This is a genomic window from Bacillus sp. MYb78 (genome assembly GCF_002975115.1).
GTDB classification, from domain to species: domain Bacteria; phylum Bacillota; class Bacilli; order Bacillales; family Bacillaceae_G; genus Bacillus_A; species Bacillus_A cereus.
The window spans coordinates 20,692-78,362 of the sequence record NZ_PCOB01000022.1; the positions used below are offsets into that span (position 1 = coordinate 20,692).

The window sequence follows — 57,671 nt, forward strand, 5'->3', positions numbered from 1 at the left end:
AAAACTTCTATTATACTAATACGCTTGATAGAAATACGATTAATGCTGTTAATACTACTGCTCCACTTGCTGATCCTACGAAGTCACCTTTTGTTACTTGTAATACTTGCTCTTTCATATCTTTCATTCTCCCTTCTTTTTCTTTTGTTACAAAGTTTCTATTATACTAATACGCTTGATAGAAATACGATTAATGCTGTTAATACTACCGCTCCACTTGCTGATCCTACGAAGTCACCTTTTGTTACTTGTAATACTTGCTCTTTCATATCATTTATCCTCCCTTTTCATAAGTTATCTATATGTAATTTCTAAGAAATGTTTATTTCATAGTTTTTATGTTAACGTTACATTAAATTTGATAACGTAACGTTTGTAACATTAATGTAACATAACTATTGTTACGTTGCAATATAATAACGTGAAATTTATTACACTTTTTTTACGTTTTTTTATAATAATCCCTGAAAACCTTTATTTAATGCGCTTTTCACTAAACTCACGTTTGTAACATTCGTGTAATATTACAGTCATAAAGTGAAATATAGTCATCCTCCTCTCTATTTTTGTTACAAACAGTTTATTTAGTGACACTAAACCTATCTAATCTTTACTTACTTTTAATATGAGATAAAATACCGTCTTTCCAAGATAAGTTTATATGTTTCCTCTATATAACTATGTATAATAAAAACAAAGAGGTGGTCATTTTGAAATTAATCGCATTAGATATGGATGGTACACTACTATCATCTAATCTTGAAATCTCCAAAGAAAACCTACAAGCAATCCAAACTGCACAAGAAGCTGGTCATATTGTAATGATTTGTTCTGGTCGTGCGAAAGAGGATGCTTTAAAGCTATTGGAAGAATATAAATTATCTCTTCCAGTCGGAGCAAGCAATGGGGCTATTGTTTATGTGGATGGAAAAGTAATTAACTCTCGTTGTATACAAAACGACAAAGTGTACAAACTTGCAAAATTACTAGAATCTGAAGGTTTCCCATATAAGCTATATACGAATAAAGGAGTTTATTCTCCATATACATGGCAAGATCAAGTGATGCAAGCGTTCGAAGAAAATAAGCATGCGCTCGATGTTACATTAGAGGAGCTTGAACGAATTACAGAAAAGCAAAAGAAATCGAACCTAATTACCGATTTCAAAAAAATAGAAGATGTTGTAAATAACCAAGAACTAGAAATATCTAAATTCTTCATTTCAACATTTAATGCAGCGCATCGCGCACAGCTATTAAGCGTGTTACAAGAAGACGCTGATATTATGGTTACAGCATCAGCTCCTACTAACTTAGAAATTATGGATAAGAATGGACATAAAGGAAACGGGCTACAGCAGATGGCAGCTCATTTTAATATCCCTATTGAAGATACAGTTGCTATTGGTGATAATTTTAATGATGTACCAATGTTAGAAGTAGCAGGCTTATCTGTTGCAATGGGCAACGCTGAAGAAGATGTAAAAAAACTATGTGATGTTGTAACATTAACAAACAATGAACATGGTGTTTCTCACGCAATCGAGCAATTTGTATTGAAACAAACTTCATCTAGTAAATAAAAAAAGGACTCTTTCCATTTGAAAGAGTCCTTTTTTTATACATGATGACAAGAAACAAAATGATCATCACCAACATTACGAAATTCTGGTATTGTTTTTTTACAAACATCTGTTGCAAACGGGCAACGTGTATGAAAACGACAACCCGAAGGTGGATTTGCTGGACTTGGAATATCCCCTTCTAGTATAATTCGCTCTCGCTTCACTGTTGGATCTGGTATTGGAACAGCTGATAACAATGCTTTTGTATACGGATGTAGCGGATTGGTAAATAACTCATCACGCGGCGCCGTCTCCACAATTGTACCTAAATACATAATTCCGATTTTCGTACATAAATGTTCTACTACACTCAAATCATGTGAAATGAATAAATAAGATAATCCCTTTTTCTCCTGTAACTCACTAAATAAATTAATAATTTGTGCTTGGATAGATACATCTAGTGCCGCCACAGGTTCATCAGCTACAATGAATTCTGGATTTAATACCATAGCCCTTGCGATTACGATACGCTGACGTTGTCCACCAGAAAACTCATGGGGATACCGGTCAATATGATAAGGAGCTAAGCCACATAACTCCAATACTTCAATTACCTTTTCACGAACATTTTCTTTCGTCGCTAATCCGTGGGCCAACATCGGCTCTCCAAGCGCTTCACCAATTCTCATTCTCGGATTTAATGAGCTAAATGGATCTTGGAAAACGAGCTGCATATTAGGGCGATGTTTTCTCAATTCATCCTTGGATAAAGAATGAACATCTTTCCCTTTAAACTTCACTTCCCCCTCCGTTTTTTGAACGAGACGTAAAATTGTTTTTCCTATCGTTGTTTTTCCGCTCCCTGATTCGCCAACGAGACCAAACACTTCACCTTTATTAATAGTAAAACTTACTCCATCAACTGCTTTTACATGCCCAATCGTTCTACTAAATATGCCACCTTTAATTGGAAAGTATGTCTTTAGGTTTTTCACCTCTAATAATGGTTCACTCATCGTTCCGCACGCTCCTCATATAACCAGCAAGCTACTTTATGATTTTCATCATTTACATTTAGATTTGGGGCTTCTTTTTCACATATTTCCATACAATGCTCACAACGCCCACTAAAGTAGCAAAACTCACCTAAACCAACTAAATTCGGAACTTGCCCTGGAATAGAATATAGTTTATCTATTCGTTTTCCCATTACTGGTTTTGATTTCAACAATCCTTTCGTATAAGGGTGTTTTGGATTTTGGAATATCTCTAGTACTGGAGCTTCTTCAATAACTTTCCCGCCATACATAACGACAACGTAATCAGCCATTTCTGCTACGACACCTAAATCATGTGTAATTAATAAGATCGACGTTTTAAATTCTTCTTTCACTTGTCTTAGTAAATCCAATATTTGAGCTTGAATCGTAACATCAAGAGCTGTTGTTGGTTCATCTGCAATTAATAACTTAGGATTACAACTAAGCGCAACAGCAATCATAATACGTTGTAACATCCCGCCGCTCAATTCATGCGGATAAGAATGAACAATTTCATTAGCACGGGCTATGCCAACTTTACGAATTAACTCAATTGCTTTCTTATACGCTTCATTTTTACTAAGTAATTCATGCTCCCTTAGCGTTTCTACAATTTGCTCACCTACAGTGAAGACCGGATTTAGCGATGTCATCGGTTCTTGGAAAATCATCGCAATATCATTGCCTCGTAAACTACGAAGTTCTTTCTCTTTCATTCCTAAAAGACTTTTTCCTTCATATAAAATGTCTCCACCTACTACACTGCCAGATTCAGCAATAAGCCCCATAATAGATAAGGCCGTTACACTCTTCCCGCAACCTGATTCTCCTACTACACAAACCGTTTCACCTTCCCGAACAGCAAAGCTAACATGGTTTACAGCCTTCACTGTCCCTTCCTCCGTTTGAAAGTGTGTTTGTAAGTCTTTTAGCTCTACTACCGCTCTACTCATACCTTCTCACCTACCGTCTCATCTTTGGATCTAACGCATCACGAAGTGCATCACCAAGTAAATTAATTGATACAACTGTTATAAAGATTGCAAAACCAGGCGGAATCCATAACCACGGACGCTTTTGGAAATCAATTAATGAGTTAGCTGCGCTAATCATGTTCCCCCATGATGGCGTAGGTGGGACGACGCCGAGACCTAAGTAACTTAGTGCGGACTCACTTAAAATAGATCCAGCCACACCTAGAGTTGCTACAACAATAAGTAACGGAAAGACGTTAGGAATTAGATGATGAATGATTTTCCGAGAATCTTTTAATCCTAATACATCTGCCGCTTGCATAAAGGCTTGCTCCCGCAATGTTAAAATTTGTCCCCTCACAAGACGGGCAAGTCCTGGCCATCCTACTAAACTTAAAATAATCATTACAACATATAAACGGTACTCCGATGGTAATTTCCATTCTGATAAAATTGCTCCCATTATAATAAGTAGTGGTAATCCTGGAATGGACATTAACACATCTGCAACACGCATAATTAAATGATCTACAACTCCTCGATAAAAACCAGCAATTGCTCCTAATAGAGCTCCTAGTATAACGGATAGTAGCATCGACGCTAAACCGATTGTTAATGAAATACGCCCTGCTTGCATAAGTCTAGTTAAAATATCCCGTCCCAACTGGTCTGTCCCAAGCCAATGTGACAGGCTGGGTGGTTTATTAATTTGTGTTACTTGTACTTTCCCATCAGCATACGGTGAAAAGATTGGACCAATAAAACTAAATAAAAACATAAATATTAAAACGTATAAGCCACACAGTGCCATCTTATTTTTCTTGATTTTTTTATACGCTTGGCGCCATGGTGATGATTCATTTCTCTTTTTCCGTTCTTTCTTTTTCTCTATTATAGGTGTAATAGTCTCCATATCTTTCCCCCCTTACTTCAATCGAATTCTTGGATCAACAAACGCATAGACAATATCAGCTAAGAAATTAGCCATAATTGTTAAACAAGAAAGAAACATTGTAAAGGCCATTAATACCGTATAATCACGAAAGTTTAATGCTTCTAATTGAATACTCCCAATCCCTGGCCAATTAAAAATCTGTTCAATAATAATGGCTCCTGAAAATAAACCCGGTAATTCAAAAGCGAGTAATGTAATTGCTGGCAAAATTGCATTTTTCAATGCATGTTTATAAATAACGGTTCTTTCTTTTAAACCTTTTGCACGAGCAGTACGAATATAATCTTGCCTAATAACATCCAACATGCCCGTTCTAAAATAGCTTGTTAACGATCCTACACCAAGAAGCGTTAAAATAAATACAGGTAGAATCATATGACGTAATACTTCTAATATGTATGCTATCCCTGTTGAGTTACTCCCAATATCAATCATGCCACCAATAGGTAATAACTTTAAATCAACTGCTAATAATTTAATTAAAAATAGTCCGATAAAGAATGATGGAAATGACATTGCTGCAAAGACACCGATTGTTACCAATCTATCAAACCAAGAATGCTGCTTTGTTGCAGAAATAACCCCAATAATAAGAGCAATAATCCAAGTGAAAAATAAAGCTGCAGCAGCAACAATAAATGTATTCCAAATGAATTTATTAAGTAATGAAGTTACCGGTTCTTGGTACTGTAAAGAAAATCCAAAATCACCATGCAAAGCATTCACTAGCCAATGAAAATACCTTTCAATAATCGGTTTATTTAAACCGTACAACTCTCTTAATTCTTGAGCTCTCTCTGGTGTTAATTTTGGATTTGAATCGATATAATCACCCGGTAAGAGTGCAAATAAGAAAAAGATAATAATAGACGTACCAAACAATGTAGGAATCATTTGTAGAAACCTACGAATGATATATGTTTTCACCTTTTGTCTCCCCAATCCTATTTACTTAAAAATAGAAGAACATTTTTTCAAAACAGCTACCATTTCATTGCTGTGTGAAAAAACGTCTTCTATTATTTAGGTCAACCCTTATTGTTCAATAGATAACACTGGTAAGTTGGAACTGATGCTATCGTACTTTTCTGGATCAATTCCTTTTATACGTGCATTATGAGCATACAGTAGTTTACGATAGTTTAATAAAATAACTGGTGGATCATCACTTAACTCTTTATACAGCTCTTTATAAATCGCTTTACGTTTTTCAATATCTGTCGTTCCTATACCTTTTACAATCAAATCATCTACTTTCGGATTATTATAACCCGTATCACTTTTTGGATTAGTTGATAAGTACTCACTTACAACTTCACTTGGATCACTAATTCCTGGTGTTGAAACTGCCGCTAAATCGTAGTCACCTTTTCCTACTTTTGAAAGCATCGTATTAAAGTCCATCAACTCTGGATTTAATTCAACACCAATTTCTTTGTAACTTTCTTTTGCAATTGGAATAAAGATATCATTTGTTTTACCTGTATTTGATGCGTAGTATGTTAATTTTAATTTTTGACCATCTTTTTCACGAACCCCGTCAGAACCTACTTTCCAACCAGCCTCATCCAATAATTTTTTAGCCTTTTCTACGTCGTGCGGATATTTATTAATACCTTCTTCTGTATATGCCCATGAAACTGGAGCAATTGGTACGTTAGCGACAGAGCCATAGCCTTGTAAAGCTGTATCCACATACTTCTTACGGTCTAATCCATAAGTAAGTGCTTGGCGTACCTTTTTATCTTTCAAATACGACTTCTTATTATTTACATAGATATAAGCAATATCACTTGATGATTCAAGATTAATATTTGCAAACTCCAATCCTTTTAATTGGTCTATATTTTCAGGGTTCGCTCTAAATCCACTATAGTCCAGTTCACCTGTTTGGAATAATTGGAATCCAGTATCACCTGATGTGATTTTGTAAATAAAGTTTTTAATTTTTGGTTTACCTGCATAATAATTTTCGTTAGCAACAAAGCGGACTTCTTGACCTGGAACATATTTTTCAAATTTATATGGACCCGCTGCAATTGGTTGCCCATATAATGCTTTTAAATAGTCTAAACTTGTATTTTGTTTATAATCTTTTCCATAATAAGCTTTTGATAGCACTGGGCCACCTAAATTCGTTAGCGCCTGTGAATTAACTTTTTCAGTTGTAATTTTAATTGTCTGTGGATCAACAACTTGGATTCCTTCAATAGAAGTTGCTTTTCCTTCTTTATATTCTTTCCCACCTTTAACAGCATACTGAGCAATATCCAATCCACCTTCATACGCTTTATCATGAAGTAGTGTTAATGTAAATGCTACATCATCCGCTGTTAGAGGCGACCCATCACTAAATTTTAAATTTTTACGTAAATGGAATGTATATGTTAACTGGTCAGCAGAAATATCCCATTTTTCTGCAAGATCCGGAACAGGTTTACTTTGTTTGTCTGTTGTTACTAATGAAGCAAAAATAACCGACGTTACATTTCCATCCCAACCATTATCTTGGAAATACGGAAGGAAAACTCCCCCTGGCTTAGAAATGGCTGTAATGAAAGTATCTTTTCGTTGATTTGCTTTCTCTGGACTTTTCTTTTTATCTGTAGCTGGAATTGATTCAATCTTAGAATCTTTTAAATCCTGCTTTTTTACTGGTTCTGTAGAAGCCGTATCCTCCTGTCCCCCACAAGCAGATAACACAAGCGAACTACTAAGTAATACTGAAAATACACCAGCCCATTTTTTTGTCTTTTTCTTCATTGTCCCCACCCTAACTGTTTAATAGTTATACCCTTTGAACTTATTAGCTTATGTATGCCTCCCACAGCACATTTATAGCCAATCGGAAAAGTCGGTTTTAATCAGAAAAAAATAGATGTTTTTGAGGGGTAACAATCTTATTCCGACCTTTCCGGTAGACTTTATGGTTATTAGCTTATATCGTTCAGTATATTTTGTCAATTCTTTCTAAATAAATATTTTGAGAATTTTTCCAAAATTATCACTCTATTCTTATACTTTAAGAAAACTCAGCTATAATTCGTATTAAAAACTTAAAAATCTACTTCTATTTCTTCAGCATGAAACATAGAATACTAATAACCAATTACCAAAAAGGGGGCGAAAATATGGACAACCTATTCCAATACGTCCTGCACTACGTATTATTAACAATTATGATAGTCGGGGCGCTATTACTATTCCCGTTCTTCCCAAAGTTCGTCCTCTTTTTAGCTTTTTTTATCATGCTCGGGATCGCTATTATAATTTCAACAAGAGAAGATGCCACGCAGAAAGAGAGCAGAGTTCAGCGCGTAAAGCTGTAACTTTGCTCTCTTTTCGTTTTCAATCACTAGTCTCTGTTACACATATTTATCCCGCTATTTGCCGGGCAGTAACCCCCCCACTGATTAAAGTTTCACTTTATCTCTCGGGAAATAATTAGCCTTTGTTTTTGTGATTACTCCTATTGAAAAGCCACTAATGACATTTATTTTTCACCTTATCATTTCATACGCTTCACAAGCTATGCAAATTGAGGAACACGGATTTATCTAAGTTACTGTTTCACGTGAAACACATCGCTTCATTTAATCTTTAAAGCAAAATATCATTATGAAAAAGCCACTTCCTCCAACAAAACTGAAAGGAAGTGGCTTTCTACTCTTTACTCCACAATATTCTCTAACTCACTATATAACTTCGCTCGTAACAACTCTTTCATCGTTTTTTCCTCATATAATTTTTCAAGTCTTTCAACATCAGCTACATGTTCCATTTCACATTCTATTGCATATATATCTTCTTCTACATGCATTAACTCATTTTCAATCTCTTCAAGATTCCTAGCTTTTTTCTCTTTTACTGGAACCATTTCAACACTCTTTCTCCCTTGGCGTTTCTGCTTTATTACTTGCTTCTCAAGCTTTTCTTCCCATTTTTGACGAGCCCATGCATAGTTTCCTGCAAACTCAAATAATTTACATTCATCAATCCAGTACGTCTTTTCAAATAACTTATTTAAAAAATAACGATCATGTGAAACAGCTAGGATTGTTCCATTATATTGCTCAAGGGCTTCCTCTAAAACTTCCCTTGATTCAATATCAAGATGGTTTGTCGGCTCATCTAGAATTAGAAAATTGATGTCTTGATACATAAGTTGCGCAAGTCTTAACCTCATTTTTTCTCCACCGCTCAGTTGCGTTACTTTCTTAAATACTGCTGGACCATAAAATAAAAACTTAGCCAATATATGTCTTGCTTCTCCTTCTGTTACAGCTACATACTCTCTAAACGCTTCCAATACATTACTCTTCACATTTCCATACGTATGCTGTGATAAATAACCAATCTTGACACTACTACCAATTCGAATTTCACCAACGTCTGGATTTATTTCTTTTAATAGTAGTTTTAATAATGTAGTCTTTCCTGTACCATTACGACCAACGATAGCCGCACGCTCTTGAAAACGAACATGTAAATTCGCTTGTTCAAATAAAGGTCGGCCAGCAAAACCTTTACTCACTTCTTTCATTACAACAACATCTTTCCCGCTTCTCTCTTGCCCTTCAAACTGAAGACCCATCTGTTTTCGTTCTAAAATTGGCCTCTTTAATTTCTCTATACGTTCTAACGCACGTTCCATATTTCTCGCTCTTTTATGCAATCCTTCATTCGGAGGGTTCGCTTGATTTGCCCATTCACGTAGACGCTTAATTGCTTCTTTCATTTTCTTTATTTTCTTTTGTTGCTCCTGATAAGCTTGAAACTCTTGAAGTAATCTTTCTCCCTTCTCCTCAACGAACTGAGAATAATTCGTATGGTACACGTGAATCTCTCCATCTTCCAAATCAAAAATTTTCGTTACAACTTCATCAAGGAAATAGCGATCATGTGAAATAACCATAACTGTTCCAGTGTATTCTTTTAAAAATTGCTCTAACCATTCAACTGCAAATAAATCTAAATGATTTGTTGGTTCATCTAATAGAAGTAAATCTGGTTTCTGCAATAGCATATATGCAAGGCTTACTTTCGTCTGTTCTCCTCCACTTAATTCTGTAAATACTCTTGAAAATAAGTCTGTCACTTGTAAGCCATTTGCTACCTTCATTATATTTGCTTCTATTTCATAACCACCAAGAAACGCAAATTTTTCTTGAATGACTCCGTACCTCTCCATTAGCTTTTCCAAAGCAGATTGTTCCTGTTCCACCGCCATATTTTTTTCTAAAGCATGCATTTCTTTTTCTAATTCCTTTTCTACTTTAAAAGCAGAACTCAATACATCATATACAGTCATAGCCTCATCAAACTTCGGAATTTGTGCGACATGACCAATACGTGTACCTTTCTTCATATGAATGGCTCCTGCATCCAAACTCTCCATTCCCGTTAGAAGCCCAAAGATTGTTGTCTTCCCACTACCGTTACGACCAACTAATCCAACACGTTCACCATTCTTTATTTCAAGCGATATATTTTCAAATATAGTGTTTCCACCAAAAGATTTCGTTACATTATTTACACTACAAATAGTCATTTTCCGTACTCCTTTCAATATAAAAAACCATGAGAAAGAAACATTCCCCATGGTTTTCGGCATAGAAAAAGGAAGCCAAATAGCTCCCTTTTCACACGTTTATTAAAAATGGGTGAAGAGATTTCTATCGTTCAATAGTCACTATGCAATTGTTAAAAAAGGGCATACGTATCCCGTTAACAACTACATCATGAAAAATCGCACGACAAAAATAGATAAAATCTAAAAATTTGGCACGTGCAGCTAAAGAACGTTTCATCTCATTCACCCCTTTCGTACGGAATTTAATACTTACTTCTTTATTATACTTTCCAATTTCATGTTTGAATAGTCATTTTTCTGAAAATAATGAAGATAGACTAAACATTTCAATAAGTGACATCAAATCTTACAAAACTGTTATGTTCACGTAATGGAAAGCGATAGTACGAAAAGATGCCTCCCTATACAATAAAGATGTAAACAAGAGAGACAAACAAAAGGAGGAAACAAACATGATGAAAGAAATCGTAAAAGCAATCTTTGAGGTATTAGTGAACGGACAAGCAGTTGTAAAAGAACTAAATGAACTATAAAAAGGAGTGAAGAAATATGATGAACATGGTGAAAATGATTTTACACGCTTTAGTCGATGCAAAAGCAGTTAGCCAAGAATTAAACCAACAATAAAAAGGGGTATATGAATATGAAGAAAGCCATTATTATCATTGCAAGCACAGCAATTACTTTATACACAATAAAAAATAGAAAAAAGAAAAATAATGAAAATGTTCTATATTATCCATACACGCTATTAGAGAAAAAATAAAAGACAAGGTACCCTATCGTAATGAGGATATCTTGTCTTTTATTTTTCCCCTATTCCTTTAGAGGATTTCCTTCTCCTTTTCCCGAATGTATTAAGCGGGATTTTTACACATATTTTAAAGGGGCATATATACAAATGGATACACAACAACTATATTTTTTAAACGATATTGGTAAACAAAAACCAGAAAGTATTCGGAATAGAAGCGCTGCATGTCCATTTTGCGATAAAGAACAATTAACGGATATTTTAGCAACTGATGGTTCTATTATTTGGTTAAAAAATAAATTTCCTACATTACAAGATACATTTCAAACAGTGTTAATCGAAACCGATAATTGCGAAGATCATATCGCAACATATACAGAAGAACATATGAGAAAATTAATGCAATTTTCTATTCAACATTGGTTACACTTACAGAAGAACGAAGAGTTCGCATCTGTGATTTTATATAAAAATCACGGTCCATTTTCAGGTGGAAGTTTGCATCATGCACACATGCAAATTATCGGAATGAAATATGTAGATTATCTTGAAAATATTGAAGAAGAAAATTTCCAAGGGTTAATTGTTCAAAAAAATGAATGCATTGAGCTTAATATTTCAGAGCGTCCCATTATTGGCTTCACTGAATTCAATATAATCATTGATAATATTTCATATATAGCTGAAATGGCAAATTACATTCAGCAAACTGTACGTTACATACTGACAGATTTCCATAAAGGATGCAGTAGTTATAACTTATTCTTCTATTACTTAAATGGAAAAATCATTTGTAAAGTTGTACCTAGATTTGTCGTTTCACCATTGTATGTAGGATATAAAATACCGCAAGTTTCTACAAAACTAGAAGAGGTGAAAATACAACTCACGCAGTATTTCACGAAAGAAAAGGATGAAATTATTCATAAAAAAACAGAGTAGGTATAGAAAACCTACTCTTTTATTACACCTTTATTTCGATAGTACACATCTTCTAATCCGATGTTATACTTCATGTTATTATCCGTCCACTCTGGCCCTAAATTCCCTGGCCATCCAGATGTATTCGCTATATATTTCAGTAATGCAAAATCAGTCAAACCTTTTTGCACCCCGCGCTTATATCCTTTCATCAAATGCGGCATTGCAATTTGTGCATTTGTACGTGGATCTTTTAGCTCATCATCAGTTAAATGTTCTGGTGCAAGCCCGCCGCCGCGGTGTAGTTGAAACAATCCGAATGAAGTTCCATTATCTCCAACACTCCTTGGATTTAATCGACTTTCATGCTCAGCAATTGCAAGAGGTATCCATTCTGGAAGATTTACTTTCTTCGCTTCCTCTATAATGATTTGTTTCACCTGTTTTGCTTCTTCTGAATCAACATAACTTGTTCCATTCACTAGCTTATCCATTCCTTCAGACTTTCCTTGGAAATATAAATATACTCCAAGGACAACTAAAAATCCTACAAAGAATTTCTTCACTACCTCTACCTCTTTCTCCGCTGAAATTTGTCCCCTTTCAGCCTTCCCTTTACAATTACCTACATTCTATTACTCTTTTATCATAGCAAATAACTATACATATTATCATCATGCTTTAGACCGATTTTGTGAAAAAACAGCTGGTAAATACGTGCAAAAATGTAACTTTCATAGACTATAACGTATTTATTGTATATAATTGTAAACTGAACTCTATATATAGAATAGGAGCATACAAAATGAAAAAATGCCTAACACTCTTGTTCAGCATTTTACTACTCATCCCTACCTACACCTCTGCACAAACATCATCAAAACCAAAAGTACTTGTTTTGTATAGTACACAAGACGATAAAGTTTCAAATAATGTCCAAATCCTTAATACTCAATTAGGACATTTTACAAATGATATAACCGTAAAAAACTTAAAAGAAGCAACTTCAATTAATAACGTATCCTCCTATACACATATTGTTTATATCGGTGAAACAAAAGAAGCGTTTTCTAATGAAACGAAACAATTTCTAGAAAACTTCTCCGGCCCTGTATTAGTATTAGGACAAAATGTTGAACAATTATCTAACCGTTTTTCTTTCATTACATTGAAGAGTGACGATATACGAGTTAACAAAATTGAATATCCAGACAAGAAGCTAAAAAATACCTTAGAAGAGGAACGATTAATTCAATCATTTGATACGAATGGAACTGTGATTGCTAACGCTTTAAGCTCAAATAACACTAATCCACTAATCGTTCAGCATGAAACATCTTATTATGTTGCAACACCTAATCTCTTTGACTGGATGTCTCATTACGTCGGTGAAATGTTATTTTCTTATTTCGGCCAAAAACCAACGACGAATAAAGTTGAAGCTTATTTACGTCTTGAGGATGTTCACCCAGCAGCAGATATAAATCAATTGAAAGAAATTGCTGAATTACTAAAAGAGAAGAAGATTCCTTACATGATCACTGTTATTCCTGTATATGCAGATCCAGATACAGGTAAAACACTACATCTAAAAGATAAACCCGAACTAGTCGATCTTTTACAATCTATGCAAGATGATGGTGCAGCAATTATTATGCATGGTTATACTCACCAATTTTATGACAGCGAAACAGGTGAGGGCTTTGAATTTTGGGATGTAAAAACAGATCAACCAATTCGCCAACCGAAGCATGAAAAACCGAAGACAAAAGATGACTTTCCAAATATAGAGGCATATAACCAATATGTAAAAAAAGGGGAAGAGTTTGAGGAAAAATATACGAAAGATCATATCGAAAAAGGAATTCAAGAACTTGTAGCTGCTAAACTATATCCTGTTGCCTTTGAAGCACCTCATTACACGATGTCTCAAAAAGGATATGAAATATTATCAAGATACTTTTCAACTTATGTAGGACAACTACAGTTAAATGATACAACTTGGAAATCCATGCACTCACCATATTATACAAGTACTCCGTCATTTTTACATGGAATGAAACTATTGCCTGAAACAGTCGGATTTATTGAAGAAGATAAGCCACAAACTATTGCTAAAATGAAAGAACGTGCTCTATCTGTTTCTAAATTATCCGATGGGATTATTGGAGCATTCTATCATCCTTACTTAGGTGTGAAACCATTAAAAGAAGTATTAAAGGATCTAGAAAGTATTCCAAATATAGAATGGATTGATTTACAAAAGGAAAAGAATGAAGTAAAAATGAAAGATATTCATATTACGACGAATAAAGACGGCATTCACGTTGAAAAACCAACCAGTGCGAATGACATAATTGATTATATAAAGCAATATGGCTTCTTCCTTATACTAGGGTTCGTTATCATTGTCTTTCTTTTATTATTAAAACGTGCGAAAAAATTAGAATCCTAATACAAAACCACCGAGCGGAACGCTTGGTGGTTTTTTGTCCTATATCAAACCGTGGCATTTTACTAAATACATTCAACTTTTACTTTTTCCGTTACATGATTAAAACTATAATTCTCCTATCCTTTCAAATAAAATCGACTTGTATTTTCATATATTGTTTCTGCGACCTTATCAATGGATATGTTTTTTATAGAACTAATTTCCTTTAATACCTCTCGAATCATTCTTGGGTGCGTTATAACATCTTCTTGAAATTCCCACGGACCATCTGTTTCTACCATCATATATTCAAGCGGATAATACGAAACGATTTTTCTAATCTTCTCCTTATGTAAAACATCCGGTGTAATCGAAATATAATAACCATTTCTCATCATCCGTTTCATTGTTTCATCGCTTCCTTTAAACCAATGGAAGTGTGCACGTGAAACTTTATATTTCTCTAGCAAATCACATACAATGTCAGCATCTTCATAAACTGCGTGTAATACAATCGGCAAATTATACTTACTAGCTAGTTCTATAAATTTTTTCAATACAGCTATGTATGGATCTGCAGCAATTCTTTCATCTTCTTTTCTCAAATAATAGGGCAAACCTACTTCACCAATCGCAACAATTTCCTCTGCGTTCTGTTCAATAAGTTGATAAATCTGTTCACACTCTTCTTTATGAATCTGTTGCTCTGGATGAAACCCTATCGCTGGATATATAAAGGGATACTTCTTCGCTAAAGATAACGTTTCCTTACAAGATTGATAATTCATAGATACCGCAATAAGCCCCTTTATTTCCTTACTATTTTCCACCTCTTTTAGTAATCTGCTCTTCTCTTCATCCTTATATTGATCAACATGTATATGACTATCAATCCATTTCATCTTTATGCCCCCATAAAAAAAACAAGAAAGGACTTCCTTTCTTGTTTTAGCATCTATATTATTTAACAATTAAGTTTGTTATGATATCAAATAATCCAATACACACTACGGCAACAGTAAAGTAGCTACAGAAATCTTTAATTGGTAACTTCACTACTTCTTCTTTACGCATCCCATTTTTCTCCCTTCTTACTAGATCCCTAATTATTTTTCTATCTGTATCTATTATGCAAAAAATATGACAAATTTACTATCGAATTAACTTACGTAAACCTTACAATGTTGTAAGGTTTAAAAAAGATCCCCATCTTTATTCAGATGAGGATTATTAAAAATTAGTTGGTTTTTCATTCTTCATTACAAATAGAAAGTAATACATTGAGACTTTCTAGTTACACTATATGAAAATTACTATCTTTTAACTATCGAATTACATTACAGAAGGCTTACATGTTTGTAAGTTATGTGTAATGTAATTCGATAGTTCTCCTTACTTATATTTCGTACAATAAAGTTAGAAAGTAAGCCAAATAAGAAGAACAATCACATAACCAAATTACATTGCTAGTAGCTACTCTTCTTATACCTTTCACCCATGCTACTACAATGTACCCCCTTCCCCTTTATATAATAAAAAAGCCTTAGTCTATATGGACTAAGGCTTTTTTGTTAATCTTAAAAATACCCTTACCCAGTATTTTTATTTTCGACAAAAAATAGATGGGGGTATATTTCGCTATCTCACCGTTAAAAGTTTACTCTTCGCATTTATAGGAATATTTGCAACCTCAATCTCTTCAATGGACTCACCGTAACGCCCTTTTGCAAAAACCTTTAATGCTTCATCTCTCTTTAACATATGCTTAACCGTTTTCTTTATTTTCTGCTCTCTACCACGTTCATCGAATGCAATAAATTCATATTCATACCACTCATCACCGATATGCTGACCAATTGTATTCACAACCGTATAGTATTCTTTCGTCTTATACAGTGGATTATATTTATCGATAACCGGTCCAAGTTTCGTAGGCAGTAACATTACTACTATCACTATCATCGCTATTATAGTAGTGATCATTTTTTTCTTCATAATAAACATTCCTCCTCTGCAGGATATATATACATCCATTTTAAAAAGGGGGAATAAAATCTACTATTGAATCTCATTACATTACACTTACATTTTTGTAAGAATTAAAAAAGGTGAACGAATTTACTCGTTCACCTTTTAGCTTGCTTTAAAGCCACCGCCAAGTACATCACGTACATCATGTATAACAACGAAAGCATCTTCATCTACCCGGCTAATAACTTGTTTTAACTTAACAAGCTCTTGTTTATTAATAACAACATATAAAACTTCTTTATTTTTACCAGTATATCCGCCGCGCCCTTCTAATACAGTAACACCGCGTGTCATATTTTTCGTAATAGCTTCACGAATTAAATCTGGTTGATTCGAAATAATCGTAACAGCCGTTTTTGTGTCCATTCCTTCTACAATGAAATCAATCACCTTCGCTCCAATGAACACAGCCACAAGTGTATACATCGCCTTTTCTTGCCCTATTATAAATACAGAACCAGCAATTACAACAATATCAATAATTAGTACGCCTTTCCCTACACTCCAACCTAAATATTGATTTGCTAACTGAGCTAAAATTGCTGATCCTCCCGATGTACCTCCGGCTTTGAACATACAGCCTAATCCAATACCCACAAATAAACCAGCAAATAAAGCTGCTAATAATGTATCACTATTTACATGATACTCAATATGTTCTGTAACGTATAAAAACAAAGATGTTTCTACAATCCCTAAAATTGTATAAATCATTGTTTTCTTATCAAAAAATTTATAACCAACAGCTAGTAAAATTGCATTTATAGCAAAGTTCACAATTCCTGGTGACCAATCAAATAAGTAGTACGTAACAACCGTTAAACCAATAATTCCACCTTCCGATAAACGGTTTGGAATTGCAAAGTAATTAATACCAATTGCGAATAATAATGAACCAATTGTAATTAGTGTTATTTCCTTTATACGTTGATTAACCATAGTTCATACCCTCCCCCCATTTGACATTGTATCACTATCTCCTAGAGGTTTAGAAGTGGTTTTTATTCCGCATTTTCCCTCTTAAAAATTGAAATATTATGTTTAAACAGAGGGTTGATTAATTATTCATATTTGCTCTAACTGCACGGACAAATCGCTCCACATTCCCTTTCTGAATATACTTAGCGCGAATGGTTTCATGACTACAAGTAAATTCAAAATACGGATGAAAATCTATGCTATCTATATGCAAATATGAATACTCTTTAAATGTTGAAGAATAGTACGGAAATTTCCCGTAAAAAAGGAGATGTCTAGTAGTGGCAACAAAAACCCCATGTTGATACGATAATATAAAATTATCCTTCTCAAATATCCCTACCACAAAAGCCAGAATCTTTTCATCATCATCTACATACTTTTTCATACTCGATAAAAGTTCATTCATGCATATTCCTCCAAATTCTATTCACTGCATTAACACTTGAAAAGAATCCATGGATTATTACAGACCGGTTTAACTCCTTTATAAAGTATGAAACGCGTTTCCTGTCAAAGATATTTCAAAAAAATAATCCGTTATGCGATTATACACATAACGGATTACGATTAAACTGTAGAGCGTTCCACAAGTTCGTATGGAATTTCCAGCTTTTCTTGTTCAGAACTCTCGTCATTCACTTTTCTATGCAACATTTCAAAAGCAGTTTTCCCTATCTCCTTTAAATTTTGATCAATAGTTGTCAATTGTAACACTTGCGAGATAGGTTGATTATCAAAGCCAATAATCGCTAAATCCTCAGGAACTTGAATCCCTAATTTTTCAACTTCTGTCATAACCCCAATCGCAACTTCATCACCTGCTACTATTAATGCTTCAGGAAGATCCTGCATCTCTTTTAACTTATGAGCCACTTTTACACCATCTTCTAGTGTAAAACATTCTGTAAAAATCCATTCTTCATTAACCTCTTCGTCTATAGATTGCAATTGCTGTTTATAAACATCAAAACGTTTTTGGCTACTTGGCCCTAATTTCCTTCCCGTGCAATAACCAATTTTTTTATAACCTTTCTCAATCAAATAATCCATTCCTAATTGAAAGGCCGCTGAATGATTCGTATATACACTTGAGATGTTTGAAATATCATTGTCTTCACAAGCAATTATTGCGCCGTAAGAAGCATATGGTTCTATCGTTTCCCAATCATTTGCACGTGAACAAATAATAAGACCATCCAATTGTTTTGTTTTTAACATATGTAAACTTTTCATTTCTTCTTTTTTATTATAATTCGTTTGGCAAAGTAGCACCCTGTAATTATGCGCTAACGCAGTCTCCATCATTCCGCTCACCATCGCATCAAAACACGGATGATTAATATACGGTAAAATCACACCAACAATATTCGTTTTTCCTTTTGATAAATGAACAGCATTTGCGTTTTGCGAGTAATTCAATTTCTCAACTATCTCTATAACCGCTTTTCTTTTTTCTTCACTTACATATGGGTGATCATTCAACACTCTCGAAACAGTCGTAACTGAAACTCCCGCCATCTTTGCGATATCTTTAATATTAGCCATACACTCACCTCTATCTTTAACTTAATGAATCCCATGAACATATGTCAAATCTTCTTATCATTACACCTTCATTCGTTTCTCTTACAAAAGTGTAATTTTTCTGTAAGCTAATTCGATAGTGACTTTCCGCAACATTTCATACAATTAAGTCAGAAACAAGGTAACAACTATTCGAAAAGGAGCGGATTAATATGATGAACAAAATGAAAACGAACAATTTCTTACATACAATGGGCATGGTATTTTCCGCTCTTATCGACGCAAAAGCTGTTGCTTCTACATTAAACAAGTAAGGAGAATATATTATGAATAACATCACTTTTAACAAATTAGATTTTTTAGGACTAGCTAGTGGCTCGCTTCTTCTTACTGCTTTTATTTACGCCGCTACGCTTGTATAACTTTGTGTCCCCTTTCCCCTTTATTATAAATAGTAATAGAAAAGACGACCGTCTATGCCCGGTCGTCTTTTCTTATTTTTGATTTGATTGCAAAGCTTCTTTTAACTCCTCAAACTTCTCATTTAATTGATCTGTCATCATTTTCATAGCGGTTTTTCGATCTATTTGTTCTCCAGCCTCAATTTGAATTGGATCTCCAAAAATCAATTGTGCCTTTTTCCCCTTTATTAATTCTTTTACACTTGATGGACCAACATAAGCTGCTGGTACTAACGGAACATTAGAACGCATCGCAATTGTCACAGCACCCGCTTTTAATGAAACATCTTCCGCTGATCTTGTTCCACTCGGAAAAATCCCTACTACCTTTCCTTCTTTTAATAAACGTGATGGAATTTTAAGTGTACTTGGCCCTGGATTCGCACGATCTACAGGGAATGCATTTACATTTTTAAAGAACCAATTTTTGAATTTCCCTTCAAATAATTCTTTTTTGGCCATGTAATGAATTTGAGTTGGATACATCCCTGTAGCTAACATTAATACATCCATAAAACTTGTATGTGTACATGCAACAACATACGGTCCACCTTCTGGTAGCTTTTCTCTTCCTTGTACTTCTACTTTCCCAGCTGTTTTAAATATATATTTCAACAAAAATGTAATTGGTTTATACATTTATTTCGTTCCTTTCTAAACATCCGAAGTATAATCATATTCTTACAATAATTATAACACTAAGTTTTAGGAGTTGGTAATAAAATTAAGGATGAATTGTTAAATTTCAATTCTTACAAAAGTGTAATTTTCTTGTAAGCTAATTCGATAGTTACTTCTTACTATATTTCATACAATTAAGTCAGAAACAGGGCAACAATTATTCGAAAAGGAGTGGATCAATATGATGAACAAAATGAAAACGAACAATTTCTTAAATACAATGGGCATGGTATTATCGGCTCTTTTCGATGCAAAAGCTGTTGCTTCTGCATTAAACAAGTAAGGAGAATGTATTATGAATAACATTACTTTTAACAAATTAGATTTTTTAGGATTAGCTAGCGGCTCTCTTCTTCTTACTGCTTTCATTTACGCTGCTACGCTTGTATAACTTTGTGTCCCCTTTCCCCTTTATATAGAAAAAGACGACCGTCTATGCCCGGTCGTCTTTTTAATTTTTTCTTTCTTTCAATTCTTTTAAAAGCTGTATCAGCTCAGCTTGTTGTTTTATCTTTTTACGACCATTTCGATTAATTGCTGCAAGCTCACAGGCAACTCCGACGGCAAAGAAAAACAATAAACTTTCTAACATGTGAAATCCTCCATTTGCCTATTAAACAGCTTGACGTAATTGTTCTTCTTGTAAAACTCTCTTATTTATATTTTCTTCTTTTCTCTGACAAACGTTATTGCGAATAAGCGCTGCAATAACAAGTACAGTCCCTATAATATCAAACATTGTGATTTGATACCCTTGCATCATCATAATAGCTAAAGTCGTAATTGGTACAAAATTAATAAATAAAATCCCATTAATGGATGATAAAATTTTCACACCATAGTTCCAAGCAAGTAGCGCTACAATACCTGGCAATGTCATCATAAATAACAAATCATATTTCACAATAGAAATCGTTCCCATACTCGGAACTGAAATATATCCAAGCGACGTAATAATTACCGTTATAATTCCTGTAACAGTCGTACCGAATACACACGTCAACGTAGAATAGCGTAATGTTGACCAATCACTACAAGTTTGACCACCCATCGTATAAATAACCCACCCTACAACACCAATAAATATAAATGCTAATGGGAACATATTATCTTTCAATGTTACAAAGAAACTCATGTCACCTTTTGTAATAACAAACACAGCTCCTACAAAAGCAATAACCATACTCGTTATCATATACTTCTTCGGTTTTATATGCTTATATCCCCATAAAATACAAATAGAAATCATCGGCATAAGTGCTTCCATAATGGAAGCTACCATTACACCCGACTTACCCATTAACATTTGCCCTAAAAATATGAGGACATTATATACTGTAAATGCCATCGTTCCAAAAAAGACGAGTAACTTTCCTCTTCCCTCTAAACAAAATGCCTGTTTTCCTTCTTTCACTAACAACAATACAATCAGCATTATCGCCACTGCTCCATAGCGAATAAGCGAAAAATAAAATGGATCTATGTATTCTAGCGCATGATCAGCAACTGGAAACATCGCTCCCCATGACATACTCGCAATTAAACACGCCAAAGCCCCTATTATCATTTGACCTCTTCTCACCGCAATCCCCCGTTTCTTTCTATTTGCACAAAGAGAATTGTAAAAGAAAAAATATATCACGTAAAATGATTCAAAATGATGTTAACTATCATTTATAATGATAGTTAACATCAAGGGGGATTACAAAATGGAATTACGAGACTTACAAATCTTTAAAAGCGTTGCCGATCAGGGTAGTGTAAGTAGCGCAGCAAAGGAATTAAATTATGTACAATCAAATGTAACTGCACGTATTAAACAACTAGAAAAAGAATTAAAAACCCCACTCTTTTACCGCCATAAACGAGGAATGACTTTAACAGCTGAAGGAAGAAAAATGCTCGTTTATGTTAGTAAAATTTTGCAAGATGTCGACGAACTAAAACAAGTATTTTTAGATAGCGAAACACCCTCCGGTATATTAAAAATCGGTACAGTCGAAACAGTAAGTACACTGCCTACCATTTTATCTTCTTACTATAAAAGCTATCCGAATGTCGATTTATCATTACAAGCGGGTCTAACAGAAGAATTAATTAGAGAAGTACTTGATCATCAATTAGATGGTGCCTTTATATCAGGTCCTATTAAACATTCACTAATCGAACAATACGATGTTAGTACAGAAAAATTAATGCTTGTAACACAAAATAAAGCTTTTCATATAGAAGAATTTACAACAACGCCTCTACTCGTTTTTAACCAAGGATGCGGATACCGTTCCAAACTAGAACGATGGCTGAAAGACGAAGGTTTGCTACCAAAAAGAATTATGGAATTCAATATATTAGAGACAATATTAAACAGCGTTGCACTCGGCCTCGGAATTACACTCGTACCACAGTCTGCTGTCCATCATCTTTCTAAAGCAGGTAAGGTACATTGTCATGCAATCCCTGAAAAATACGGCAGTATTTCAACGGTTTTCATACGCCGTAAAGATAGCTATATGACGAATTCAATGCGTAGTTTTTTAAAAACAATTGAAGAACATCATCATATCAATATGCTGTGAAAGACATTCTTACATGAATGTCTTTTTTTCTTACAAAAGTGTAAGTCTTTCGTAAGCTAATTCGATAGTTGCAAGTGGACATATTTCCTATAATTAAGACATAAGCAGGGCAACAACAATTCGAAAAGGAGCGGATACGCATGATGAACAATATGAAATCAAATAAATTTTTAAATACAATGGGCATGGTGCTATCCGCACTTGTCGATGCAAAAGCTGTTGCAACTACATTAAACAAATAAGGAGAGATTATAATGAACAACATTACTTTCAACAAATCAGACTTCATCGGACTTGCAAGTGGAGCTACTCTTCTTACGGCTTTCATTTACACACTTGCTCAAGGTCTTGTTTAACACTTTGTTTCCCCAAACCCCTTTATATAGAAAAAGCTGCTCGTCTTATAGACAAGCAGCTTTTTAGTTTGTTTCATATATAATTTGACCTGTTTTCGTAATATCATATCCGCCAATCGCATTTAATTCATTATGAAATTCTTCCGATTGCAGAATGTCTTTCACGACTTCAATCAGCTCTTCATTTTCTTTATTCTTCAAAATTACTAAATCATACTGTTCTTTCATGATTGGAATAAAGTCCACATTTACAATTTGCGAAAACTTTTCTGAACCTACTCCTACATCAGCTTTTCCATTTGCAACTTGCGTGGCAACACCCAGATGATTCGATTCTTCCCATTCATATCCACTAATATCAGCTTTATTTAATTTTTGGATTCGTAATTGTTCATCCACTAACACTCTAATACCAGAACCCTTTTCTCGATTTACAAACTTTATAGTGGATCTGGATATGTCGGCCCATGTCTTTATTTTCTTCGGATTTCCTTTTTGGACATAAAATCCTACATTTCTGGACAATAAATTAATCATAATACATGGCTGGCCTACTAAAATGCGTTTTACATAAGGAACATTATATGTACCCGTTTCACCATCAAACAAATGCAAACTAACGATACTTCCTTCTCCTTGATACATTTTCACTAAACTTGTTAAGCTACCTTGATACGCCCTTAAAACATTAGAACTTGGCAAACGATTTTCTATACGTTTAGCTAACATATCTAACGTTAGTTCTTGACCACTAATAATACACGTGTTCAAGATACTACTACCATCGTTTTTTACAGGAGTAACTTGTACCTTTCCTGTTTTCATTTGTTTTATATATTGATCTAAATCTGCTGCATCAATGCGCATCTGTCTACCAACTCTATAAGAAGGAAGTTCTCCTTTTTTAATTAAGTCGTATACAGTTAATTTTGATACTTTTAATCGCTTTGCTACTTCTTCCGTTGTGTAGGAATGATGATCCATAGACGATTCCTCACTTTCTCCTTTCATTGTAACAAAGAAAAGAATATTTCTCCTATTTTTTAAAAATAGACATATGTTCAAATTATATTCAATTATAACTAGTTATATTTAGTTATAATTAGTTATAATTAGATGTGTCAAAACGAAAGGGGATTTTTTTATGAATAAATTTACATTACGTTCGATTGGGGCACTTATACTTTCTTTTCTTCTTATATTTAGTGTTGCATGTACAAACGGAGATAAGAAAGAGAAATCAACTGCTAAAGAAGGAAAAGCAGTTGAGCTTACTATCTCAGCTGCTGCAAGCTTACAAGATGCATTAAAAGAAATTGAAAAACAATATAAAGAAAAAGAACCCAATATTGAACTTTCTTTTAACTTCGGTGCTTCTGGAGCACTTCAACAACAAATTGAACAAGGTGCACCTGCTGATTTATTCTTCTCTGCTGCAGAAGATAAATTCCAAATCCTTGTAAAAAAAGGATTCATTAATGAAAAAGAAGGGAAAAATCTTCTTGGAAATGAACTAGTTCTAGTCATCCCTAAAGAAAGTTCTCTTACAAAATTTCAAGATTTAAAAGATGAGAAAATCAAAAAAATCGCACTTGGTACACCTGAATCTGTACCTGCTGGCAAATATGCAAAGGCCTCTCTAACACAAGAAAACCTTTGGAATGATGTTCAAAATAAAGTCGTATTTACAAAAGATGTTCGCCAAGTGTTAACATATGTAGAAACAGGAAATGTCGATGCTGGTATCGTATACAAAACAGATGCTCTCATTTCAAATAAAGTAAAAATTGGTGAAACAGCAGCAGCTATTTCTCATGAGCCAATCCACTATCCTTTAGGTGTTATAAAGGAATCTAAACATAAGAAAGAGGCGACTTCATTTTATGAGTATTTGCAGTCAAAAGATGCACAATCTATCTTTAAGAGATATGGATTTACAGTCCTGTCGTAATTACTATGAGCATTGATGCTATTATATCGCCTGTCTTTCTATCTTTAAGAGTAGCTGCGTGTGCCACTATTCTCGTTACAATTTTAGGGACGATTGTCGGGCGAGCACTAGCTCGCTCCTCATGGCGATATAAAGTACTATTAGAAACCATATTTTTATTACCAATGGTACTTCCACCAACTGTTATCGGCTTCTTTCTCATTATCATCTTTGGAAACAACAGCCCGATCGGAAGGTGGGTTGAATCATTATTTCAGCAGTCTATTATGTTCACATCTACCGCTGCGATCATCGCTTCTACAGTTGTTGCATTTCCGCTTATGTACCAATCAGCGAAAACGGGATTTTCTATCGCAAATGTACAAATTGAAGAAAGTGCTCGTGACCTTGGCGCAAGTGAATATCAAGTTTTTCTGCACGTTACACTTCCGCTTGCATTTCCTGCATTACTAAGCGGGATGATTTTGAGCTTTGTCCGCGCGCTCGGTGAGTTTGGTGCTACACTCATGTTTGCCGGGAATATCCCTGGTAAAACACAGACAATCCCGACTGCAATTTACATGGCCATTGACGCAAGTAATATGCAACTCGCCTGGACACTTGTAGTTATTACTATCGGTATGTCACTCGTATTTCTACTATGTATTCAACTTATTAATAAAAGAATTACTAACTCTTAAAGCAGCTTTTTTCGAAGCTGCTTCTTTATTTCTTAGGAAATAAAATATACCACCGGGAAATAACTGAATTTTACCTCTTATTAAAATATACATTTTATTTGAATTCACTTTCTAAAATAGGCAATTTCCTGTTATTATATGGAGGTGTTTCAAAAAATGAAGAAATGAAAACGCATTTATATCGTGAATTCTTCATCCTGTTTTAGCGATCGGTAATCTTCTACTCTATTAGTGGGGCATTACCGATCGTTAGAACGATATGTAACTATATTGGTATAGCAAACCGAAGGGAGTCTTGTAATGGACATTTTATTAGCGCTTCTTCCTGCAATTGCATGGGGAAACATCTTATTAGTAAGCGTAAAAATGGGCGGTGGTGCATATAGCCAAACGGTAGGTATGACAATCGGTGCTCTATTCTTCGCAACAATTATGTATGTATTTACTCAACCAGCTTTAACAATGACAATCTTAATTGTTGGTTTTATTTCAGGTTTATTCTGGGCTTTAGGACAAGTAAACCAATTAAAAACAGTTGAAAAACTAGGTGTTTCAACTACTGTAACGATTTCTACTGGTATGCAACTTGTTGCAACTTCTATCTTTGGGGTTATCGCTTTCCGTGAGTGGACTACTACTACAACGATCATTCTGGGAACGATTGCAATCCTATTAATCGTAGTTGGTGTTGTATTCACATCATTAGATGATAAAGAAAATGCTCAGCCACCTGGACAATTGAAAAAAGGACTTCTTACTTTAATTGTTTCTACTTTCGGCTATCTTGTATATGTAATTATTATTCGTTGGTATAATATCGATGGTTGGTCTGCTATTTTACCACAAGCAGTTGGTATGTTTGTTGGTGCGGTTGTACTGACGTCTAAACATAAACCATTTAACAAATATGCAATCCGTAATGCTTTGTCTGGTTTACTATGGGGAACTGGAAACTTATTCTTACTTCTTTCATTACCACGTGTTGGAGTAGCAACAAGCTTCCCATTATCTCAAACTGGAATCGTTATCTCAACATTCGGTGCGATTGTATTCTTAGGTGAAAAGAAAACAAAACGTCAATTGATCTTTATTGCACTCGGTAGTGTTTTAATTATTGGCGGCGCTGTATTACTTGGTATGACAAAAGCATAATCTTATATTCTATTAGTAAACCCCTGAAGCATATGTACTTCAGGGGTTTTTAATTCTAATTATTTTCTAGATATAATTATTTGTATGTTCTTGCCCCTTATAATTGCCCTTCCACTCTAGCAAACCAGCTACACATATAAAGAGATTAATAATAGCTAATATTAGCATGACGTATAAACCAGTAGAAATATAAATTACAATGCTAACTACGTTATATAAAATCCATAAATGTCAGTTTTCTAATATTTTTCGACTTAACATAAATTGAGCCACTAGTCCCAATACGGCATTTAAAGCGTCTAAATATGGACTTGTTGACTCTAAATAACGGACTTGATAATAACCCCAACCAATCCAAGCAACTAAAATAAAACTTATATAAAAAGTCCACCCTTTCAAATCTAAACGAACTGTTGCTTTTACCTCTCCCTCCCCACTTCGTGCAATCCAATAATACCAACCATATACATTAAATATAAATTGAAAAGCGGCTAATACTGCCATTGCATATAAACCTTGTGTAATAAAAATGTATAGAAATACCGCAACAGTAATCATGCCAAATAAAAAGTTGGATACTTTTTCTCTCGCTAATAACCAAACATTAATGATCCCCATAATTGATGCGAAAATTTCAATATAACTCGATTGAATATACAATCCAACTAATACACAAATAATACTAGAAACAAGTAAAAAAAGTGGACTTCTAACCATATTTATCTCTCCCTAGATGTGTAATAAATTCCCTATTACCAGTATAAGGAATAGCCCTTTCCTTTACCATGAATTTCCGCCTTCTCATTATCCATTCCATCTACGGTAAGTCTTTTCTTTTTACAAAATTCTCTTAAAGATGATATCGTTTTTATAACATATCTCTACTAGAAAGGAATAAAGGATATGCCTAACAAACATCGAATTTTATTTATTGGTGCTGGTCGTATGGCAGAAGCTATATTTTCCGGATTACTTAAAACAAGCAAAGAATACATCGAAGAAATTATCATCTCTAACCGAAGCAACGTAGAAAAGTTAGAACAATTACAAAGGCGATATAATGTGTCTATTACAACGGATTGGAAGCAGCATATTACATCTGTCGATACGGTTGTTTTAGCAATGCCACCTTCTGCTCATGAAGAATTATTAGCTGAGCTATCTCCGTTAATATCAAATCAACTTGTCGTAACAGTAGCAGCTGGCATTGGACCATCTTATTTAGAAGCTAGACTCCCAAAAGGCACACCTGTTGCTTGGATTATGCCTAATACAGCTGCTGAAATTGGAAAGTCTATCTCCTTATATACAATAGGACAATCAGTAACCGAGATGCATCAAGAAACCCTGCAACTGCTTTTAAGAGGTATTGGTACTTCGCAACTTTTTACTGAGGAAGAAGTTCATCAGCTTACTGCAGTTACTGGAAGTGCACCAGCCTTCCTTTATTACTTTGCTGAAAGCTTAATTGAAGCAACAAAAAGTTATGGAGTCGATGAAGAAACCGCAAAACATCTTGTCATTCAAATGATTTCTGGCTCTGCTTCTATGCTCGAGCAAACGCAAAATCCAGCTAACCTCCGCGAACAAGTAACAACGCCAGGTGGTTCCACAGCTGAGGGTCTCAAAACTTTATACGAATATAATTTTTCAGAGGCAATTCAAAAAGCAGTAGAAGCAACAAACAAAAAAGCTAGGGGGAAATAATATGATTTTAACAAGTTTAAAAGATTATACAACATTACATAACGGTGTAAAAATGCCTTGGTTTGGTTTAGGTGTTTTTAAAGTAGAAGATGGTTCAGAAGTAATTGATTCTGTAAAAGCAGCAATTAAAAATGGCTACCGCAGCATCGATACTGCAGCAATCTATCAAAATGAAGAAGGCGTTGGACAAGCGATTCGTGAATCCGGTGTTTCACGTGAAGAATTATTTATTACCTCAAAAGTATGGAATAGCGATCAAGGATATGAAACAACACTTCAAGCATTTGAAACTACATTAGAGAAATTAGGTCTAGAATATTTAGATTTATATTTAGTACATTGGCCTGTAAAAGGGAAATATACTGAATCATGGAAAGCATTAGAAAAACTTTATAAAGATGGCCGTGTTCGCGCTATCGGTGTGAGTAATTTCCACATTCACCACTTACAAGACGTATTTGAAATTGCTGAAATTAAGCCAATGGTCAACCAAGTAGAATATCACCCACGTTTAGCACAAGAAGAGCTACATGCATTCTGTAAAGAACATAATATCCAGCTTGAAGCTTGGTCACCATTAATGCAAGGACAACTACTAGATAATCCAACGTTACAAGAAATTGCGACAAAATATAATAAATCAACTGCGCAAATTATTTTACGCTGGGATTTACAAAACGAAGTTGTAACAATCCCTAAATCAATTAAAGAACATCGCATTATTGAAAATGCAAACATCTTCGACTTTGAATTAAGTGCTGATGATATGAAAGCAATTCAAGCTTTAAATGAAGATCGTCGCGTTGGTCCAGATCCAGATAACTTTAACTTCTAGTAGAAAAACCACTGCCATATGCAGTGGTTTTTTCGTTTAAGAAAACTGAAAATTTAAACTATATTTCATTTGGTTGACACTTCATTATTCAAGGTGTAAGATTTTGAATTATCAAAGAAACAAAAAAATTAATAAAATTTATTCGTTTACTCATTGTATCAAGAGAGGTGGAGGGACTGGCCCTTTGAAACCTCGGCAGCAGGTTCATTTTGAATACTGTGCCACTTCCTGCAAGCTTTATGCTTGAAAGATAGAATGAGGGACTTCGTTTATATACGGGTGCATAACTTGTACGTAAAAATCCCTCTTTCTCAATATGAAAAGAGGGATTTTTTATTTTTCATTTCCCTCATCATCATCCAAACTTAATTATTTAGGAGGAAAATCAAATGAAAAAGAAGTTTGTACCCGGTATTGCATCAGTTGTAGGAGTAAGTATTTTATTAACTGGTTGCGGTAGTTATAAAAACGAAGCAAGCGGAGCAAATGCAAAAGACGAGGCACCTAGCAAACAGGTTTTAAATTTATCTTCACCTACTGAAATACGAACAATGGATACGGCCCGTGCTACAGATACTGATTCTGGTCAAGTAATGAGAAACGTATTTGAAGGTTTGTATAATCTTGGTGAAGGTAACAAACCTTTCCCTGGCGTTGCAAAATCTCATGAAGTAAGTGGCGATAAAACAAAATACACATTCCATTTGCGAGATTCAAAATGGTCAAATGGCACTCCTGTTACAGCGAAAGATTTTGTGTTCGCTTGGCAGAGAGCCGTAGATCCAGCAACAGCCTCTGAATATGCATTTCTATTCTTTGATATTAAAAATGCAACAAAAATTAACAACAAAGAACTTCCAGCCGACCAACTTGGTGTAAAAGCAGTTGATGACCATACGTTTGAGGTAGAATTGGAGCGTCCTGTTCCGTATTTTATTAGCTTAACAGCGTTCCCAACATTTCTACCAATTAACGAGGAATTCTTTAAAGCACAAGGTGATAAGTACGCTTTAGAAGATAATACAATCTTGTACAATGGAGCTTTTACACTAAGCGATTGGAAGCACGAACAAAGCTTTAAATTTAAGAAGAACCCTACCTATTGGGATAAAGATACTGTCAAACTAGAAGAAATCAATTTTAACGTCGTAAAAGAAAAATCAACAGAAGTAAATTTATTCGAGTCAAAACAATTAGATCGTATAAAACTAACATCTGACTTCGTTGATAAATATAAAAAAGATGCTAACTTTAAAGAACGTCCAAATGTAGGCGTACAATTTTTACGCATGAATCAACAAAACAAAGTACTTCAAAACGTTTCTGCACGCCAAGCAATCGATCAAACAATTGATAGAAAATCCTTTGTAAATACGTTATTAAATGATGGCTCTACACCAACATTTGGTCTCGTTCCAAAAAACTTTGCAAAAGGACCTGAAGGAAAAGACTTCCGTACTGCAAACGGCGATTTAACAAAAGTTGATACAAAATCTGCACAAGAATTATGGAAAAAAGCTAAACAAGAGCTTGGTTCTGAAAAGATAACATTAGAATTATTAACGAGTGATGCTGACCTTGATAAGAAAACTGGTGAATTCTTAAAAGGGCAACTAGAAAAGAATCTAGATGGATTAACAGTAAATATAAAACCGCAACCGCGTAAGCAACAAGTTTCGCTTTTATTAAAAGGTGACTACGAAATCGGAATTGACGGCTGGAGCCCTGACTTTGCGGATCCAATTACATTCCTTGAGCTATTTACAACGAATAACCCTTATAACTTAGATCATTACTCTAATAAGGAATTCGATGAAACAATAGCAAAAGTGAAAACAACTTTAGCTGGTGATGAAAAAGCTCGCTGGGAAGCATTACTAGAATCCGAGAAAATATTATTTAAAGACTCTGTTATCGCTCCTCTTTACCAAAAAGGCGAATCTTATTTAGAACGTTCTTATGTGAAAGGAATTGTGCAAGTAGACTTTGCGGGTCAATTAAACTTCAAATGGGCAAAAATTGAAAAATAAAGTAAAACCGTAATAAGTGGGGGTTCTTCATCCCCACTTATTATTAGCCCACACCAATTGTTTTTTTAGCAAAATATATTAAAAGTAGGTTCTCTCACACAAGAGAATCTACTTTTTTAATATATTATTCCAAGAAATTAACATTCTATTTTTATTATTGACATATAGTTCTTTCCAGTGTTAATATTCTAAATAATCAAAGAAACAAAATATTTCACCATCAAAATATAATGTCTACTAAGTTGAAACATATAACGATAGATTATAGCTCAACATGTATATACATATAGAACACCTGATTACCTATAAACAAATATTTATAATAGGTTCTATCTCCTTCTATAGCTACTTCAAGACATGGACATTATGACGTTACGAACAACACATTTAGGGAGGAACGAACAATGAAGAAAAAAGTTGTACCTGTTGTTGCATCTGTTTTAGGGGCAAGTCTATTACTAACTGCTTGCGGGGGAAATAAAGATAATGCAGGCGGAGCGAAAGCAAACGATAAAGCACCTGATAAACAAGCAATTAACTTATCATTCGCTTCAGAAATTCCAACAATGGATGTTGCAAAAGCAACGGATGGGGAATCCATGAATGTAATGCGCAATGTATTTGAAGGTTTATATGCAATGGGAGAAGATAATAAACCAATTCCTGGTGTTGCTGAGTCGGTTGACATTAGTCCCGATAAAACAAAATATACATTTCATCTGCGTGATTCAAAATGGTCAAACGGTACTCCTGTTACAGCAAAGGACTTCGTCTTTGCTTGGCAGCGTGCCGTAAATCCTGATACAGCAGCTGAATACGCATTCTTATTCTTCGATGTACAGAATGCGAAACAAATAAACCAAAAACAATTACCAATTGATCAACTAGGGGTCAAAGCTGTTGATGACAAAACGTTAGAAGTACAACTAGACCGTCCTGTTCCCTACTTCTTAAGCTTAACGACATTCTCAACATTCTTACCAATTAATGAAGAGTACTTAAAATCTCAAGGCGATAAATACGGTTTAGAAACAAATCATTTAATTTACAACGGTGCTTTCACATTAGATAACTGGAAACACGAACAAAGTTTCCAATTGAAGAAAAACCCTAACTATTGGGATGCTAAAACGGTAAAATTAGAAGAAATCAACTTCAATGTCGTTAAAGATAAGTCTACAGAAGTGAACTTATATGATTCAGGACAAATTGATCGCGTTGCTTTAACTGCAGAGTTTGTTGATAAATATAAGAGCGATCCAAACTTCAAGGAACGCGCTGAAGTCGGCATTCAATTCTTACGACTAAATCAGAAAAATGAAACATTAAAAAATCAACATGCACGCCTTGCTATTAACGGCGCAATGAATAAAAAGGCTTACGTAGAAACAATTTTAAATAACGGTGCTATTCCAGCTGAAGGAATGGTTCCTGCGAAATTTGCAAAGAGTCCAGAAGGCAATGACTTCCGTAAAGAAAATGGAAATCTAGTCAAGGATGATGTGAAAACAGCGAAAGAAAACTGGAAAAAAGCAAAACAAGAACTTGGTACTGACAAAGTAACAATCGAACTATTAACAAGTGACAATGCTTTAGCTAAAAAGACTGGTGAATATTTAAAAGGTGAATTAGAAAAAAACCTAGATGGATTAACAGTGAATTTAAAACCACAACCACGTAAACAACAGTTGAAACTACTATTAAGTGGTGACTATGAAATTGGTATTGACGGCTGGGGCCCTGACTTCGCTGATCCAATTACATTCTTAGATTTATTTACAACAGATAGTGCTTATAACTTCGATAAATACTCTAACAAAGAGTACGATGAGCTAATTCATAAAGTGAAAACAGATTTAGCTGGCGATGAAAAAGCACGCTTTGAAGCAATGAAGCAAGCTGAAAAAATTCTATTACAAGACGGCGCTGTCGCTCCTTTATACCAACAAGGTCGTTCTTACTTACAACGCTCTTTCATTAAAGGACTTGTAACGACTGACTTCGGCGGTGAATTTAACTACAAGTGGACAGAAGTTGCAAAATAACAAAAGTAAAAAGGTATCCTACGAAGGATACCTTTTTACTTTTGTTATTTTGCAACTTTAACTACAGAGCTTCTTCTTCCCTTTACCATTCCTTTTATAGCTAAAGTCTTCACTGCTACTGATTGTGTAACCAATACAATAACTAATAATGAAATAATATTTCTCTCTAAACTAACTCCTCCAAATATTATTGTATAATAGCCATTCGCTGCATATGTTACAGGAAATAATCTACCGATTGTTTGATATGTTTTAGAAAGCATTTCAGTACCTCCTCACAACTTCAATTTACCATATACATACAAATCGTTTTTGATTTAAATTGCGGATTAGCCCTTGTGACTGCAGGATAATAATTTATTTTCAACACATACATAATTACATGTTTTTGGGAAAAACTTGTATAGAACGAATTTACATAAGGAGGAATTTATAATGAGAATTCTACTATCAGTTTTATTAGCTCTTATGCTAGTACCTGCATTAACAGGATGTAAAGCTCCTGCAAAAGAAGACACAACTTCTAATAAAAAGACGACTGAAGAAGCAAAAAATGAGGCTCCTGCAGATTTAAAACTAAACTTCAATGAATTCGATTTAAAGGCAGACTACCAAGATACAAAGAAAGACTACGAAGCAGACTATAAAAATGTAGCAGCTGATAAGAAAATGGAAGCAAAAATTGAAGATCATAAAGCAGATGTAAAATTAACAGGAGACGAGGCTATCACAAAATTAAGCCCACTTCTACAAGAATTAAAATTTGATAAAGATACTCCTGACCAAGAAGTAATCGATCAAGTAGTGAACGTGTTCAAACTTGATAAAGACTATCAAAAATTCGATTTAGAAGTTGTCTTCTCTGATGGAACGAAAAAAGAATATAAAAGAGAAATAAAATAAAGAAGTAGGCGGTTGCCTACTTCTTTATTTTTTAATTTTTGCGTATCTTAATTCTGGACTAGAACCAATAATGAATTGGACACCGGATACTGATGATTTTTGTAAATATGAGGCACTTGGGAAAATAATTGGGATTAATGGTGAATCTGTAAACATAATATCTTCCGCTTTATGCAATAAGTCAAAACGCTTATCTTCGTTTTGCTCAACTTCTGCTTCTTTTACTAAGGCGTCAAATTCTTTATTATGCCATTTTGCATAGTTATTCGGACCATCACCTGCATATAAATCTAGTTTAGTAATTGGATCTAATAAAGAGCCGCCCCATCCCATATAAGCTAATTGGAAATCACTTTGCTTGTATGTGTCGATGTAACTCTTCCACTCTTTATTTTCTAATTTAATATCTACGCCAAGATTTTTCTTAAACATTTCTTGCATTGCTTCTGCTACTTTTTTATGTTGTGTATCTGTAGTGAATTTTAATGTTACTTCAGGTAATGTAGACCACCCTTGTTCTTTCATACCTTCTTCTAATAATTTTTTCGCTTCTGCTGGATCAAATTTAACGTAATCACCTTTTTCTTTACGGAAATCACGACCACTTTGTGTTTTTGCTCCTTCTGGAACGAATGCATATGCTTCTTGCGCATTATTTTTATACAGTTTTTCAACGATAAATTTACGATCAACCGCTAATGAAAATGCTTTACGTACCTTCGCATTTGTAAACGGCTCTTTTTCTACGTTAAACGAATAAATATAAGATGAGAATCCTGCAACACGCTTATATTCTTTATTTCCTTTTTCTTTTTCAATCATCTCTTGTGGTAAACCACTTAGTAAATCTAATTCTTTTGATTTAAATAATTGATACGCTGTTTTAGAGTCTGGAATAATACGAAACTCAATTTCTTTTAATGTTACCTTTTTATCGTAGTATTCTTTATTTTTTTGTACTGTAATAGCCTGGTTATGCTTCCACTCTTTTAACTTGAATGGTCCATTCGTAATTAACTCTTTTGGATCTGTTTTTAATTTATTATTATCATCAATCGACTTTTTAGCTAATGGAATAAATAATGAGCTTGCTAATTTCTGTTTAATAGAAGCAACTGGATGTTCAAGAGTTACCTTTAATGTTTGAGGATCAACGACTTGAATACCAACTTGTCCCTCTTCACCTTTTCCAGTATTATATGCCTCTGCCCCTTTAATGAAATACATTTCTGTCGCATTCATAGAACCCGTTTTCGGATTTAATAATCGCTTCCATGCAAATTCAAAATCATTTGCCGTAATCGGAGAACCATCTGACCATTTAATATCTTTCTTCAAATGGATTGTATATTCAGTTCCATCAGCATTTACTTCTTCTTTCTCTGCTAATTCATTTTGATATTTCCCATCACTATCTTGCGTATATAAACTTGAAAACAACTGCCCAATTATATAACCTGACGTGCTATCTGTTGCAATAGCAGAATCAAGTGTGTATGGATCACTACTAATATTCGTTACTAATCGATCGCCTTCTCCCTTACCAGCACTCGCCTTTTGCGTCTCTTTCTTACCGCAAGCGACCGAAGTAATCGCTAAAACAGTCATAATGATAAACAGTAAAAACTTCTTCATCCTACATTCTCCTTTAACCCGAAATTTTTGGTGTTGATGCTAACAATGTTTTTGTATAAGAATGTTGTGGATTACGGAACACTTCGTCCGTATTTCCAAATTCAACAAGTTCTCCTTTATATAAGACAGCCACTTTTTCACATAAATAGTGAACCATCGGCAAATCATGTGCGATAAATAAATATGTATAGCCTTGTTCCTTTTGAATTTTTTGCAGCAGATGTACAATTTGAATTTGCAATGAAACATCTAATGCTGAAATTGGTTCATCAAGAATCAATACTTCTGGCTCACACAATAACGCTCTTGCAATAGCAATTCGTTGACGTTGTCCTCCGCTAAATTCGTGCGGATAGCGATCGATATATCGTCTATCTAATCCCACACGTTCTAGCGCATCACCTGCTACTTTATCCTTTAATCCTTTATCACCTAAACCGAATGAAATATAACCTTCCGTTACGCTATCGCGTACTTTCCAGCGCGGATTTAATGCTGCTGTGGAATCTTGAAAAATGAACTGTACTTTCTGTAAAAAATCTCGCCTATGAGCTGATTTTAGCTTGTGAACGACTTGACCGTTATAATCAATTTCACCAGACGTTGGACTCTCAATCCCTGCTATGAGCTTTCCAAGTGTTGTTTTTCCTGAACCACTTTCACCAATAATGCCAAGTGTTGTTCCTTTCGGAATAGAAAGTGATATGTCTTTTAACGCTGTGATTTCTTTACTTTTACTTCCATACGTTTTCGTTACTTGCTTTATAGTAATTAAATCTGTCGTCATGAGGCATTCACCTTCTCTTTTGATTTCGCTTTATTATGCTCTAGAACATGTTGCCAACAATGTGAACTATGCTCCTTAGAATATGTTGTTCTCTCTGGGAAACGATGAATACATTCTTTTATCGCTACTGGACAACGATTTACAAAAGGACAACCAAAGCTATTTAATGTTTCAATGGAAGGTGTCGTTCCTTCTATAGCACGTAATACCTTTTCGGAATCATCCATATTCGGAATTGCTTGTAATAAACTTTTCGTATATGGATGTTTAGGAGAACCTATTACCTCCTGTATCGTTCCTTTTTCAACGACACGTCCCCCATACATAACAACTACTCGATCAGCTACTTCACGTACAAGTGCCAAATCATGTGTAATTAATAAAATACTCGTATTTTGTTTTTCTTTTCTTTCTTTTAATAGCCCCATAATTTGTTTCTGAATCGTTACATCTAACGCTGTTGTCGGCTCGTCTGCAATTACAAGCTTTGGGTGACAAGCAAACGCAATTGCTAAACAAATACGCTGCCTCATACCTCCGCTTAATTGATGTGGGTACTGTTCAAAGCGTTTCTCTGCTTCATGTATCCCTAAACCTGTTAACAAGTTAATCGCAATTTCCTTCGCTTCTCTTTTCGATTTTTTCCCATGTTGCAAAACTACTTCTGTAATTTGTTTGCCTACCTTCATCGTTGGGTTTAAAGATGAAAGCGGATCTTGAAATATAAAGGAAATATCTTTTCCGCGAATTTGATTCCATTCTGACTCTTGTAAATTCGTTAATTCCTTTGCTTGGAAAGCTATATTCCCATCATCGATATGAATTGATTCTTGATTCAAGCCGATAATGGATTGTGCTGTGACACTTTTTCCCGAACCACTTTCTCCTACAAGTGCAACTATTTCACCTTCGTTAATAGAAAAGGAAACATGTTTCACAATCGCTTGCTTACTATTCTCTTTTTCAACGGCTAACGTTACGTTTTCTAAAGATAAGATTTGTGCCATGTTTTTTCTCCTTTCGATTCCGTTTGACGATTTTTGGATCAATCGCATCTTGCAAACCATCACCAATTGCATTAAATGCGAACATAATGAGTGCAATCATGATTGCCGGGAAAAATAGCTGCCACCATTCTCCGCTCAATAATGTCCCGAGTGCATCATTCGTCATCGTCCCCCAACTTGCCGCTGGTGATTGTACTCCAAGTCCTATAAAGCTTAAAAATGATTCTGAAAAAATAGCTGCTGGAATTGTAAATGATAAATTCACGATAATAATCCCTGTTAAATTCGGAATTAAATGCCCATATATAATTTTCATATGTGATGTACCTAATCGCTCTGCTGCAATAACAAACTCTCGTTGTTTTAAAGACAATACTTGTGCTCGAATGAGACGAGCCATTCCAATCCATCCCGTTAATGCAAGAGCGATAATAATGGTGAAAAGACCTGGTTTCATAACAATTAATAGTAAAATAACAATTAATAAATATGGGATACCGTATAATACTTCAATTCCTCTTATAATCCACTCATCAATTAACGTTCCAAGGCGATTACGTCCTCTCACATATCCACTAAATCCACCAATTAGTACACCAAGACCTATATCGAGGGCAGCTGCTACTAATCCAACTGTTAGTGAAATCTTCCCACCAGCCCAAGTACGTGCCCAAATATCTCTCCCTAGATCATCTGTTCCAAACCAATGTTCACTACTCGGCGGTAAATTTGTTGCCTCTTTTACTTGTTCACTCGCAGTAAATGAAGTTAAACTTTCGCCAATAAGCGAGAAAACAATAATGAGTAATAACGTCACTGTTCCTAAAACTGCGATTGGATTCGATATAAACTTACGAAACACTTCTTTCTTTCTGCTAATTGTTTGCTGATCTTTATTTATCGTTAATTCTTTTTTCTCTTCTTTCGTTAATAACTGTTCATTAATCTCATAAGCCCCCATTTAAATATCCCCCCTCCTTATGTAATAGAACGAATACGCGGATCAACAATGCGATGAATAATATCTGTAATGAAAATACAAGCAATTAATAATGCACTATAGAAAATCGTTGTTCCCATAATCACCGGATAGTCTCGGTTAAAAATACTATCTACAAAATATTTTCCTAGGCCAGGAATTGAAAAGATTTTTTCAATAACGAAAGTCCCTGTTAAGAGTCCAGCCATTAACGGTCCAACAAATGTAAGTACTGGAACAATCGCATTTCGAAGAGCGTGTCTTATAATAATCTTCTTAATTGGTATACCTTTTGCTCTTGCTAGCTTAATATAATCACTCTGCAGTACTTCGATCATATTAGAACGAACAAACCTTGTAATAACTGCGATTGGCCCTAACGCTAATGCAAAGGATGGCAATACCGTATGTTCGAATGTTCCCCAAGAGGCTACTGGTAAAAACTCAAATTGGATAGCGAATACTTGTATAAATAGTGGTGCTAAAATAAAACTTGGAATAGAAATACCTAAAATTGCGAGCAAACTCACACTATAGTCAATTACTCTCCCATGATATAGAGCAGCAAATGTCCCTGCCGCAATTCCTACTAACAATGAAATAACAAGTGCTTGTAGACCAATAATTGCTGATGGACCAAAGCCAGTTGTTATAATTTCTGATACACCTTGCCCGGTTGATTGAACAGATTCACCAAAATCAAAATGAACTACACCGTCTAAATAAGCAACATATTGATTCCATAACGGTTCATCAAGGTGATACTTCGCTCTCATGTTTTGGATCACTTCTTCAGGAAAGATTTTTGCATCTGATGAAAATGGATCTCCCGGAATAATATGCATAATTAGAAATGTCACTGTCGTAATAACCCATAGTGTGAACACCATAACCGATAATTTTTTAATTACATACACTTCAATAACCCCCTAAACACATGAATTTACTTTGTTTTATGAATGTACTTTTTCCATTACTCACTTTTCTCTTTTTAGAATACAAAAAGCCTTGATCTTAAAAAATAAGATCAAGGCTTAACAAACAAAGGCCCATCACTTATCTTTCAAGACTTGCTTGCTGGAATTAGCACGGTGTTCCTATTACAGAACCCGCTGCTGAGGTGTCATAGGGCCAGTCCCTCTACCTCTCTGGATAAGTAAATTGCTATATTATTATTTGGTTCAAATTGTATATTTCGAATTATAATTCTGAAAAATTGAAAAGTCAATCAAATTGGATAAATTTAGAAAAATCAGTTTTTAATTCATTTATCGAAATTACAGTTTTCGGCTTATAATAAAAAGAAATGATGTTAAAGGAGTTATAAGATGGACCCCTTACTTCTTGCTACTATAGGATTACCCTTAACAATCGTTATACTTGTCATGATCGGCTCCTATAAACTCTTTATTAAAAAGAAACGTATTACTTCTTTTTATACTCCTTTCGATAATATTACCGGGCAAACTATTTCCGAATTTCACGAAGAACAGAAAATATTAGTATCTGAGGATGAAGACGGAGATGGCAAGAAGAAAAAATAACCTTGCACAGGCAAGGTTATTTTTTCGTTTCTGCTTGAAAACGTTTATAGTATGTCGATGCTGTTGCAAAGTTAATTTCTATATCACGAATCAACGATGAATCTTCTTCTTTAGCTAACTTCTGTAATTTTTTCATCGCTTGTTCTGATTCATTCAAGAAACCAACATATACCTCATGTTCTTGCTCTTTCGACTTCGGAACACGAATTTCTTTACGTATATGATCAATATCTTCTAACATGCTCGTTGTTACCTTTTGCACGTCTTCTTTATATGTAGCATTCGTTATTTCCTTACCGCCCTTTTCTTTTGCCACTTCAAATAACTGCAGTGCTTTATTAATTTCTTTATTCATTTTTATATCGTATTTTTCATGTACTGCAAGGTATTCTTTCATCTCTTCTGTTTGTTCAGTAGATTGCTCTACCTTTTCTTTCGGTTCTTTCGTATCTTTATTTCCATTACATCCTGCTAGAAGGATCATACTTCCCATTACAGCAATACCCAAAACCTTCTTCATCTCTTCTTCTCCTTTTATCTACAGCTATTACTCATTATAGTTTCTTTTATCTCCACTTGTTATTATACCGAGAACACCCTACTTTTTACACTTAAGACGACATCGTAATATATATACCAACATGTTTGTCACAGTATCGTCACTTTATACAAATAACTTTTGCAATGCTTTACTACATCACCTTACAAAACTGTAAGCACACATAAAGAACAAACCATGCTAGACTTACATATGCATAACACAAACATATGTAAGGTTTTAAGGAGAATCATCTATGTACAACACAATGCCTTTTATGGGAGAAGATATTCGTGTCCTTATTCGCGAAAAATCACTTCATATCGAAAATACAGAGAGCCTTCGCCGCGTATTAAAGAAGAAGCATGCTCCATTTAAGTTAGCTCAATATTTAAAACAACAACATACAAATCAATTTCATACCGTGCTAAATATATCGGATAAATCATTAACAATCGAAATCATCGGTCATGTCTACATTGGAAACTTTGCAGATACCTTAAAGGAAATCCCACGTATACCGAAGATTGCTCCTATTATCGTTAAAAAAGCGTATAAAATTACTGACCATACCGATATTATCGACTGTGGGGAAAAAGAAGTCGATAGTAATCGCTGGGTGTGGGATAAACTTGCTGTTTTATATGATACGATCATGAATAATATGTATGAGGTATTTCAAAGAAATGAAAAAAAGAACTGATTCAAACATTCCCTTTGAATCAGTTCTTTTTTGTTAAGCCTCTAAATTTTGTCTTTGTTGCAGTTCAAACTGCTTCTCACTTCTTCTGGCCATAAATAGATAACATAATACTGCTCCTACTTCACAAAGCGCAATAACAACACCCATCGGTAACGCTGTATTACTCCCACCAATACCTACTAGCGGAGCGACAAGCGCTCCTGAAATGAACTGTAATAAGCCTAATAAAGCTGACGCTGTTCCTGCAGCTTGCTTCTGATTTCTCATCGCTAATGAGAACCCAGTTGTTGATACAACCCCGACACTTGATACAACAAGGAATAACGAACATAAAACACCGATTAAACCTATTCCTAGTACGATTGTCAGTAGTAAAGATAGGCCACCAACAGCTGCGATAATAATACCAGCAACAAATAATGTCTTCTCATTCACTTTCCCCGCTAAACGACCCGTTACCTGACTAGCAATAATAATACCGATGCCGTTAATCGCAAAGAATAAACTAAATTGCTGTGGTGATGCTCCGTATATGTTCTGCAACACAAATGGTGAGCCCGAAATGTATGCAAACATTGCCGCTGTTACTAATCCTTGTGACAATGCATATCCCATAAACAGACGGTCCTTTAACAATTTTCCGTACGTCGCCAAAGTCCCTGACAAACCACCTGTTTCTCTTTCTTCAGGAGGTAATGTTTCACGTAATACAAAAATAGCTGAGATTAACATGAATACGCTAATTGCTCCAAGAACGATGAAAACACCGCGCCACGTTGTAAACTGTAATAATTGCCCCCCAATAATCGGTGCCAAAATAGGTGCTGCTCCGTTTACTAACATAAGCAGTGAGAAAAACTTCGTCATTTCAGAACCTGAATACATATCACGTACCATCGCACGTGATATAACAATCCCGGCTGATCCTGAAGCTCCTTGTAGGAAGCGCAATAACACTAATGTCCAAATAGATGGCGCAACAGCACAAAGTAAAGAAGAAGCAACATAAATAATAAGAGCAATAATAAGAGGTTTGCGTCTTCCGTAAATATCACTAATTGAGCCAACAAATAATTGTCCTACTGACAGCCCAAGCAAACAAGCTGTTAATGTAAGCTGCGCGAGGGATGCACCTGTTTGCAAGTCATCCGTTAACTTCGGTAATGAAGGCAAATACATATCAATAGATAATGGCCCAATCGCCGTAAGTGTTCCTAATACAAGAATCATCCATAACCTGTTTGCCTTTACAGGTTTATATATTTCGTGATTAACTTCATTCACTTTTTCAATTCACCCTTTCCTATACAAACTGAATCGTAACAATTATAGTTACATCATAAACATACGTCAAGTACAGCGCATTTTCCTCTTTCATAATGTAAAAAAAGCGATAGAAATTCTATCGCTTTACTTTTTCACATTGCTATTCGCAAATTTAGATACCGAGGCCATCGTCTCTCCTGTATCTAAATATGTAATTTGAATTGGGTCTCCTACTTCTGTAAACATAGCATACGGGAATTTCTTCACTGGTATCATAAATACCTTTTGTTCATTCTCTAAAAGTACGTACACGATTGTATTTTCACCTGATTTCTCTTTATATACACGTTGTACAATACCTTCTTTTTGCGCTTCTTTTCCTGTTGAGGTTGGTCTAAAGGTATCACCATTACCGCTCATTACGTTTTTATAATTCTCAAGCGCTTCTTTCTGCGTCGAACCTGTCGCAAATATTTTTGCATTAGCAGCATATACAACTGTATGTGCACGTACTAGGCCTCCGTCATCAACAACCGGAATAATCCAAGCTGGTTTTCCGTATACGTTATAAATGACAGGCATTGTCCCATGCCATTTCTCTCTCTTAAAGGAATTATCCACTACTTCTGTAGCTGCTGAACCATCCATAATCCCCTTCACTTCTTTTCCATTATAGTAATATAGCTTGCCTGTGCGTGCATCTACTAATGAATAGCCTAGGGCTGAATCTACTCCTTCTTTTGGAGAAGTAAAGTCTGTAAAATAATACAGTGTTCCATCTTTACCAAAGATCGGGGTCACGCCTTCTTTCGTTCCCCACTCAGTCGGAATTTTCATATCTGTTTGTGAGAATTTCGTATTCCAAAATCCGTGAATATATTTGCCAAAGTACGTATTTAACGTAGATGCAGTCTCATGATTTAATACACCATCAACAAATTTAGGTGCCTTTCCTTTATCATATCTTTTCACTTCTCCTGTTTGTGCATCTACTACGACAACACCTTCTACCTCAAATCCAGATCTTCCTGAAATAAATTCACCATACGTCATTGTATAATATGGTTTTCCTTTATCATCAACCTCAAATTTAGGTTTTCCTTTAAAGATTAAATTTGGTTCTGCTTGCCTTACCACACGCTCTAAATTATTACCAAAAAACATGCTTGGCACATATTTCATTTTATAACCGAGGTGCAGTTTCGCTTCCGCATCAGGATTCGTACCTGACATCGTTACATACCCTGGAATTATCTCAGCTTTACGCGCTTTAAAAAATCCTGAAACTTCAATCGGCGCTACATATAAAGCTTCGCCGTTTACCATTTGTGGCGTTAATTCTCCTAGCTCAAAATAAGCTACTTTCGGAATATCACCAAATACTTTTTTCATCTTATTCTCCGCTGTCTTTGGCGGCACTGTAAACGGCTGGTCATTTTCAGTAAATGGCTCTGAAATATCTTTCTCTATCTTAACAACAGAATCATATTTCTTTTGCGAGATTACTATATCGTGCAAATATCCAAAGTAGCCGTAACTTGCGAGTAAAATAAACATTAGAAGTCCTTTTAATGTACCTTCTAATTTCCCTATTTGATCTTGTGAAAATAAAACAAGCCCAATTAAAATTGCTACTGCAACAGAATAATGAGTAAGAATCGAGTCTACTCGATCATCAATTAGCCAAAAGTATTCATAGATTGCAATACCTATCCAAAATAAAACAGGAATAACTAAAATAGATGATTTCTTACCCTTTACAACCTTCTTATCTCCCTTCTTATCCACTGCTCGAAGCTTACTACTACTTCTTGTCCATGGAATCAAAAACAAAGTAAGAATAGCTAAAACTACAAATTTCATCAAAGGCACTGTCCCCTTTTCTTTTGTATTCCCTTTTAGTATAACAAATAAAGGGTATTAAGGTGAAAATAGGAATAGTTATATTTTTTTACTACTTAATACAATCCCGCTCACTACATATAGAATAGATGCAATATAAAAAATTGTACCAATCGTAAAGAAATCTACTAAATATCCCGTGGCAATAACCGCTACTGCTCCGCCAATGGATGTCCACACATGGTATTTTCCAATCTCATAACCAGCCTTTTCCTGCGCAACCTTTCGTGCTAATGAAGTCTTCTCAGTATTACGCTGCACAGCACCTAAAACTCCCATTACAATTTGAAGAATATACACATGCCATACTTCCGTGGCAATCGGAAAGCAAAGCATTAAGATTGCCATGGACCAAGCGTATATGATTAATAATTTTTTATCACCTACTTGATCAGATACCTTTCCCACTAGTGGATATACAAGTGCTGATGTTAAAGCAAATAAGCCATACGCCCAGCCAAATTGCGAGAAGCTATTTCCAACGTTTCGAAGTAATAATATATAAAAAGGAAATACCATACTTCCTGCCATCATGATAATACTTTGCGAAGCCACAAATCTTCTATATGTCATTTCGTATACTCCCTATAAAATAAATTAACAAATCTCTCTTCTGAATCTACTTCCTTCTTTTTCTTGAGAAATTCTTCAATATGAGGATATGCCCTTTTTAACTGCTCTTTCGTTGGATAAGAATAGTACGGCAAATAGTAACTACCGTTATGCTTTAAAGTAACATCAATCATCTTCCGAATGACATCCTCTGTTTTCTTTATCTCACTCTCTGAGCGTCCCTGGTTAATCAAAAGAACCAGCGCAAACATATCATCTTTCGCATAGGACAAAACTGCATTTTCATTCTTTTCCACGTAACGAATCGTAATGTTGAGTAAATTAAACTCTTCTTCATTTAATGCGTTACGTAAATCATCTATATACTTCGTGAAAGCATCTATAGGCACAAAGTATTCTTGTAACACTTCGGTCCTATTTGGATTTTCATATTCCATAAAAGCACTATCTGATCTCATAACATTATTACGCGTCTCATACTTTCCATCTGTACGTTCAAAATAACCTCTTTGTATATCCCAAAATGTATTCTTTCCCCAATCACTATAACGTGATAACCCAAGTAAAAATTTAGGTGCAGCTATAATATTTTCTTCCTTTAATTCACTGTACTCTTCTCTCATATTTTGATTTTGTGCCAAAGTATAATCCGTCACATACATCTCTTTTAAAAATGAATTTGGAGCAACAGAAATACGCGCTAAGTGCATACGAACATTCTCATCTCTTTTCACTTTCTCTTTGAAATAAGATGCGTATTCTTTATAATCTATCATTCTCGTGTGCATTTCATATAATTCATCTTCTGTTAACTTCAGCGTCACATCTAAAATAACTCCAAATAAACCGTAACCACCAATGACATATGGAAATAACTCTGCATTTTCTTCTCTACTTACATTACGTACCGTGCCATCTGCCATTAACAATCTGAATGACTCTACTGTATCAATTAGTGCCTCATGACGAATATCACGCCCATGTACATTTACACTTAATGAACCACCAACAGTAAAAATATTTTGAGACTGCATGACCTGTACCGCAAGGCCATATGGATTTATTTTCTTCTGAATATCATTCCACGTGACACCACTTTGAACTGTAATACGCTTCTTCTCTGGATCGAATTCTAATATTTTATTATATCCTTTCATATCAAGCATCGTGCCATTCGGATAATATGTCTGTCCTCCTTGGCTATGTTGCATGCCTGCAATGGAAATTTTCTCTCCTGAAACTTTTGCATCTCGCACTAATTTTATTAACGAGTGCTCTTCCGTAGCACTTTCAACACGTTTTATTTTTGTCGGAAGCAATTTACCTACATCACTCATAATAGGATGATCAATTTGTTTTTTATACGTATGTACAGACGTTGCAAGCAAAACCGTATATGCGACAATGACCACTACTATCTTTCTTTTTTTCAAAGGACACTCTCCTTATTAGCAACAAAAAGAGATACCCGTTCTTTCAGGTACCTCTCTTGACAGTGATTACTTTGCTGCTGGCAATTGTATTGGATCAAATTTATCATACGATGTAAACTTCGCATCCGTAATAATGTGCGCTTTATCCTCACCATTGCTACTCATAACCATATCTATCTTTGCTGATTCATATTTAAAATCTTTTGTAATAATATATTCCCCATCTATTTCTTCTATCTTTGCATTTTGGCCTTGTAGCATTTTTTTCTGCTTTTCATCCATACTAGCTAGCATACTCTCTGTCTCTTGCCCTTTTAATGCAAACTTCAGCTTATAATTATCTCCACTTTTCTCCATCTTCACTTTATTTAAAATTTCCGATGGAATCTCTAAATTATCTACCATTCCTTGAGTCGCGTTCATTCCGTTAGCATTTAATTGTTCCTCTGGTACAGACATAACTTCACCCGTATTAGGATTTTTCAACTGACCAGCAATTTTGCCACCCACATCATAAACAACAACCTCTGTACCAGAAACATTCATTTCAGAACGAGAATTTTTTTTCTTCGGCTCTAGTTGCATTTTGGCCTTTATTACATTCATCTCTGTTCCTTCAGCCTTTATTCCCACATCATATGTCATCGTTACATTTTCTTCGTTTTTAAAAGCTTCATTCGCTTTATTGAAAACATCCTTCGCTGTTAATTCCTTTTCTTTCTGCACAGCTTCTTTTTTCGGTTCATCAGTCTTTTTTGTTTTCTCATTACTACACCCTACTCCTAGACCGACTGCAAGTACTAAACTTGAAATTAAAATAAGTTTTTTCATAACGTCCCCTCCTTCCCCAAAATAATATCATCTCTTTTCCTATTAAATCTATATAATTCGTAATATTTATCTTTAAATTTATTTCCTATATAACAACATGTTTGAGAAAAAGTTTAAATATGATGTAAATAATAACAACTCATTTCAGGAGGTCATTATGAAAGCGATTATTTGCACAAAGTATGGACCACCTAATGTTCTCCAGCTTCAAAATGTAGAAAAGCCTAAACCTAAAAAAAATGAAGTATTAGTTAAAATTCACGCAACAAGTGTATCGACTGGAGATTGTAGAATACGTGGCTTTAATAGCCCCCTCTTATTTTGGATTCCTATGCGGATCATATTAGGTTTCAGAAAACCGAGAAAACCTATACTTGGCGTAGAGTTGTCCGGTGAAATCGAAGACATTGGATCAGATGTAACACAATTTAAAAAAGGTGATCCAGTTTTTGCATTAACAGAACTAAATCTTGGTGGTTATGCCGAATACACATGCGTGCATGAAAGTGGATTAATAGCATTAAAACCTACCAATGTGACCTATGAAGAAGCTGCCGTTATTCCTTTTGGCGGAACTTCAGCATTGCACTTCCTTAGAAAAGGACAGATAAAAAAAGGGCAACAAGTACTTATATACGGCGCCTCTGGGTCAGTAGGGACAGCTGCCGTACAACTTGCTAAATACTTCGGGGCGACTGTCACAGCCATTTGTAGTAGTTCGAATTTCGATTTAGTAACAGCTTTAGGTGCAGACAACGTAATTGATTATATGAAAGAAGATTTTACTAAGCGGGGCGATCACTACGATATTATATTTGACGCAGTTGGAAAATATAATAAGTCTCTTTGTACAGATGCATTAATGCCTAATGGAAAATATGTATCTGTGAACGGAATGATGGCAAAGGTCAGTAAAGAAGATATGAACCTACTAAAACAACTAGCTGAAACAGAAAAGCTAAAACCTGTCATTGATAGAACTTACCGATTAGAAGAAGTTGTAGAAGCCCATACGTATGTAGAAATGGGCCATAAGAAAGGAAATATTTCGATTACCTTAAAATAAAATATATTCTGAAAATATCATTGACAATTCTTTTTGTACGATTTACTATTAGTACCATATTCAAAACTACATACACATACTCTTATCAAGAGTGGCGGAGGGACTGGCCCGATGATGCCCGGCAACCGAGCTTATGACGTATAAGCTAAGGTGCTAATTCCTGCAAAACGAGTTTTCGTTTTGGAAGATAAGAGAGGAATCTATTTCGTCTATTCGGCACCTCTCTTATTTTTGGGAGGTGCTTTTTATTTTGGAACGTATATGAAGGGGGATTTATAGATGAAAAAGGTATTATTAAGCATTGTAAGCGGAGCAGTATTATTATTAGGCGCATGTAGCGCGAGTTCAGATAAAGAGGTAAAAGCATTAGACGAGAAAAAGATTACTGTCGGTGTAACAGGTGGACCACATGAACAAATTTTTGAAAAGGTAAAAGAGGTTGCAGCAAAAGATGGTCTGGAAATTGACATAAAAGTATTTAATGATTATGTAGCGCCAAACGTATCTTTAGATGAAAAAAGCCTTGATGTAAATAGCTACCAAACGAAATCGTATTTAGATGTATTTAAAGCTGAACGCAATATGAAATTAGCTGAAGTATTTTCAACAGTAACATTCCCTATGGGCGTATATTCTAAAGATATAAAAGATGTAAAAGACTTAAAAGACGGCGATGCAATTGCTGTACCAAATGACCCAACGAATGAACTTCGAGCTTTAAAATTATTTGAAAAAGCAGGGGTTTTAAAAGTTGATCCAAAGGCTACAGAAAAAGCGACTGCAAAAGATGTAATTGAAAATCCAAAAAAATTAAAGATTGTCGAATTAGAGGCATCTCAATTACCAACGCAACTAAGTGAAGTGAAAGCAGCTGCAATTAACACAAACTTTGCATTAGGTGCAAAATTAAGTCCGGCGAAAGATTCTATTTTCCGCGAAGGAAAAGATTCACCATATGTGAACTGGGTTGTTGTTCGTACTGAAAATAAAGATGATGCCGTTGTAAATAAATTAAAGAAAGCTTATCAATCTAAAGAAGTAAAAGAGTTTATCGAGAAAAAATTTGATGGTTCAGTTTTACCATCTTGGTAGGAGCTGACGATAATGATTGAATTAAAAAACATATCCAAAGTATTTACAACAAAAAAAGGGTATGTTGAGGCTCTTAAGTCTACTTCCCTTAAAGTAGAAAAAGGCGAGGTATTTGGAATCATTGGGTATAGTGGCGCTGGTAAAAGTACATTGATTCGATGTGTAAATTTATTAGAAAAACCAACGACAGGAAATATCATTGTAAACGAACAAGACTTAACAACGTTATCGACAAAAGAACTAGCAAAAGCGAGACAAAAAATCGGAATGATCTTTCAAGGATTCAATTTACTTAAAACTGTTACCATCTATGAAAACATTGCATTACCTTTACGCCTTGCTGGTATTCCAAAAGTGGAAATTAAAAAAAGGGTAGAAAAATATTTACGCATTGTCGATCTTTTCAATCGAAAAGATGCTTATCCAAGTGAACTTTCTGGCGGTCAAAAACAGCGCGTTGCAATTGCACGTGCACTATCACATGAGCCTGAAGTGTTATTAAGTGACGAAGCAACGAGCGCTTTAGATCCAGAAACAACTGATTCTATTCTTGATTTGTTATTAAAGATTAACAAAGAAATTGGAATTACGATTTTACTCATTACACACGAAATGAACGTTATCCAACGTATATGCGATCGCGTTGCCGTTATGGAACATGGATCTGTAGTCGAAAGCGGGACTGTGAAAGATATTTTCACAAACCCACAACATGTAACAACGAAGAAATTTGTAAATAGCGCCTTTGCAGCTAAAATTCCAGAAGAGGTACAGAAAGAACTACAGAATACTGGAGAAATTGTAACACTTTCATTTATTGGTACTACTTCAGGTGAACCTGCCTTAGCTGTTGCCACAAAACGTTTCCAAGTGTATCCGAATATTTTATCCGGTAATATTACGCAGTTAAAACATGAAGCATATGGGAAACTAGTCGTTCATATGCAAGGAGAACAAAATGAAATCCACCGTGCTTTATCATTTTTACAAGAGCAAGGAATCATTGTAGAAGGAGGTAGAACAGATTATGGGAAACAAGTCCTTTTTGGATGAATGGGGTAAAGTCATATGGGAAGCCACAATTCAAACCTTTCAAATGACATCTATTTCATTACTCATCTCAATCCTTATTGCACTGCCACTTGGCGTCACACTTGTTTTAACGAGACCTGGTGGGCAGCGTGAAAATAAAATCATCTATCCTATTCTTAATACAATTATTAATATCATTCGCTCTCTTCCATTTATCATTCTATTATTCTTCATCTTACCTTTTACAAAGTTTCTAATGGGAACATCCATTGGCGTACAAGGTGTTATCGTACCTCTTGTCGTCTTCACAGCTCCTTATATCGCACGTTTAATGGAGACAGCTTTACTAGAAGTAGATCGCGGTGTCATTGAAGCCTACCAAGCGATGGGTGTTTCTACTATAAAAATCATTTGGCACGTTATGGTGAAAGAAGCTCGTCCCTCCCTTGTACTGGGATTAACAATTGCAACGATTGGCTTAATCGGCGCAACAGCAATGGCTGGTCTTGTAGGTGCTGGCGGGCTAGGGGACTTAGCATATCGCTTCGGACATTTACGCTATGAACCTGAAGTAATGTATGCAACCGTCTTTATTCTAATTATCCTCGTTCAAGGATTACAGTCTTTAGGGAATAGTGTTGCAAGAAGACTGAAGAAAGATTAAAAAAGAAGGCATCTCACTGGAGTGAGATGCCTTCTTTTTATCTTTTAAATCCACCTTCTGAATGAATAACTTGCCCCGTAATCCACTCAGCTTCTTCACTTACTAAAAATTTAATGAGTCTAGCTGCATCCTTTGGCTCACCAATTCTGCCAAAAGGAAACATCAGCTTTAACCCTTGTTTTATCTCTTCATTCATCCATCCTGTATCGGTTGGTCCTGGATTAATTGCATTCACTGTTATTCCTAAATGAGCTACCTCTGCTGACAACGTACTAGTAAGAGCATCAATAGCTCCCTTCGTTGTCGCATAAGCTAGTTCTCCTGCCATAGGACCTTGAAATTGCCCCGAAGTAATATTAACAATTCTACCACCAGATTTCTTATCAAATCCTCGGGCAAATTGACTACTGAGCAATGTAGTCGCACGAATATTCACCATATAATGCTTATCTAATTCTTCAGCAGTCAACGTAGAGAAATCATTATTCGTAGAATATGCTGCATTATTAATTAATATATGAGGGTACCCTAATTGTTCAGTAACTTTATTTAAAAGCTCTTTCGGTGCATCATTCCGAGTTAAATCTAACTCCATGCTCAATACTCTAACACCTTTTTGTAATAGCTCTTCTTTTAATTGTATTTGTTCATTTTTATCAACGCCCCAAGGCATCTCTTTATCATAATCCGTCCAATACGTAAAAAATATATCGTATCCTGCCGCAGCTAATTCTTTACAAATCGCTGCTCCTATACCGTCTAGACGACTTACGCCTGTAACAACTGCTACTTTATTTTTTAATTGGTTCATCATATACTCCTCCAAGTTTAAAGGACGCATACTTTATATAAGAGATATAAATTTCCCCACCTAGACCTCTGTCCTTACAAAAGGGATGTACAAGCCAACTATGCAGTCCTTGCATGATTTACAAATAGCTAAATAAACCCTCACTTATGAGAGAAAAATTCATCTATCCAATTTCTAATCATTACAAGTTCATCCACATATCGAGTCCTTGTCTCCTTTCCATATATCTCTGTTTCTATCATACCAATATGATGTACTATTTCAAATGATAAAAAAATAAAAACCAATATTCCATTCCAAACTTCTATTGAATTTATTATATTATAATATAATGAATAATGGAAATAATCAGAAAAATACTGGTAAATATTGACTAACCTTCTTATAATAAAATGTGGGGCTAATGTGAGAATTTAGTTTTAAACAAATAGGGGGAAGAAACATGTCAAAAAAATTACTTTCTTTATTTTCTGCAGTAATCGTAGCAGCTTTTGTAATAACCGGCTGTGGTCAAAGCGATACGACAAATAAAGAACAAAAAGAGAATGCAACAAAAGAAAGCAAAACGGAAAAAACAGATACAACGAAAGAAAGTAAACCTACTGAAAAAAAATCCGAAGATAAAAAAACTGAAGATAAAAAGCCTGAAAATACAGCTACTGGATCAAGCGACTACTCTAAGCTGATTTCCTATATGGAAAAAGAAACAGGTGGTAAAACAAAAGTTCTTTTTGAAAATAAAGAACCACAAGTCTATAAAGCTGAAGATGTTTCAGTTTCAATGAATAGTTACACATTAGTTGAATTAAATGGATTCCATACAAACTTCGATATTCCGTTTAATCGTCAAACAGAAGGCGGAGTTATTCTTGTGAACTACAGCGTAAAAAATAGTTCAGCTAAAGATATTTATTATATGCCAGCATTGGACATGTCATTTACTGGCGCTCAGAAAGCATATAGTAACTATAAAGATTTAATTCCAAAAGAAGATCAGCTCCCAACTAAACTTGCTCCAACGAATGATTACTTAGTAAAAGCAGGAGAAACTATTTCTGGTTATATCGCTTATCCATTCGGAAAAGATGATCTAGCGAAAATTTCAAGTCTCTCAACAGTCTCAGTCACAGTCCCAACTGCACAAGCTAATAAAGGAAAATTTGATGCTCCAATCGGAAATCCTGGAAGCTTTTCATTAAGTTTAAACAAACAGGGTGCTGAAAAAGTTGCAACAGATAATACTTTCTACCAAGATAAAGCTACAGCTAATAACATGGGCGATAAAAAAATGTTAAAAGAGAAATCAAGTATTAATAACAGCCAAGAATTAGGCGCTGTTAATGTTACATTAGACGGATACCAATTCACTCAATTCACACCAAATTCTGTCGAAGCTCCACGCTTTGCAAATTTTAAAAACGGTCTTGTTCTGTTAACAGTAAAATTCAAGCTTGATAACAAAGATGCTCAAGACGTTTCACTGTCTCCTATAAGCTCTACATTGAGAGTGAATGATGGTACACAATATACGATTAATGAAGGTATGCTACTAAATTACGACTATAACGCTGCAGTTAAAACTGGAACATCTGGAGAGTTACTACAAGTATATATTTTAGATCAAGAGCAGTATGAAAAGATTTGGAAAGACAAAAGCTTTGAGATTGAGTTAGGACCTATGAGAAATAAAGAAGCTAAAGATATTTCACAAGGTAAAAAAGTTAAATTTACATTACCTAAATAGATTACTAAACATATAATAGAAAGGCATATAACATATGATTGTTATATGCCTTTTTCATTTTATAAAAACACCATTTTTGTTCACACTTTATCCATTGTGAATCTTTTCACAATGGATATATAATAAACTTGTAAATACAATATTGGAGGGATTTCAATGATTATCAATTTTTTAAGAACTGATAAACGTGCTACTTTCATATTATTACTTTTACGGCTTTACATAGGGTATACATGGCTCGCTGCTGGGATAGGCAAAGTCTTCGGACAATCTTTTGACGCAAGTGGTTTTCTAAAGGGTGCTATTGCTCAATCATCAGGTGACCACCCTGCAGTACAAAGTTGGTGGGCAGATTTCCTTCAACACTTTGTTCTTCCAAACGCAGACCTATTTAGCTTTTTAGTTCAATGGGGAGAAATTTTAGTAGGTCTAGGTTTAATTTTAGGCGGATTAACAAAAACAGCTGCATTTTTCGGAATCATAATGAATCTTTCATTTTTGTTAAGCGGAACTGTTAGTGTAAACCCAAACCTACTTATTTTGACTATGTTCATTTTAGTTGCAGGTCATAACGCTGGACGTATTGGATTAGATGGCTATGTTTTCCCTAAACTTTTCCGTAAAAATAACCACGGAACATATAAATTAAGTAAAACTGCGTAGTAACAGTTTACTTTTAAAATATAAATAAGAAAAAGAGCCTGAGTATAGGCTCTTTTTCTTATTTATCCTAATTTAAACTTTTAACGAGCCACGAAAACCTCTGGCAGCATAGTAAGAGTCTGCTCCATTGTGGTACACGAAAACATGTCCGAAGCGATAATCACAAAATAGAGCACCACCGAGTTCTCGAATATCTGAAGGTGTTTGTACCCAACTTGATGATTTTATGTCAAAATCGCCAAGTTGTTGCAATTCCCGATATTGTTCTTCCGTTAATAGTTCAATGCCCATAGCATTTGCAACATCAATAACGTTATTTTCTGGTTTATGTTTTTTTCTTGATTCTAACGCTTCAAGATCATAACAAAGACTTCTGCGGCCTTTAGGACTCTCCTTTGAACAATCATAGAAAGTATATTCGTCCTTTTCTTCATCATAACCGACAACATCCGGCTCACCGCCAGTTACTTCCATTTCGTTAAGTGACCACAATTTTTCAGCATTAGCTTCTATCTTAGCTTCAACCTTAGCCCATTCAAGACCTTCATGGCGGTTCATATTTTTCTCAAAACGAGCTTGCAATACTTTCAATAACTCTTGACGTTTTTCTACTAGTAAGTCATTTTTATTTCCTGTCATATTAGTCCTCCCTGATGTGTGTACGGATAGTAGTTTAAGTATATATTTTATAATAAATCATCTCAAGATGAAGACCGTTTCAACCTTATGTCTTGTACAAACATCCATTATAAAGTTCTAAAACCCTCCATACTTTCTCCAAGAATATAGTGTGAAAACCACATCAAATTCTGCTTCATAATAGCTACATTCATTCCCGGCTGATTAGGACTATATGCCATTCCTTTAAATATAATTAATTCTGTATCCACTTCCATATCCATTAATCCTTGATATAGATCATATGCATTTGTAATTGGAATTCTTGCATCCTTTTCTCCATGCTGAATTAAGGTAGGCGTACAAGCTGATTTAATATACGTCATAGGTGATGTCTTCATATATATCTCTGGATCATTCCATGGAGTATTTCCTAAATACATTCTAATAAAGTAAGATATATCTGTATTTACATAATGGTTACTCCAGTTAGTAATTCCACCGCCCACTGAAATCGCCTTAAATCTACTACTAAACGTAGAACAGAAAGCGGATATATATCCTCCGTTACTCCACCCCATAACTCCTACTTTATCTTTATCTACAATCCCTTGATCAACTAGTTTATCCACTCCAGATATAATATCATCGTAGTCAGCAATTCCTTGTTTTCTATAATTTTCTTTTAAAAATTCATTACCATAACCTGAACTTCCTCTATAGTTTGGTTCTAAAACTATAAAGCCTTTTTCGATAAACTGTTCAATAGGATATTTCTCATTAAAACAGTCTGAAAATATCGGGAAGGATGCCCAAGCCGGACCACCGTGAATTACTACTAATAAAGGATATTTTTTATTTATATCAAACTCTACTGGGGTTGATATAACCCCTTCTATTTCAAGACCATCACTACTTTTCCATGAGATGATTTCCCTGTTACTTTTAAGTTTTCCTTTAAAAAATCTATTTTCATCCGTTATTTTTTTATCGTCTAAATAGATTTCAAAAGTTTCATTTGTTCTAGCCTTATTATAGGATATATGTTTTCCATCCTTTGTTATAGAAGCATCCATTATAAAGCCATCTACTTTTTCGCTTAATATTTCCACAGTTCCATCTTCAGCTAGCAACCCAATAAGATAATTCGTTTTATTCTGCCATCTAATTAAAATCCCTTTAGCTGTCCACTGTAATGGCATAACCGTACTATCGAAATCTGTTAAAGGTTGAATTAGCTCTCCATTATGAATATCATATATCTCTAACGTACTATCTTGTATATAGTTTCTATAGTAATCCCTCTCTCTTATGCTTGCTGGGTAACAAATTTTGCTGCCGTCAGGAGAAAAGCAAACACTCCCTCCCAACAATTTATCCACATTCAGATTTTGTAGCTCTCCAGCTTTAATATGGAGTATGTATAGATCTCCATTTATATAATCTGCCATATTTGAGCTTGGTGTCGCCATAAATACAACCTTTTTACCATCATTTGAAATATCAAATTCATGGATATGAAAATCCTTACCATCAGTTAATCGATAAACAACTCTGTTCTCGTGTTCATCTGTATCACTTTGTATCACCTTTTCTATTTTAATGTAATATAAACAATTATTCTGGTGTTCCTTACTTACATGATGGAAATCTCCATATAATTCCTTACGTTTCTTTATTTCCTCACATTCTTTTGACTGTGCAACATAATAAAAACCTTTACCAGCAGGATCCCATTTGAATGTACTAATTCCTTCCTTCTCATCAGTAATTTGAACCTCGCTATAACCATCTAGCGACTTAACAAATATCTGATTTTTCCCATCACCAACTGGACTAAGATATGCGATACACTTAGCATCTGGAGACCATAATGGGTGTGTACTATCTATATCCCCATTTGATAATGGGTAACTCTGCTTCTTATCTTTTTCATATATCCATACATGATTCCTATATGTATTGTCTTTCCAATCAGCCGTCTTCTTTACAAATGCTACGTTCTTACCATCATCACTTATGTTTGTACTTGATAAGGTTGGTAATGAAATAATCTCTTCTATACTTAGATATGTTTTTTTAATCGTTTTCATCAATATTCCCCCTGAAATGTCCATAAATCTCTCGTCTCATTTTGTCGTAATAAAAGAAATTGTTCATGAATACTTAAAATAATAACGGAAAATTCAGATAAATAAAAGTGGATTCGATAAAGTAAAACTTTAATCTATAGGGTTCTATCCACTTACCAATTCTAGATGTTATTTTTCGACACAAAAACACCCCTTTAGATAAAATATCTAAAGGGGTACAAATTTGTAAATTTATTTTAAAGCTACAACTATATTTATTAACCTACCAATCTCCTACTCAACAGTAACAGACTTAGCTAAGTTACGTGGCTTATCAACGTCACACTCGCGGTGAAGTGCTGCGTAGTATGAGATAAGTTGTAATGGAATAACTGCTACTAGCGGTGCTAGTGCTTCGTGTACAGCTGGTAATACGAAGCTGTCTCCTTCCATTTCTAAGCCTTTCATTGAGATGATACATGGGTTAGCTCCGCGTGCTACTACCTCTTTCACGTTGCCGCGAATTCCAAGGTTTACGTGCTCTTGTGTAGCAAGTGCG

General features: G+C 34.9%; 60 protein-coding genes, 1 pseudogene and 3 riboswitches (1 of these 64 running past the window's edge). Of the genes and pseudogenes, 25 read left to right on the forward strand and 36 right to left on the reverse strand.

The window, feature by feature from the left end; genetic code table 11:
• Positions 1 to 10: 10 nt before the first annotated feature.
• Together CQ064_RS27065 and CQ064_RS27070 are read right to left on the reverse strand one after the other, a co-directional pair.
• The gene (locus CQ064_RS27065) at positions 11 to 127 is read right to left on the reverse strand and encodes a DUF3948 family protein (RefSeq protein WP_000654250.1); all 117 of its coding nucleotides are present in this window, start codon (positions 125 to 127) and stop codon (positions 11 to 13) included.
• A 34-nt stretch (positions 128 to 161) separates the two neighbouring features.
• The gene (locus tag CQ064_RS27070) at positions 162 to 269 is read right to left on the reverse strand and encodes a DUF3948 family protein (protein ID WP_000664237.1); all 108 of its coding nucleotides are present in this window, start codon (positions 267 to 269) and stop codon (positions 162 to 164) included.
• Positions 270 to 710: 441 nt separating this feature from the next.
• Here CQ064_RS27070 and CQ064_RS27075 point away from each other — a divergent pair, with 441 nt between their 5' ends.
• A complete protein-coding gene (locus CQ064_RS27075) occupies positions 711 to 1,583 on the forward strand; it encodes a Cof-type HAD-IIB family hydrolase (RefSeq protein ID WP_000766425.1) in 873 nt (290 codons plus the stop codon).
• 35 nt (positions 1,584 to 1,618) lie between these two features.
• Here CQ064_RS27075 and CQ064_RS27080 read toward each other — a convergent pair whose 3' ends face one another.
• The 5 genes from CQ064_RS27080 to CQ064_RS27100 form a co-directional block, all read right to left on the reverse strand.
• A complete protein-coding gene (locus CQ064_RS27080) occupies positions 1,619 to 2,584 on the reverse strand; it encodes an ABC transporter ATP-binding protein (RefSeq protein WP_001294500.1) in 966 nt (321 codons plus the stop codon).
• Positions 2,581 to 3,561, reverse strand: coding sequence for an ABC transporter ATP-binding protein (locus CQ064_RS27085; RefSeq protein ID WP_000085617.1), 981 nt, complete (start codon positions 3,559 to 3,561; stop codon positions 2,581 to 2,583). The genes CQ064_RS27080 and CQ064_RS27085 overlap by 4 nt, the downstream gene beginning before the upstream one ends.
• 10 nt (positions 3,562 to 3,571) lie before the next feature.
• Positions 3,572 to 4,495 (reverse strand): oligopeptide ABC transporter permease, encoded by a 924-nt coding sequence (gene opp4C / locus CQ064_RS27090; RefSeq protein ID WP_000447957.1) that lies wholly within the window; start codon positions 4,493 to 4,495, stop codon positions 3,572 to 3,574.
• A 12-nt stretch (positions 4,496 to 4,507) separates the two neighbouring features.
• Positions 4,508 to 5,464: an ABC transporter permease gene (locus CQ064_RS27095; RefSeq protein WP_000860688.1), complete on the reverse strand. Its 957-nt coding sequence runs from the start codon at positions 5,462 to 5,464 to the stop codon at positions 4,508 to 4,510.
• Positions 5,465 to 5,572: 108 nt separating this feature from the next.
• Positions 5,573 to 7,300 (reverse strand): ABC transporter substrate-binding protein, encoded by a 1,728-nt coding sequence (locus CQ064_RS27100; protein ID WP_000730676.1) that lies wholly within the window; start codon positions 7,298 to 7,300, stop codon positions 5,573 to 5,575.
• Between the two features lie 368 nt (positions 7,301 to 7,668).
• Here CQ064_RS27100 and CQ064_RS27105 point away from each other — a divergent pair, with 368 nt between their 5' ends.
• A complete protein-coding gene (locus tag CQ064_RS27105) occupies positions 7,669 to 7,866 on the forward strand; it encodes a hypothetical protein (protein ID WP_000369254.1) in 198 nt (65 codons plus the stop codon).
• Positions 7,867 to 8,207: 341 nt separating this feature from the next.
• Here the strand turns inward: CQ064_RS27105 and abc-f are convergent, their stop codons facing one another.
• Together abc-f and CQ064_RS34210 are read right to left on the reverse strand one after the other, a co-directional pair.
• Entirely contained in the window at positions 8,208 to 10,139 is a 1,932-nt protein-coding gene (gene abc-f, locus CQ064_RS27115; protein ID WP_003269206.1) for a ribosomal protection-like ABC-F family protein, read from the reverse strand.
• 73 nt (positions 10,140 to 10,212) lie between these two features.
• The gene (locus CQ064_RS34210; RefSeq protein ID WP_000830643.1) at positions 10,213 to 10,347 is read right to left on the reverse strand and encodes an RAxF-45 family protein; all 135 of its coding nucleotides are present in this window, start codon (positions 10,345 to 10,347) and stop codon (positions 10,213 to 10,215) included.
• Positions 10,348 to 10,767: 420 nt separating this feature from the next.
• On the opposite strand from CQ064_RS34210, the gene CQ064_RS33210 reads away from it, so the two are divergent.
• Positions 10,768 to 10,896 carry a hypothetical protein gene (locus CQ064_RS33210; protein WP_001998915.1) on the forward strand — a complete coding sequence of 43 codons (129 nt, stop codon included), beginning with the start codon at positions 10,768 to 10,770 and terminating at the stop codon, positions 10,894 to 10,896.
• Between the two features lie 135 nt (positions 10,897 to 11,031).
• Complete coding sequence (locus tag CQ064_RS27130) at positions 11,032 to 11,826, forward strand: DUF4931 domain-containing protein (protein ID WP_000381022.1); 795 nt, start codon at positions 11,032 to 11,034, stop codon at positions 11,824 to 11,826.
• Between the two features lie 11 nt (positions 11,827 to 11,837).
• Here CQ064_RS27130 and CQ064_RS27135 read toward each other — a convergent pair whose 3' ends face one another.
• The gene (locus CQ064_RS27135; protein WP_000713253.1) at positions 11,838 to 12,371 is read right to left on the reverse strand and encodes a transglycosylase SLT domain-containing protein; all 534 of its coding nucleotides are present in this window, start codon (positions 12,369 to 12,371) and stop codon (positions 11,838 to 11,840) included.
• A gap of 239 nt (positions 12,372 to 12,610) precedes the next feature.
• On the opposite strand from CQ064_RS27135, the gene CQ064_RS27140 reads away from it, so the two are divergent.
• Positions 12,611 to 14,260, forward strand: a complete 1,650-nt coding sequence (locus tag CQ064_RS27140; protein ID WP_000710612.1) for a DUF2334 domain-containing protein — start codon at positions 12,611 to 12,613, stop codon at positions 14,258 to 14,260.
• A 116-nt stretch (positions 14,261 to 14,376) separates the two neighbouring features.
• Here CQ064_RS27140 and CQ064_RS27145 read toward each other — a convergent pair whose 3' ends face one another.
• The 5 genes from CQ064_RS27145 to CQ064_RS27170 all read right to left on the reverse strand — a co-directional run bounded on the left by CQ064_RS27145 (position 14,377) and on the right by CQ064_RS27170 (position 18,796).
• Positions 14,377 to 15,141: a TatD family hydrolase gene (locus CQ064_RS27145; protein ID WP_000871102.1), complete on the reverse strand. Its 765-nt coding sequence runs from the start codon at positions 15,139 to 15,141 to the stop codon at positions 14,377 to 14,379.
• Positions 15,142 to 15,877: 736 nt separating this feature from the next.
• The gene (locus CQ064_RS27155; RefSeq protein ID WP_000728426.1) at positions 15,878 to 16,234 is read right to left on the reverse strand and encodes a YxeA family protein; all 357 of its coding nucleotides are present in this window, start codon (positions 16,232 to 16,234) and stop codon (positions 15,878 to 15,880) included.
• A 138-nt stretch (positions 16,235 to 16,372) separates the two neighbouring features.
• Positions 16,373 to 17,209 carry a YitT family protein gene (locus CQ064_RS27160; protein ID WP_000248045.1) on the reverse strand — a complete coding sequence of 279 codons (837 nt, stop codon included), beginning with the start codon at positions 17,207 to 17,209 and terminating at the stop codon, positions 16,373 to 16,375.
• Between the two features lie 118 nt (positions 17,210 to 17,327).
• Positions 17,328 to 17,657, reverse strand: coding sequence for a PH domain-containing protein (locus tag CQ064_RS27165; RefSeq protein ID WP_001004239.1), 330 nt, complete (start codon positions 17,655 to 17,657; stop codon positions 17,328 to 17,330).
• A gap of 161 nt (positions 17,658 to 17,818) precedes the next feature.
• A complete protein-coding gene (locus tag CQ064_RS27170; protein WP_001273903.1) occupies positions 17,819 to 18,796 on the reverse strand; it encodes a LacI family DNA-binding transcriptional regulator in 978 nt (325 codons plus the stop codon).
• 305 nt (positions 18,797 to 19,101) lie between these two features.
• Between CQ064_RS27170 and CQ064_RS27180 the strand changes: the two genes are divergently transcribed.
• Positions 19,102 to 19,197 carry a DUF3948 family protein gene (locus CQ064_RS27180; RefSeq protein WP_001060007.1) on the forward strand — a complete coding sequence of 32 codons (96 nt, stop codon included), beginning with the start codon at positions 19,102 to 19,104 and terminating at the stop codon, positions 19,195 to 19,197.
• A 72-nt stretch (positions 19,198 to 19,269) separates the two neighbouring features.
• Here CQ064_RS27180 and CQ064_RS27185 read toward each other — a convergent pair whose 3' ends face one another.
• Complete coding sequence (locus CQ064_RS27185; protein ID WP_000277778.1) at positions 19,270 to 19,875, reverse strand: lysophospholipid acyltransferase family protein; 606 nt, start codon at positions 19,873 to 19,875, stop codon at positions 19,270 to 19,272.
• Between the two features lie 337 nt (positions 19,876 to 20,212).
• On the opposite strand from CQ064_RS27185, the gene CQ064_RS33215 reads away from it, so the two are divergent.
• The gene (locus CQ064_RS33215; protein ID WP_001060007.1) at positions 20,213 to 20,308 is read left to right on the forward strand and encodes a DUF3948 family protein; all 96 of its coding nucleotides are present in this window, start codon (positions 20,213 to 20,215) and stop codon (positions 20,306 to 20,308) included.
• Between the two features lie 60 nt (positions 20,309 to 20,368).
• On the opposite strand, the gene CQ064_RS27195 is transcribed toward CQ064_RS33215, so the two are convergent.
• Together CQ064_RS27195 and CQ064_RS27200 are read right to left on the reverse strand one after the other, a co-directional pair.
• Positions 20,369 to 20,509, reverse strand: coding sequence for a YrzO family protein (locus CQ064_RS27195; protein WP_000894065.1), 141 nt, complete (start codon positions 20,507 to 20,509; stop codon positions 20,369 to 20,371).
• Positions 20,510 to 20,530: 21 nt separating this feature from the next.
• Positions 20,531 to 21,499, reverse strand: a complete 969-nt coding sequence (locus tag CQ064_RS27200; protein ID WP_002182372.1) for a DMT family transporter — start codon at positions 21,497 to 21,499, stop codon at positions 20,531 to 20,533.
• A 127-nt stretch (positions 21,500 to 21,626) separates the two neighbouring features.
• Between CQ064_RS27200 and CQ064_RS27205 the strand changes: the two genes are divergently transcribed.
• Together CQ064_RS27205 and CQ064_RS27215 are read left to right on the forward strand one after the other, a co-directional pair.
• Positions 21,627 to 22,493, forward strand: a complete 867-nt coding sequence (locus CQ064_RS27205) for a LysR family transcriptional regulator (RefSeq protein ID WP_000423026.1) — start codon at positions 21,627 to 21,629, stop codon at positions 22,491 to 22,493.
• A 254-nt stretch (positions 22,494 to 22,747) separates the two neighbouring features.
• Positions 22,748 to 22,849, forward strand: coding sequence for a DUF3948 family protein (locus tag CQ064_RS27215; protein WP_001060018.1), 102 nt, complete (start codon positions 22,748 to 22,750; stop codon positions 22,847 to 22,849).
• Between the two features lie 63 nt (positions 22,850 to 22,912).
• Here the strand turns inward: CQ064_RS27215 and CQ064_RS27220 are convergent, their stop codons facing one another.
• Positions 22,913 to 23,833: a substrate-binding domain-containing protein gene (locus tag CQ064_RS27220; RefSeq protein WP_014481933.1), complete on the reverse strand. Its 921-nt coding sequence runs from the start codon at positions 23,831 to 23,833 to the stop codon at positions 22,913 to 22,915.
• A 160-nt stretch (positions 23,834 to 23,993) separates the two neighbouring features.
• Here CQ064_RS27220 and modA point away from each other — a divergent pair, with 160 nt between their 5' ends.
• The 3 genes from modA to CQ064_RS27235 all read left to right on the forward strand — a co-directional run bounded on the left by modA (position 23,994) and on the right by CQ064_RS27235 (position 26,632).
• A complete protein-coding gene (gene modA / locus CQ064_RS27225; protein ID WP_001032240.1) occupies positions 23,994 to 24,800 on the forward strand; it encodes a molybdate ABC transporter substrate-binding protein in 807 nt (268 codons plus the stop codon).
• A gap of 5 nt (positions 24,801 to 24,805) precedes the next feature.
• Positions 24,806 to 25,480, forward strand: coding sequence for a molybdate ABC transporter permease subunit (gene modB / locus CQ064_RS27230; protein ID WP_000020518.1), 675 nt, complete (start codon positions 24,806 to 24,808; stop codon positions 25,478 to 25,480).
• Between the two features lie 300 nt (positions 25,481 to 25,780).
• Complete coding sequence (locus CQ064_RS27235; protein WP_000353544.1) at positions 25,781 to 26,632, forward strand: GRP family sugar transporter; 852 nt, start codon at positions 25,781 to 25,783, stop codon at positions 26,630 to 26,632.
• 66 nt (positions 26,633 to 26,698) lie between these two features.
• On the opposite strand, the pseudogene pnuC reads toward CQ064_RS27235, so the two are convergent.
• A pseudogene (pnuC, locus tag CQ064_RS27240) lies at positions 26,699 to 27,349 on the reverse strand (nicotinamide riboside transporter PnuC).
• Positions 27,350 to 27,535: 186 nt separating this feature from the next.
• Here pnuC and proC point away from each other — a divergent pair.
• From proC to CQ064_RS27265, 4 genes are all read left to right on the forward strand, one after another.
• A complete protein-coding gene (proC, locus tag CQ064_RS27250; RefSeq protein ID WP_001133009.1) occupies positions 27,536 to 28,339 on the forward strand; it encodes a pyrroline-5-carboxylate reductase in 804 nt (267 codons plus the stop codon).
• A 1-nt stretch (position 28,340) separates the two neighbouring features.
• Positions 28,341 to 29,174 carry an aldo/keto reductase gene (locus CQ064_RS27255; protein WP_000604196.1) on the forward strand — a complete coding sequence of 278 codons (834 nt, stop codon included), beginning with the start codon at positions 28,341 to 28,343 and terminating at the stop codon, positions 29,172 to 29,174.
• Positions 29,175 to 29,326: 152 nt separating this feature from the next.
• Positions 29,327 to 29,431: riboswitch (SAM riboswitch) on the forward strand.
• 132 nt (positions 29,432 to 29,563) lie between these two features.
• Positions 29,564 to 31,204, forward strand: coding sequence for a peptide ABC transporter substrate-binding protein (locus CQ064_RS27260; RefSeq protein WP_000726449.1), 1,641 nt, complete (start codon positions 29,564 to 29,566; stop codon positions 31,202 to 31,204).
• Positions 31,205 to 31,608: 404 nt separating this feature from the next.
• Positions 31,609 to 33,249 carry a peptide ABC transporter substrate-binding protein gene (locus CQ064_RS27265; RefSeq protein WP_000731059.1) on the forward strand — a complete coding sequence of 547 codons (1,641 nt, stop codon included), beginning with the start codon at positions 31,609 to 31,611 and terminating at the stop codon, positions 33,247 to 33,249.
• Between the two features lie 44 nt (positions 33,250 to 33,293).
• Here the strand turns inward: CQ064_RS27265 and CQ064_RS27270 are convergent, their stop codons facing one another.
• Positions 33,294 to 33,512, reverse strand: a complete 219-nt coding sequence (locus CQ064_RS27270; protein WP_000949592.1) for a hypothetical protein — start codon at positions 33,510 to 33,512, stop codon at positions 33,294 to 33,296.
• Between the two features lie 172 nt (positions 33,513 to 33,684).
• Between CQ064_RS27270 and CQ064_RS27275 the strand changes: the two genes are divergently transcribed.
• Entirely contained in the window at positions 33,685 to 34,152 is a 468-nt protein-coding gene (locus CQ064_RS27275; RefSeq protein WP_001221552.1) for a YusW family protein, read from the forward strand.
• Between the two features lie 24 nt (positions 34,153 to 34,176).
• Here CQ064_RS27275 and CQ064_RS27280 read toward each other — a convergent pair whose 3' ends face one another.
• From CQ064_RS27280 to CQ064_RS27300, 5 genes are read right to left on the reverse strand one after another with little or no spacing between them, the layout of a single operon-like run.
• A complete protein-coding gene (locus CQ064_RS27280; protein ID WP_000714086.1) occupies positions 34,177 to 35,787 on the reverse strand; it encodes a peptide ABC transporter substrate-binding protein in 1,611 nt (536 codons plus the stop codon).
• 13 nt (positions 35,788 to 35,800) lie between these two features.
• Positions 35,801 to 36,574, reverse strand: a complete 774-nt coding sequence (locus tag CQ064_RS27285) for an ABC transporter ATP-binding protein (RefSeq protein WP_000205647.1) — start codon at positions 36,572 to 36,574, stop codon at positions 35,801 to 35,803.
• Complete coding sequence (locus CQ064_RS27290) at positions 36,571 to 37,581, reverse strand: ABC transporter ATP-binding protein (RefSeq protein WP_000057272.1); 1,011 nt, start codon at positions 37,579 to 37,581, stop codon at positions 36,571 to 36,573. Before CQ064_RS27290 ends, CQ064_RS27285 begins: the two co-directional genes overlap by 4 nt.
• A complete protein-coding gene (locus CQ064_RS27295; RefSeq protein WP_000501532.1) occupies positions 37,538 to 38,542 on the reverse strand; it encodes an ABC transporter permease in 1,005 nt (334 codons plus the stop codon). The genes CQ064_RS27290 and CQ064_RS27295 overlap by 44 nt, the downstream gene beginning before the upstream one ends.
• A gap of 17 nt (positions 38,543 to 38,559) precedes the next feature.
• Complete coding sequence (locus CQ064_RS27300; protein ID WP_000289326.1) at positions 38,560 to 39,477, reverse strand: ABC transporter permease; 918 nt, start codon at positions 39,475 to 39,477, stop codon at positions 38,560 to 38,562.
• A 136-nt stretch (positions 39,478 to 39,613) separates the two neighbouring features.
• A riboswitch (SAM riboswitch) is annotated at positions 39,614 to 39,719 on the reverse strand.
• Between the two features lie 169 nt (positions 39,720 to 39,888).
• On the opposite strand from CQ064_RS27300, the gene CQ064_RS27305 reads away from it, so the two are divergent.
• The gene (locus CQ064_RS27305; RefSeq protein WP_000371398.1) at positions 39,889 to 40,104 is read left to right on the forward strand and encodes a DUF3951 domain-containing protein; all 216 of its coding nucleotides are present in this window, start codon (positions 39,889 to 39,891) and stop codon (positions 40,102 to 40,104) included.
• A 16-nt stretch (positions 40,105 to 40,120) separates the two neighbouring features.
• On the opposite strand, the gene CQ064_RS27310 is transcribed toward CQ064_RS27305, so the two are convergent.
• Positions 40,121 to 40,624, reverse strand: coding sequence for a hypothetical protein (locus tag CQ064_RS27310; RefSeq protein ID WP_000756523.1), 504 nt, complete (start codon positions 40,622 to 40,624; stop codon positions 40,121 to 40,123).
• Positions 40,625 to 40,898: 274 nt separating this feature from the next.
• Between CQ064_RS27310 and CQ064_RS27315 the strand changes: the two genes are divergently transcribed.
• Positions 40,899 to 41,345: a hypothetical protein gene (locus tag CQ064_RS27315; RefSeq protein ID WP_000282869.1), complete on the forward strand. Its 447-nt coding sequence runs from the start codon at positions 40,899 to 40,901 to the stop codon at positions 41,343 to 41,345.
• A gap of 33 nt (positions 41,346 to 41,378) precedes the next feature.
• Here CQ064_RS27315 and CQ064_RS27320 read toward each other — a convergent pair whose 3' ends face one another.
• The 5 genes from CQ064_RS27320 to CQ064_RS27340 all read right to left on the reverse strand — a co-directional run bounded on the left by CQ064_RS27320 (position 41,379) and on the right by CQ064_RS27340 (position 47,350).
• Positions 41,379 to 42,638, reverse strand: a complete 1,260-nt coding sequence (locus CQ064_RS27320; RefSeq protein ID WP_223618461.1) for a multidrug effflux MFS transporter — start codon at positions 42,636 to 42,638, stop codon at positions 41,379 to 41,381.
• A 117-nt stretch (positions 42,639 to 42,755) separates the two neighbouring features.
• Positions 42,756 to 44,474: a DUF3981 domain-containing protein gene (locus CQ064_RS27325; protein WP_000674038.1), complete on the reverse strand. Its 1,719-nt coding sequence runs from the start codon at positions 44,472 to 44,474 to the stop codon at positions 42,756 to 42,758.
• A gap of 78 nt (positions 44,475 to 44,552) precedes the next feature.
• Positions 44,553 to 45,086: an MFS transporter gene (locus CQ064_RS27330; protein ID WP_000222367.1), complete on the reverse strand. Its 534-nt coding sequence runs from the start codon at positions 45,084 to 45,086 to the stop codon at positions 44,553 to 44,555.
• Entirely contained in the window at positions 45,083 to 46,519 is a 1,437-nt protein-coding gene (locus CQ064_RS27335; RefSeq protein ID WP_000746314.1) for an FAD-binding oxidoreductase, read from the reverse strand. The genes CQ064_RS27330 and CQ064_RS27335 overlap by 4 nt, the downstream gene beginning before the upstream one ends.
• A gap of 66 nt (positions 46,520 to 46,585) precedes the next feature.
• Positions 46,586 to 47,350 carry a DUF6612 family protein gene (locus tag CQ064_RS27340; RefSeq protein ID WP_000733614.1) on the reverse strand — a complete coding sequence of 255 codons (765 nt, stop codon included), beginning with the start codon at positions 47,348 to 47,350 and terminating at the stop codon, positions 46,586 to 46,588.
• Between the two features lie 157 nt (positions 47,351 to 47,507).
• Between CQ064_RS27340 and CQ064_RS27345 the strand changes: the two genes are divergently transcribed.
• From CQ064_RS27345 to CQ064_RS27360, 4 genes are all read left to right on the forward strand, one after another.
• On the forward strand, positions 47,508 to 48,416 hold the full coding sequence (locus CQ064_RS27345; RefSeq protein WP_000643858.1) for an NAD(P)-dependent alcohol dehydrogenase: 909 nt from the start codon (positions 47,508 to 47,510) through the stop codon (positions 48,414 to 48,416).
• Positions 48,417 to 48,495: 79 nt separating this feature from the next.
• A riboswitch (SAM riboswitch) is annotated at positions 48,496 to 48,610 on the forward strand.
• Between the two features lie 85 nt (positions 48,611 to 48,695).
• Positions 48,696 to 49,508: a MetQ/NlpA family ABC transporter substrate-binding protein gene (locus CQ064_RS27350; RefSeq protein ID WP_000756981.1), complete on the forward strand. Its 813-nt coding sequence runs from the start codon at positions 48,696 to 48,698 to the stop codon at positions 49,506 to 49,508.
• A gap of 12 nt (positions 49,509 to 49,520) precedes the next feature.
• Complete coding sequence (locus tag CQ064_RS27355; RefSeq protein WP_000571320.1) at positions 49,521 to 50,561, forward strand: methionine ABC transporter ATP-binding protein; 1,041 nt, start codon at positions 49,521 to 49,523, stop codon at positions 50,559 to 50,561.
• Complete coding sequence (locus tag CQ064_RS27360; protein ID WP_000527152.1) at positions 50,536 to 51,204, forward strand: methionine ABC transporter permease; 669 nt, start codon at positions 50,536 to 50,538, stop codon at positions 51,202 to 51,204. The genes CQ064_RS27355 and CQ064_RS27360 overlap by 26 nt, the downstream gene beginning before the upstream one ends.
• A gap of 37 nt (positions 51,205 to 51,241) precedes the next feature.
• On the opposite strand, the gene CQ064_RS27365 is transcribed toward CQ064_RS27360, so the two are convergent.
• Positions 51,242 to 52,018, reverse strand: a complete 777-nt coding sequence (locus tag CQ064_RS27365; protein ID WP_015055074.1) for an SDR family oxidoreductase — start codon at positions 52,016 to 52,018, stop codon at positions 51,242 to 51,244.
• Between the two features lie 439 nt (positions 52,019 to 52,457).
• Between CQ064_RS27365 and CQ064_RS27370 the strand changes: the two genes are divergently transcribed.
• Positions 52,458 to 53,759: a DUF5068 domain-containing protein gene (locus CQ064_RS27370; protein ID WP_000038603.1), complete on the forward strand. Its 1,302-nt coding sequence runs from the start codon at positions 52,458 to 52,460 to the stop codon at positions 53,757 to 53,759.
• Between the two features lie 156 nt (positions 53,760 to 53,915).
• Entirely contained in the window at positions 53,916 to 54,422 is a 507-nt protein-coding gene (locus tag CQ064_RS27375) for a DoxX family membrane protein (protein WP_000586151.1), read from the forward strand.
• Positions 54,423 to 54,494: 72 nt separating this feature from the next.
• Here the strand turns inward: CQ064_RS27375 and CQ064_RS27380 are convergent, their stop codons facing one another.
• The 3 genes from CQ064_RS27380 to glmS all read right to left on the reverse strand — a co-directional run.
• Positions 54,495 to 55,061 carry a DUF4256 domain-containing protein gene (locus CQ064_RS27380; protein WP_000147402.1) on the reverse strand — a complete coding sequence of 189 codons (567 nt, stop codon included), beginning with the start codon at positions 55,059 to 55,061 and terminating at the stop codon, positions 54,495 to 54,497.
• A 107-nt stretch (positions 55,062 to 55,168) separates the two neighbouring features.
• Positions 55,169 to 57,133 carry a S9 family peptidase gene (locus CQ064_RS27385; RefSeq protein ID WP_000848974.1) on the reverse strand — a complete coding sequence of 655 codons (1,965 nt, stop codon included), beginning with the start codon at positions 57,131 to 57,133 and terminating at the stop codon, positions 55,169 to 55,171.
• 273 nt (positions 57,134 to 57,406) lie between these two features.
• On the reverse strand, positions 57,407 to 57,671 hold the 3' end of the coding sequence (glmS, locus tag CQ064_RS27390; protein ID WP_000334155.1) for a glutamine--fructose-6-phosphate transaminase (isomerizing). The gene runs 1,538 nt beyond the window's last position; 265 of the gene's 1,803 nt are visible here — the last part of the coding sequence; its start codon lies off the right edge, out of view — the gene reads right to left on this strand; its stop codon occupies positions 57,407 to 57,409.

Bases quoted from the DNA above. Each gene is read 5' to 3' on its own strand.
- CQ064_RS27070 (WP_000664237.1), bottom strand. From the start codon at position 269: ATGAAAGAGCAAGTATTACAAGTAACAAAAGGTGACTTCGTAGGATCA.
- modA (WP_001032240.1), top strand. From the start codon at position 23,994: ATGAATAAATTTACATTACGTTCGATTGGGGCACTTATACTTTCTTTT.
- CQ064_RS27155 (WP_000728426.1), bottom strand. From the start codon at position 16,234: ATGAAGAAAAAAATGATCACTACTATAATAGCGATGATAGTGATAGTA.
- CQ064_RS33215 (WP_001060007.1), top strand. From the start codon at position 20,213: ATGAATAACATTACTTTTAACAAATTAGATTTTTTAGGATTAGCTAGC.
- CQ064_RS27160 (WP_000248045.1), bottom strand. From the start codon at position 17,209: ATGGTTAATCAACGTATAAAGGAAATAACACTAATTACAATTGGTTCA.
- CQ064_RS34210 (WP_000830643.1), bottom strand. From the start codon at position 10,347: ATGAAACGTTCTTTAGCTGCACGTGCCAAATTTTTAGATTTTATCTAT.
- CQ064_RS27345 (WP_000643858.1), top strand. From the start codon at position 47,508: ATGAAAGCGATTATTTGCACAAAGTATGGACCACCTAATGTTCTCCAG.
- CQ064_RS27315 (WP_000282869.1), top strand. From the start codon at position 40,899: ATGTACAACACAATGCCTTTTATGGGAGAAGATATTCGTGTCCTTATT.
- abc-f (WP_003269206.1), bottom strand. From the start codon at position 10,139: ATGGGGAATGTTTCTTTCTCATGGTTTTTTATATTGAAAGGAGTACGG.
- CQ064_RS27235 (WP_000353544.1), top strand. From the start codon at position 25,781: ATGGACATTTTATTAGCGCTTCTTCCTGCAATTGCATGGGGAAACATC.
- CQ064_RS27165 (WP_001004239.1), bottom strand. From the start codon at position 17,657: ATGAATGAACTTTTATCGAGTATGAAAAAGTATGTAGATGATGATGAA.
- CQ064_RS27255 (WP_000604196.1), top strand. From the start codon at position 28,341: ATGATTTTAACAAGTTTAAAAGATTATACAACATTACATAACGGTGTA.
- CQ064_RS27325 (WP_000674038.1), bottom strand. From the start codon at position 44,474: ATGAAATTTGTAGTTTTAGCTATTCTTACTTTGTTTTTGATTCCATGG.
- CQ064_RS27130 (WP_000381022.1), top strand. From the start codon at position 11,032: ATGGATACACAACAACTATATTTTTTAAACGATATTGGTAAACAAAAA.
- CQ064_RS27185 (WP_000277778.1), bottom strand. From the start codon at position 19,875: ATGTATAAACCAATTACATTTTTGTTGAAATATATATTTAAAACAGCT.
- CQ064_RS27180 (WP_001060007.1), top strand. From the start codon at position 19,102: ATGAATAACATCACTTTTAACAAATTAGATTTTTTAGGACTAGCTAGT.
- CQ064_RS27195 (WP_000894065.1), bottom strand. From the start codon at position 20,509: ATGTTAGAAAGTTTATTGTTTTTCTTTGCCGTCGGAGTTGCCTGTGAG.
- CQ064_RS27270 (WP_000949592.1), bottom strand. From the start codon at position 33,512: ATGCTTTCTAAAACATATCAAACAATCGGTAGATTATTTCCTGTAACA.
- CQ064_RS27385 (WP_000848974.1), bottom strand. From the start codon at position 57,133: ATGAAAACGATTAAAAAAACATATCTAAGTATAGAAGAGATTATTTCA.
- CQ064_RS27305 (WP_000371398.1), top strand. From the start codon at position 39,889: ATGGACCCCTTACTTCTTGCTACTATAGGATTACCCTTAACAATCGTT.
- CQ064_RS27310 (WP_000756523.1), bottom strand. From the start codon at position 40,624: ATGAAGAAGGTTTTGGGTATTGCTGTAATGGGAAGTATGATCCTTCTA.
- CQ064_RS27080 (WP_001294500.1), bottom strand. From the start codon at position 2,584: ATGAGTGAACCATTATTAGAGGTGAAAAACCTAAAGACATACTTTCCA.
- proC (WP_001133009.1), top strand. From the start codon at position 27,536: ATGCCTAACAAACATCGAATTTTATTTATTGGTGCTGGTCGTATGGCA.
- CQ064_RS33210 (WP_001998915.1), top strand. From the start codon at position 10,768: ATGAATATGAAGAAAGCCATTATTATCATTGCAAGCACAGCAATTACT.
- opp4C (WP_000447957.1), bottom strand. From the start codon at position 4,495: ATGGAGACTATTACACCTATAATAGAGAAAAAGAAAGAACGGAAAAAG.
- CQ064_RS27145 (WP_000871102.1), bottom strand. From the start codon at position 15,141: ATGAAATGGATTGATAGTCATATACATGTTGATCAATATAAGGATGAA.
- CQ064_RS27140 (WP_000710612.1), top strand. From the start codon at position 12,611: ATGAAAAAATGCCTAACACTCTTGTTCAGCATTTTACTACTCATCCCT.
- CQ064_RS27260 (WP_000726449.1), top strand. From the start codon at position 29,564: ATGAAAAAGAAGTTTGTACCCGGTATTGCATCAGTTGTAGGAGTAAGT.
- CQ064_RS27065 (WP_000654250.1), bottom strand. From the start codon at position 127: ATGAAAGATATGAAAGAGCAAGTATTACAAGTAACAAAAGGTGACTTC.
- CQ064_RS27170 (WP_001273903.1), bottom strand. From the start codon at position 18,796: ATGGCTAATATTAAAGATATCGCAAAGATGGCGGGAGTTTCAGTTACG.
- CQ064_RS27330 (WP_000222367.1), bottom strand. From the start codon at position 45,086: ATGACATATAGAAGATTTGTGGCTTCGCAAAGTATTATCATGATGGCA.
- modB (WP_000020518.1), top strand. From the start codon at position 24,806: ATGAGCATTGATGCTATTATATCGCCTGTCTTTCTATCTTTAAGAGTA.
- CQ064_RS27265 (WP_000731059.1), top strand. From the start codon at position 31,609: ATGAAGAAAAAAGTTGTACCTGTTGTTGCATCTGTTTTAGGGGCAAGT.
- CQ064_RS27295 (WP_000501532.1), bottom strand. From the start codon at position 38,542: ATGGGGGCTTATGAGATTAATGAACAGTTATTAACGAAAGAAGAGAAA.
- CQ064_RS27280 (WP_000714086.1), bottom strand. From the start codon at position 35,787: ATGAAGAAGTTTTTACTGTTTATCATTATGACTGTTTTAGCGATTACT.
- CQ064_RS27100 (WP_000730676.1), bottom strand. From the start codon at position 7,300: ATGAAGAAAAAGACAAAAAAATGGGCTGGTGTATTTTCAGTATTACTT.
- CQ064_RS27365 (WP_015055074.1), bottom strand. From the start codon at position 52,018: ATGATGAACCAATTAAAAAATAAAGTAGCAGTTGTTACAGGCGTAAGT.
- CQ064_RS27085 (WP_000085617.1), bottom strand. From the start codon at position 3,561: ATGAGTAGAGCGGTAGTAGAGCTAAAAGACTTACAAACACACTTTCAA.
- CQ064_RS27370 (WP_000038603.1), top strand. From the start codon at position 52,458: ATGTCAAAAAAATTACTTTCTTTATTTTCTGCAGTAATCGTAGCAGCT.
- CQ064_RS27220 (WP_014481933.1), bottom strand. From the start codon at position 23,833: ATGGATCATCATTCCTACACAACGGAAGAAGTAGCAAAGCGATTAAAA.
- CQ064_RS27350 (WP_000756981.1), top strand. From the start codon at position 48,696: ATGAAAAAGGTATTATTAAGCATTGTAAGCGGAGCAGTATTATTATTA.
- CQ064_RS27380 (WP_000147402.1), bottom strand. From the start codon at position 55,061: ATGACAGGAAATAAAAATGACTTACTAGTAGAAAAACGTCAAGAGTTA.
- CQ064_RS27285 (WP_000205647.1), bottom strand. From the start codon at position 36,574: ATGACGACAGATTTAATTACTATAAAGCAAGTAACGAAAACGTATGGA.
- CQ064_RS27355 (WP_000571320.1), top strand. From the start codon at position 49,521: ATGATTGAATTAAAAAACATATCCAAAGTATTTACAACAAAAAAAGGG.
- CQ064_RS27360 (WP_000527152.1), top strand. From the start codon at position 50,536: ATGGGAAACAAGTCCTTTTTGGATGAATGGGGTAAAGTCATATGGGAA.
- CQ064_RS27340 (WP_000733614.1), bottom strand. From the start codon at position 47,350: ATGAAAAAACTTATTTTAATTTCAAGTTTAGTACTTGCAGTCGGTCTA.
- CQ064_RS27205 (WP_000423026.1), top strand. From the start codon at position 21,627: ATGGAATTACGAGACTTACAAATCTTTAAAAGCGTTGCCGATCAGGGT.
- CQ064_RS27290 (WP_000057272.1), bottom strand. From the start codon at position 37,581: ATGGCACAAATCTTATCTTTAGAAAACGTAACGTTAGCCGTTGAAAAA.
- CQ064_RS27375 (WP_000586151.1), top strand. From the start codon at position 53,916: ATGATTATCAATTTTTTAAGAACTGATAAACGTGCTACTTTCATATTA.
- CQ064_RS27275 (WP_001221552.1), top strand. From the start codon at position 33,685: ATGAGAATTCTACTATCAGTTTTATTAGCTCTTATGCTAGTACCTGCA.
- CQ064_RS27215 (WP_001060018.1), top strand. From the start codon at position 22,748: ATGAACAACATTACTTTCAACAAATCAGACTTCATCGGACTTGCAAGT.
- CQ064_RS27105 (WP_000369254.1), top strand. From the start codon at position 7,669: ATGGACAACCTATTCCAATACGTCCTGCACTACGTATTATTAACAATT.